Origin of the sequence: Ideonella sp. (genome assembly GCF_041918995.1) — a bacterium.
GTDB lineage: Bacteria > Pseudomonadota > Gammaproteobacteria > Burkholderiales > Burkholderiaceae_C > Ideonella.
The window spans coordinates 1-54,692 of the sequence record NZ_JAYRUN010000014.1 but is presented as its reverse complement, the minus strand read 5'-3'; the positions used below and the strand labels follow the sequence as shown (position 1 = coordinate 54,692).

Annotated in this window: 54 protein-coding genes; 31 read left to right on the top strand and 23 right to left on the bottom strand. The window is 72.7% G+C overall.

What is annotated here, in order from left to right:
• Positions 1–155 precede the first annotated feature (155 nt).
• Together ACE3UN_RS13730 and hprK are read left to right on the top strand one after the other, a co-directional pair.
• Positions 156–626: a PTS sugar transporter subunit IIA gene (locus tag ACE3UN_RS13730; RefSeq protein ID WP_374675526.1), complete on the top strand. Its 471-nt coding sequence runs from the start codon at positions 156–158 to the stop codon at positions 624–626.
• Between the two features lie 19 nt (positions 627–645).
• Positions 646–1,602, top strand: a complete 957-nt coding sequence (gene hprK / locus ACE3UN_RS13725) for an HPr(Ser) kinase/phosphatase (RefSeq protein WP_374675525.1) — start codon at positions 646–648, stop codon at positions 1,600–1,602.
• Here the strand turns inward: hprK and fur are convergent.
• On the bottom strand, positions 1,556–2,044 hold the full coding sequence (fur, locus tag ACE3UN_RS13720; protein ID WP_374675524.1) for a ferric iron uptake transcriptional regulator: 489 nt from the start codon (positions 2,042–2,044) through the stop codon (positions 1,556–1,558). The genes hprK and fur overlap by 47 nt on opposite strands.
• A gap of 84 nt (positions 2,045–2,128) precedes the next feature.
• Here fur and ACE3UN_RS13715 point away from each other — a divergent pair, with 84 nt between their 5' ends.
• Genes ACE3UN_RS13715 through holA form a run of 7 tightly spaced genes read left to right on the top strand, consistent with a single transcriptional unit; the run spans position 2,129 to position 8,931 of the window.
• Positions 2,129–2,677: an outer membrane protein assembly factor BamE gene (locus tag ACE3UN_RS13715; protein WP_374675523.1), complete on the top strand. Its 549-nt coding sequence runs from the start codon at positions 2,129–2,131 to the stop codon at positions 2,675–2,677.
• The gene (dapB, locus tag ACE3UN_RS13710; protein WP_374675522.1) at positions 2,674–3,498 is read left to right on the top strand and encodes a 4-hydroxy-tetrahydrodipicolinate reductase; all 825 of its coding nucleotides are present in this window, start codon (positions 2,674–2,676) and stop codon (positions 3,496–3,498) included. The genes ACE3UN_RS13715 and dapB overlap by 4 nt, the downstream gene beginning before the upstream one ends.
• Entirely contained in the window at positions 3,498–4,148 is a 651-nt protein-coding gene (locus tag ACE3UN_RS13705; protein WP_374675521.1) for a MotA/TolQ/ExbB proton channel family protein, read from the top strand. Before dapB ends, ACE3UN_RS13705 begins: the two co-directional genes overlap by 1 nt.
• Positions 4,149–4,175: 27 nt before the next feature.
• On the top strand, positions 4,176–4,610 hold the full coding sequence (locus ACE3UN_RS13700) for an ExbD/TolR family protein (RefSeq protein WP_374675520.1): 435 nt from the start codon (positions 4,176–4,178) through the stop codon (positions 4,608–4,610).
• A gap of 37 nt (positions 4,611–4,647) precedes the next feature.
• On the top strand, positions 4,648–7,302 hold the full coding sequence (gene leuS / locus ACE3UN_RS13695) for a leucine--tRNA ligase (protein ID WP_374675519.1): 2,655 nt from the start codon (positions 4,648–4,650) through the stop codon (positions 7,300–7,302).
• On the top strand, positions 7,302–7,814 hold the full coding sequence (gene lptE / locus ACE3UN_RS13690) for an LPS assembly lipoprotein LptE (protein WP_374675518.1): 513 nt from the start codon (positions 7,302–7,304) through the stop codon (positions 7,812–7,814). Before leuS ends, lptE begins: the two co-directional genes overlap by 1 nt.
• A gap of 16 nt (positions 7,815–7,830) precedes the next feature.
• Entirely contained in the window at positions 7,831–8,931 is a 1,101-nt protein-coding gene (holA, locus tag ACE3UN_RS13685) for a DNA polymerase III subunit delta (RefSeq protein ID WP_374675517.1), read from the top strand.
• 4 nt (positions 8,932–8,935) lie between these two features.
• Here holA and ACE3UN_RS13680 read toward each other — a convergent pair whose 3' ends face one another.
• Positions 8,936–9,877, bottom strand: coding sequence for a 2-hydroxyacid dehydrogenase (locus tag ACE3UN_RS13680; RefSeq protein ID WP_374675516.1), 942 nt, complete (start codon positions 9,875–9,877; stop codon positions 8,936–8,938).
• Between the two features lie 86 nt (positions 9,878–9,963).
• Between ACE3UN_RS13680 and ACE3UN_RS13675 the strand changes: the two genes are divergently transcribed.
• Positions 9,964–11,793 (top strand): putative bifunctional diguanylate cyclase/phosphodiesterase, encoded by a 1,830-nt coding sequence (locus ACE3UN_RS13675; RefSeq protein WP_374675515.1) that lies wholly within the window; start codon positions 9,964–9,966, stop codon positions 11,791–11,793.
• Here the strand turns inward: ACE3UN_RS13675 and ACE3UN_RS13670 are convergent.
• From ACE3UN_RS13670 to ACE3UN_RS13650, 5 genes are read right to left on the bottom strand one after another with little or no spacing between them, the layout of a single operon-like run.
• Complete coding sequence (locus tag ACE3UN_RS13670) at positions 11,748–12,275, bottom strand: CinA family protein (protein ID WP_374675514.1); 528 nt, start codon at positions 12,273–12,275, stop codon at positions 11,748–11,750. The genes ACE3UN_RS13675 and ACE3UN_RS13670 overlap by 46 nt on opposite strands.
• An 8-nt stretch (positions 12,276–12,283) precedes the next feature.
• The gene (locus ACE3UN_RS13665) at positions 12,284–12,796 is read right to left on the bottom strand and encodes a phosphatidylglycerophosphatase A (protein ID WP_374675513.1); all 513 of its coding nucleotides are present in this window, start codon (positions 12,794–12,796) and stop codon (positions 12,284–12,286) included.
• A complete protein-coding gene (gene thiL, locus ACE3UN_RS13660; RefSeq protein ID WP_374675512.1) occupies positions 12,793–13,767 on the bottom strand; it encodes a thiamine-phosphate kinase in 975 nt (324 codons plus the stop codon). The genes ACE3UN_RS13665 and thiL overlap by 4 nt, the downstream gene beginning before the upstream one ends.
• A gap of 50 nt (positions 13,768–13,817) precedes the next feature.
• Positions 13,818–14,513, bottom strand: coding sequence for a response regulator transcription factor (locus tag ACE3UN_RS13655; RefSeq protein ID WP_374675511.1), 696 nt, complete (start codon positions 14,511–14,513; stop codon positions 13,818–13,820).
• Positions 14,510–16,606 (bottom strand): nitrogen regulation protein NR(II), encoded by a 2,097-nt coding sequence (locus ACE3UN_RS13650; protein ID WP_374675510.1) that lies wholly within the window; start codon positions 16,604–16,606, stop codon positions 14,510–14,512. The genes ACE3UN_RS13655 and ACE3UN_RS13650 overlap by 4 nt, the downstream gene beginning before the upstream one ends.
• Before the next feature lie 134 nt (positions 16,607–16,740).
• On the opposite strand from ACE3UN_RS13650, the gene ACE3UN_RS13645 reads away from it, so the two are divergent.
• From ACE3UN_RS13645 to ACE3UN_RS13630, 4 genes are all read left to right on the top strand, one after another.
• Positions 16,741–19,035: an NADP-dependent malic enzyme gene (locus ACE3UN_RS13645; RefSeq protein ID WP_374675509.1), complete on the top strand. Its 2,295-nt coding sequence runs from the start codon at positions 16,741–16,743 to the stop codon at positions 19,033–19,035.
• 191 nt (positions 19,036–19,226) lie between these two features.
• Complete coding sequence (locus ACE3UN_RS13640; RefSeq protein ID WP_374675604.1) at positions 19,227–19,604, top strand: ribonuclease domain-containing protein; 378 nt, start codon at positions 19,227–19,229, stop codon at positions 19,602–19,604.
• A gap of 53 nt (positions 19,605–19,657) precedes the next feature.
• Positions 19,658–20,053 (top strand): barstar family protein, encoded by a 396-nt coding sequence (locus ACE3UN_RS13635; RefSeq protein ID WP_374675508.1) that lies wholly within the window; start codon positions 19,658–19,660, stop codon positions 20,051–20,053.
• On the top strand, positions 20,032–20,223 hold the full coding sequence (locus ACE3UN_RS13630) for a hypothetical protein (RefSeq protein WP_374675606.1): 192 nt from the start codon (positions 20,032–20,034) through the stop codon (positions 20,221–20,223). The genes ACE3UN_RS13635 and ACE3UN_RS13630 overlap by 22 nt, the downstream gene beginning before the upstream one ends.
• Positions 20,224–20,350: 127 nt before the next feature.
• Here the strand turns inward: ACE3UN_RS13630 and rsmA are convergent, their stop codons facing one another.
• Genes rsmA through ACE3UN_RS13615 form a run of 3 tightly spaced genes read right to left on the bottom strand, consistent with a single transcriptional unit; the run spans position 20,351 to position 24,746 of the window.
• Positions 20,351–21,121, bottom strand: a complete 771-nt coding sequence (gene rsmA, locus ACE3UN_RS13625) for a 16S rRNA (adenine(1518)-N(6)/adenine(1519)-N(6))-dimethyltransferase RsmA (protein WP_374675507.1) — start codon at positions 21,119–21,121, stop codon at positions 20,351–20,353.
• Positions 21,118–22,455 carry a peptidylprolyl isomerase gene (locus ACE3UN_RS13620; RefSeq protein ID WP_374675506.1) on the bottom strand — a complete coding sequence of 446 codons (1,338 nt, stop codon included), beginning with the start codon at positions 22,453–22,455 and terminating at the stop codon, positions 21,118–21,120. Before ACE3UN_RS13620 ends, rsmA begins: the two co-directional genes overlap by 4 nt.
• Positions 22,452–24,746 (bottom strand): LPS-assembly protein LptD, encoded by a 2,295-nt coding sequence (locus tag ACE3UN_RS13615; protein WP_374675505.1) that lies wholly within the window; start codon positions 24,744–24,746, stop codon positions 22,452–22,454. The genes ACE3UN_RS13620 and ACE3UN_RS13615 overlap by 4 nt, the downstream gene beginning before the upstream one ends.
• A 196-nt stretch (positions 24,747–24,942) precedes the next feature.
• Between ACE3UN_RS13615 and ACE3UN_RS13610 the strand changes: the two genes are divergently transcribed.
• Complete coding sequence (locus ACE3UN_RS13610; protein WP_374675504.1) at positions 24,943–26,016, top strand: aminoglycoside phosphotransferase family protein; 1,074 nt, start codon at positions 24,943–24,945, stop codon at positions 26,014–26,016.
• Position 26,017: 1 nt separating this feature from the next.
• Here the strand turns inward: ACE3UN_RS13610 and ACE3UN_RS13605 are convergent, their stop codons facing one another.
• A complete protein-coding gene (locus ACE3UN_RS13605) occupies positions 26,018–27,013 on the bottom strand; it encodes a LysR family transcriptional regulator (protein ID WP_374675503.1) in 996 nt (331 codons plus the stop codon).
• Positions 27,014–27,104: 91 nt separating this feature from the next.
• Positions 27,105–28,544, bottom strand: coding sequence for a serine/threonine-protein kinase (locus ACE3UN_RS13600; protein WP_374675502.1), 1,440 nt, complete (start codon positions 28,542–28,544; stop codon positions 27,105–27,107).
• Positions 28,545–28,731: 187 nt separating this feature from the next.
• On the opposite strand from ACE3UN_RS13600, the gene argS reads away from it, so the two are divergent.
• The 7 genes from argS (at position 28,732) to ACE3UN_RS13565 (ending at position 36,293) form a co-directional block, all read left to right on the top strand.
• Complete coding sequence (gene argS / locus ACE3UN_RS13595; protein WP_374675501.1) at positions 28,732–30,444, top strand: arginine--tRNA ligase; 1,713 nt, start codon at positions 28,732–28,734, stop codon at positions 30,442–30,444.
• A gap of 5 nt (positions 30,445–30,449) precedes the next feature.
• On the top strand, positions 30,450–31,112 hold the full coding sequence (locus tag ACE3UN_RS13590) for an SPOR domain-containing protein (RefSeq protein ID WP_374675500.1): 663 nt from the start codon (positions 30,450–30,452) through the stop codon (positions 31,110–31,112).
• Positions 31,113–31,174: 62 nt separating this feature from the next.
• Positions 31,175–31,825: a thiol:disulfide interchange protein DsbA/DsbL gene (locus ACE3UN_RS13585; protein ID WP_374675499.1), complete on the top strand. Its 651-nt coding sequence runs from the start codon at positions 31,175–31,177 to the stop codon at positions 31,823–31,825.
• 106 nt (positions 31,826–31,931) lie between these two features.
• Entirely contained in the window at positions 31,932–32,519 is a 588-nt protein-coding gene (gene lptA / locus ACE3UN_RS13580; protein WP_374675498.1) for a lipopolysaccharide transport periplasmic protein LptA, read from the top strand.
• Complete coding sequence (gene lptB, locus ACE3UN_RS13575; RefSeq protein ID WP_374675497.1) at positions 32,516–33,289, top strand: LPS export ABC transporter ATP-binding protein; 774 nt, start codon at positions 32,516–32,518, stop codon at positions 33,287–33,289. The genes lptA and lptB overlap by 4 nt, the downstream gene beginning before the upstream one ends.
• An 8-nt stretch (positions 33,290–33,297) precedes the next feature.
• Positions 33,298–34,812 carry an RNA polymerase factor sigma-54 gene (locus tag ACE3UN_RS13570; RefSeq protein WP_374675496.1) on the top strand — a complete coding sequence of 505 codons (1,515 nt, stop codon included), beginning with the start codon at positions 33,298–33,300 and terminating at the stop codon, positions 34,810–34,812.
• A gap of 233 nt (positions 34,813–35,045) precedes the next feature.
• A complete protein-coding gene (locus tag ACE3UN_RS13565) occupies positions 35,046–36,293 on the top strand; it encodes a class I SAM-dependent RNA methyltransferase (RefSeq protein ID WP_374675495.1) in 1,248 nt (415 codons plus the stop codon).
• Here ACE3UN_RS13565 and ACE3UN_RS13560 read toward each other — a convergent pair.
• Complete coding sequence (locus ACE3UN_RS13560; protein WP_374675494.1) at positions 36,274–37,497, bottom strand: MFS transporter; 1,224 nt, start codon at positions 37,495–37,497, stop codon at positions 36,274–36,276. The genes ACE3UN_RS13565 and ACE3UN_RS13560 overlap by 20 nt on opposite strands.
• Positions 37,498–37,601: 104 nt before the next feature.
• On the bottom strand, positions 37,602–38,330 hold the full coding sequence (locus tag ACE3UN_RS13555) for a 16S rRNA (uracil(1498)-N(3))-methyltransferase (RefSeq protein ID WP_374675493.1): 729 nt from the start codon (positions 38,328–38,330) through the stop codon (positions 37,602–37,604).
• Positions 38,331–38,398: 68 nt separating this feature from the next.
• On the opposite strand from ACE3UN_RS13555, the gene ACE3UN_RS13550 reads away from it, so the two are divergent.
• Together ACE3UN_RS13550 and ACE3UN_RS13545 are read left to right on the top strand one after the other, a co-directional pair.
• The gene (locus ACE3UN_RS13550) at positions 38,399–39,382 is read left to right on the top strand and encodes a hypothetical protein (protein ID WP_374675492.1); all 984 of its coding nucleotides are present in this window, start codon (positions 38,399–38,401) and stop codon (positions 39,380–39,382) included.
• Positions 39,383–39,491: 109 nt separating this feature from the next.
• Positions 39,492–40,478: a HEAT repeat domain-containing protein gene (locus ACE3UN_RS13545; RefSeq protein WP_374675491.1), complete on the top strand. Its 987-nt coding sequence runs from the start codon at positions 39,492–39,494 to the stop codon at positions 40,476–40,478.
• A 53-nt stretch (positions 40,479–40,531) separates the two neighbouring features.
• On the opposite strand, the gene ACE3UN_RS13540 is transcribed toward ACE3UN_RS13545, so the two are convergent.
• The 5 genes from ACE3UN_RS13540 to ACE3UN_RS13520 form a co-directional block, all read right to left on the bottom strand.
• Positions 40,532–41,098: a hypothetical protein gene (locus ACE3UN_RS13540; RefSeq protein ID WP_374675490.1), complete on the bottom strand. Its 567-nt coding sequence runs from the start codon at positions 41,096–41,098 to the stop codon at positions 40,532–40,534.
• A gap of 163 nt (positions 41,099–41,261) precedes the next feature.
• The gene (locus ACE3UN_RS13535; RefSeq protein WP_374675489.1) at positions 41,262–42,935 is read right to left on the bottom strand and encodes a long-chain-fatty-acid--CoA ligase; all 1,674 of its coding nucleotides are present in this window, start codon (positions 42,933–42,935) and stop codon (positions 41,262–41,264) included.
• An 88-nt stretch (positions 42,936–43,023) separates the two neighbouring features.
• Positions 43,024–44,448 (bottom strand): NAD(P)(+) transhydrogenase (Re/Si-specific) subunit beta, encoded by a 1,425-nt coding sequence (locus ACE3UN_RS13530; RefSeq protein ID WP_374675488.1) that lies wholly within the window; start codon positions 44,446–44,448, stop codon positions 43,024–43,026.
• Positions 44,449–44,545: 97 nt separating this feature from the next.
• The gene (locus ACE3UN_RS13525; protein ID WP_374675487.1) at positions 44,546–44,854 is read right to left on the bottom strand and encodes an NAD(P) transhydrogenase subunit alpha; all 309 of its coding nucleotides are present in this window, start codon (positions 44,852–44,854) and stop codon (positions 44,546–44,548) included.
• Between the two features lie 2 nt (positions 44,855–44,856).
• Positions 44,857–46,002, bottom strand: a complete 1,146-nt coding sequence (locus tag ACE3UN_RS13520; RefSeq protein WP_374675486.1) for a Re/Si-specific NAD(P)(+) transhydrogenase subunit alpha — start codon at positions 46,000–46,002, stop codon at positions 44,857–44,859.
• Positions 46,003–46,129: 127 nt separating this feature from the next.
• On the opposite strand from ACE3UN_RS13520, the gene ACE3UN_RS13515 reads away from it, so the two are divergent.
• Together ACE3UN_RS13515 and mnmA are read left to right on the top strand one after the other, a co-directional pair.
• Entirely contained in the window at positions 46,130–46,609 is a 480-nt protein-coding gene (locus tag ACE3UN_RS13515) for an NUDIX hydrolase (RefSeq protein WP_374675485.1), read from the top strand.
• Positions 46,610–46,653: 44 nt separating this feature from the next.
• Entirely contained in the window at positions 46,654–47,769 is a 1,116-nt protein-coding gene (mnmA, locus tag ACE3UN_RS13510) for a tRNA 2-thiouridine(34) synthase MnmA (RefSeq protein ID WP_374675484.1), read from the top strand.
• 27 nt (positions 47,770–47,796) lie between these two features.
• Here the strand turns inward: mnmA and ACE3UN_RS13505 are convergent, their stop codons facing one another.
• The 3 genes from ACE3UN_RS13505 to ACE3UN_RS13495 form a co-directional block, all read right to left on the bottom strand.
• On the bottom strand, positions 47,797–47,973 hold the full coding sequence (locus ACE3UN_RS13505) for a hypothetical protein (protein ID WP_374675483.1): 177 nt from the start codon (positions 47,971–47,973) through the stop codon (positions 47,797–47,799).
• Positions 47,970–48,557, bottom strand: a complete 588-nt coding sequence (locus tag ACE3UN_RS13500) for a thioredoxin fold domain-containing protein (RefSeq protein ID WP_374675482.1) — start codon at positions 48,555–48,557, stop codon at positions 47,970–47,972. The genes ACE3UN_RS13505 and ACE3UN_RS13500 overlap by 4 nt, the downstream gene beginning before the upstream one ends.
• 104 nt (positions 48,558–48,661) lie before the next feature.
• On the bottom strand, positions 48,662–49,279 hold the full coding sequence (locus tag ACE3UN_RS13495) for a glutathione S-transferase N-terminal domain-containing protein (RefSeq protein WP_374675603.1): 618 nt from the start codon (positions 49,277–49,279) through the stop codon (positions 48,662–48,664).
• 152 nt (positions 49,280–49,431) lie between these two features.
• Between ACE3UN_RS13495 and purB the strand changes: the two genes are divergently transcribed.
• The 3 genes from purB to ACE3UN_RS13480 all read left to right on the top strand — a co-directional run bounded on the left by purB (position 49,432) and on the right by ACE3UN_RS13480 (position 53,232).
• Positions 49,432–50,811, top strand: coding sequence for an adenylosuccinate lyase (gene purB, locus ACE3UN_RS13490; RefSeq protein ID WP_374675481.1), 1,380 nt, complete (start codon positions 49,432–49,434; stop codon positions 50,809–50,811).
• Between the two features lie 115 nt (positions 50,812–50,926).
• Positions 50,927–52,132, top strand: a complete 1,206-nt coding sequence (locus ACE3UN_RS13485) for a YjgN family protein (RefSeq protein WP_374675480.1) — start codon at positions 50,927–50,929, stop codon at positions 52,130–52,132.
• On the top strand, positions 52,129–53,232 hold the full coding sequence (locus ACE3UN_RS13480; RefSeq protein ID WP_374675479.1) for a M48 family metallopeptidase: 1,104 nt from the start codon (positions 52,129–52,131) through the stop codon (positions 53,230–53,232). The genes ACE3UN_RS13485 and ACE3UN_RS13480 overlap by 4 nt, the downstream gene beginning before the upstream one ends.
• Positions 53,233–53,263: 31 nt before the next feature.
• Here the strand turns inward: ACE3UN_RS13480 and ACE3UN_RS13475 are convergent, their stop codons facing one another.
• Complete coding sequence (locus tag ACE3UN_RS13475) at positions 53,264–53,440, bottom strand: hypothetical protein (protein ID WP_374675478.1); 177 nt, start codon at positions 53,438–53,440, stop codon at positions 53,264–53,266.
• A gap of 139 nt (positions 53,441–53,579) precedes the next feature.
• Here ACE3UN_RS13475 and pyrF point away from each other — a divergent pair, with 139 nt between their 5' ends.
• Entirely contained in the window at positions 53,580–54,395 is an 816-nt protein-coding gene (pyrF, locus tag ACE3UN_RS13470) for an orotidine-5'-phosphate decarboxylase (RefSeq protein ID WP_374675477.1), read from the top strand.
• 108 nt (positions 54,396–54,503) lie between these two features.
• Positions 54,504–54,692, top strand: a 189-nt coding sequence (locus tag ACE3UN_RS13465; RefSeq protein ID WP_374675476.1) for a hypothetical protein, incomplete at its 3' end; no start/stop codon positions are given.

The window sequence follows — 54,692 nt, the reverse complement described above, 5'->3', positions numbered from 1 at the left end:
GACGCAGCATCGGGGCGTCAACTGAGGCGGGCCGCCCCACGTTGCCAAGCGTGGGATGCGACCGATTTCTATAATCCGCCCCCTTAAAGCCGGAGGGATCACCGGCCGAAAGACGCGAGACCGCCGTCCGACCGTTGTTGCCGAAAGAGCCGTTCATGAACCGCCTTGCCGCCATCCTGCCCGTGGACAACGTGCTGGTGGGTGTGGATGCGACCAGCAAGAAGCGCGCTTTCGAGCACGCGGGCCTGCTGTTCGAGAACCAGCACGCCATCGCCCGCGCCACCGTCACCGACAACCTCTTCGCCCGTGAGCGCCTGGGCTCCACCGGCCTGGGCCACGGCGTGGCCGTGCCGCACGGCCGCGTCAAGGGGCTGAAGAACCCGCTGGCCGCGGTCATCCGCGTGCAGAACCCCATTCCCTTCGACGCACCGGACGACGAGGCCGTCAGCCTGCTGATCTTCCTGCTGGTGCCCGAAGCCGCCACCCAGCGCCACCTGGAGATCCTGTCGGAGATCGCCGAGCTGCTGTCCGACCGCGAGCTGCGCGAGAAGCTCAAGACCGCGGCCGACGCGGCCACCGTGCACCGGCTCATCGCCGACTGGGAACCGCTGAAATCGGTGGCGTGACGCCCCGGCAGCCGCCCCGGTGAAACCCATTTCCATCAGCGCGGAAGCGCTGTTCGAGGAACACCAGCGCACGCTGCGCTGGGAATGGGTGGCCGGCCATGCCCACCCGGAGCGGCGCTTCGACGAGGCCGCGGTGCGCGACGCGCGCTCGGCGGCCGACCTGGTGGGCTACCTGAACTACATCCACCCCTACCGGGTGCAGCTGGTGGGCCGGCGCGAGGTGGCCTACCTCGACAACGCGCCGGCCGAGGTGCTGGAGCGGCGCATCCAGCGCATCGTGACGCTGGAGCCGCCGGTGATCATCGTGGCCGACGACCAGCGCGCGCCCGACCGCCTGGTGGCCATGTGCGACCGGGCCGAGATCCCGCTGTTCACCACCTCGGCCTCGGCCGGCCACGTGATCGACGTGGTCCGGTCCTACCTCAGCCAGCTGTTCGCCGAGCGCACCACCCGCCATGGCGTGTTCATGGACATCCTTGGCCTGGGCGTGCTGCTCACCGGCGAATCGGGCCTGGGCAAGAGCGAACTGGGCCTGGAGCTCATCTCGCGCGGCCACGGCCTGGTGGCCGACGACGCCGTCGACCTGTACCGGGTGTCACAGAACACCCTGGAAGGCCGCTGCCCCGACCTGCTGATGAACCTGCTGGAGGTGCGCGGCATCGGCCTGCTGGACATCAAGGCCATCTTCGGCGAGACGGCCGTGCGCCGGAAGATGCGCCTGAAGCTCATCGTCCACCTGGTGCGCAAGGAGACGATGGAACGCGAGTTCGAGCGCCTGCCCTACGAGCCGCTGTACGAGGAGATCCTGGAGATCCCCGTGCGCAAGGTGGTCATCGCGGTGGACGCGGGCCGCAACCTGGCCGTGCTGGTGGAGGCCGCCGTGCGCAACACCATCCTGCAGCTGCGCGGGATCGACACCTACCAGGAGTTCATCGCCCGTCACCAGGCAGCGATGGATGGCCCGAAGGAGTCTTGACGCCTGAGCCGCCGGCCGGGCGGTGCTCGCAGTCGGCCTTGGTGCACACCGCGTACAGCGCCAGCGTGTGCTCGTGAAGCTCGAAGCCGCGCGCCTGGGCCACGGCCCGCTGGCGGCCTTCGATCTCCGGGTCGTAGAACTCCTCCACGCGCCCGCAGGTCAGGCACACCAGGTGGTCGTGGTGGTGGCCCTCGTTGAGCTCGAACACCGACTTGCCGGACTCGAAATGGCTGCGCACCAGGATGCCGGCCTGCTCGAACTGCATCAGCACCCGGTAGACGGTGGCCAGGCCGATGTCGGAGCCCTCGCCCAGCAGCGCCTTGAACACGTCCTCGGCGGTCATGTGGCGCACGGCGGACTTCTGGAAGATCTCCAGGATGCGCAGGCGCGGCAGCGTGGCTTTCAGGCCGCTGCTCTTGAGTTCGTCGGCGTGGTTGGGCATGGCAGGTGCGAAGGCGTCCGGCGCAGGGTGCGCCGCTAGAATCGCCCGCATCATAGCCAGCAACGGGCCCGCCACGGCCGTGCCATGCCCCTGACCTCCTCTTCCCGCCTTGCCGCTGCCGCGGCGGCCGCCGTCGGCCTGGTGCTGCTGGGTGGCTGCACGGCCATCACCCGCTCCATGAGCGACGGCATCACCCGCGTGATCACCCCGTACCGCGTCGAGGTGGTGCAGGGCAACGTGGTCACCAAGGAGCAGCTCGCGCTGATCAAGCCGGGCATGCCGCGCAACCGCGTGCGCGACCTGCTCGGCTCGCCGCTCATCGCCGACGCCTTCCATGCCCAGCGCTGGGACTACGTCTTCGTGATCCGCCGCCAGGGCACCGAGCCGCAGCAGCGCTCGGTCACCGTGCGCTTCGAGAACGACCTGGTGGCCTCCGTGGAGGCGCCGGAGCTGCCCAGCGAACTGGAGTTCGTGGCGTCCATCAGCCGGCCGCGCCAGGGCGAGCTGCCCAAGCTCGAGCTGACGCCGGAGGAGCGCGAGAAGCTGCCCGCCCCCGTGCGCCCGGAGGTGGCGGCCCCGGTGGCCCCGCAGGGCGCCGCGCGCAGCTACCCGCCGCTGGAGGCGGCACCGTGATCCGCATCGCCATCGCGGGCGCGAGCGGCCGCATGGGCCGCATGCTGATCGAGGCGGTGCAGCAGGCCCCCGACTGCACGCTGGCCGGCGCGCTGGACCGCCCCGGCAGCCCGCTGGTCGGCCAGGACGCCACCGCCTGGCTCGGCCAGGCCAGCGGTGTGCGGGTCACCGACGACCTGGCCGCCGGCCTGGGCCAGGGCGGCGCCGCCGCCCAGGTGCTGATCGACTTCACCCGCCCGGAAGGCACGCTGGCCCACCTGGCCGAGTGCCGCCGCCGCGGCGTGGCCATGGTGATCGGCACCACCGGCTTCACCGAGGCGCAAAAGGCCGAGGTGGCCGCCGCGGCCCAGGACATCGGCGTCGTCATGGCCCCCAACATGAGCGTGGGCGTCAACGTGGTGCTGCGCCTGCTCGACATGGCCGCGCGCGCGCTGGACGAGGGCTACGACATCGAGATCGTCGAGGCCCACCACCGCCACAAGGTGGACGCCCCCAGCGGCACCGCCCTGGCCATGGGCGAGACTGTCGCCCAGGCCCTGGGCCGCGACCTGAAGGCCTGCGCCGTCTACGGCCGCGAGGGCGTCACCGGCGAGCGCGATCCCTCCACCATCGGCTTCGCCACGGTGCGCGGCGGCGACATCGTCGGCGACCACACGGTCATGTTCTGCGGCACCGGCGAGCGCATCGAGATCAGCCACAAGTCCAGCAGCCGAGTGGGCTACGCGCAGGGCAGCGTGCGCGCCGCCCGCTTCCTGGCCGGCCGCGGCCCCGGCCTGTTCGACATGGCCGACGTGCTGGGCCTGCGGGGCGGGCCGCGCTGATGGACGGGCTGAACGGCTTCTGGGCCGAGGCCGACGTCGTCGGCCGGGCAGTGGCGCTGGCCCTGCTGGCCATGTCGGTGGGCGCCTGGGTGCTCATCTTCTGGAAGGGCTGGGTGCTGCGCCGCGCCCTGGCCGACCTGAAGCGCGGCATCGACGCCTTCTGGAACGCGCCGGACCGCGACACGGCGCGCCAGCGCCTGGCGGCGCTGGACCGCGAGGGCGTGATCACCCCGCTGGCCGAGGCCGCGTTCACGCGCCCGGGGGCGGGCACGCTGCAGACGCACGGCGCGATCGAATCACAGCTCACCCGCCGGCTGCGCGACGCCCTGCACGCCGGGCTGGGCCAGCTGCAGGCGGGCCAGGTGTTCCTGGCCTCGGTCGGCGCCACCGCGCCCTTCGTGGGCCTGTTCGGCACGGTCTGGGGCATCTACCACGCGCTGCTCGGCATGGCCGAGGGCGGCGGCCTGAGCATCGAGCGCGTGGCCGGCCCGGTGGGCGAGGCCCTCGTGATGACCGCCGCCGGCCTGGCCGTGGCCATCCCGGCCGTGCTGGCCTACAACGTGTTCGGCAAGTGGCTGGGCGCCTGCGAGGCCGAGCTCGAGGGCTTCGCCCACGACCTGCGCGAGATCGCCCTGCACGACGCCGGCTGAGCGACCCACCGCCACCCACGATCCGCCATGGCTTTCGGACGCCTCGAGCGCACCCGCGCCCCGCAGCCGATGAGCGACATCAACATGACGCCGCTGATCGACGTCATGCTGGTGCTGCTGGTGATCTTCATCCTCACCGCGCCCCTGATGAGCAGCAGCCTGCGGCTGGACCTGCCGCGTGCGGGCGGCACGCCGGCCACCGAGTCGCCTGCGGTGCTGGCCGTGGCCGTGGACGCGCAGGGCCAGCTGTACCTGGGCGACCAGCCCGTGGCCGCGGAGTCCCTGCGCGAGCAGGCGGCGCGGGCCGCCGAGCGCCAGCCCGCCACCGAGGTGCAGCTGCGCGCCGACGCCGGCGTGCCCTATGGCCGCGTGGCCGAGCTGATCGGCTGGCTGCAGGAGGCCGGGCTGTCGCGCATCGGCTTCATCACCGCCAGCGCACCGGCGGCCAGCGCGGCCCGCTGATCGGCCCCAAGGCGCCACGCCGGGGATAATCCGGCGGATGAACGAGAAATACGTCCCCGCCGAGGTCGAAGGCGCCGCCCAGGCGCACTGGAATGCGCGTGATGCCTACCGCGTCACCGAGGACGCGAGCAAGCCGAAGTTCTACGCCTGCTCCATGCTGCCCTACCCCTCGGGCAAGCTGCACATGGGCCATGTGCGCAACTACACCATCAACGACATGCTCACCCGCCAGCTGCGGATGAAGGGCATGAACGTGCTGATGCCCATGGGCTGGGACGCCTTCGGCCTGCCGGCCGAGAACGCCGCCATGAAGAGCAAGGTGCCGCCCGCGCAGTGGACCTACTCGAACATCGCCTACATGAAGCAGCAGATGCTGGCCATGGGCCTGGCGATCGACTGGTCGCGCGAGGTCGCCACCTGCGCGCCCGAGTACTACCGCTGGAACCAGTGGCTGTTCCTGAAGATGCTCGAGAAGGGCATCGCCGAGCGCCGCACCCAGGTCGTCAACTGGGACCCGGTGGACCAGACCGTGCTGGCCAACGAGCAGGTGATCGACGGCCGCGGCTGGCGCTCGGGCGCCCTGGTGGAAAAGCGCGAGATCCCCGGCTACTACCTGAAGATCACCCAGTACGCCGAGGAGCTGCTGGCCGCCGTGGCCGACCCGGCCGACCGCAATTACCTGTCAGGCTGGCCCGAGCGCGTGCGGCTGATGCAGGAGAACTGGATCGGCAAGAGCGCCGGCGTGCGCTTCGCCTTCCCCCACGACATCCGCGGCGCGGACGGCCAGCCCATCCAGGGCGGGCGCCTGTACGTGTTCACCACGCGCGCCGACACCATCATGGGCGTGACCTTCTGCGCCGTGGCGCCGGAGCACCCGCTGGCCGCGCACGCCGCCGCCAGCCAGCCCGAGGTGGCCGCCTTCATCGCCGAGTGCGCGCAGGGCGGCACCACCGAGGCCGAGCTCGCCACGCAGGAGAAGAAGGGCGTGGCCACCGGGCTGACGGTGACGCACCCGCTCACCGGCGCGCCGGTGCCGGTGTGGGTGGGCAACTACGTGCTCATGGGCTACGGCGACGGCGCCGTGATGGGCGTGCCCGCGCACGACGAGCGCGACTTCGCCTTCGCGCGCAAGTACGCCCTGCCCATCCGCCAGGTGGTGGCCGTGGCCGGCGAGGTGTACTCCACCGACGCCTGGGCCGACTGGTACGGCGACAAGCAGCGCGGCCGCTGCGTCGATTCGGGCGTGCTCGACGGCCTGGGCCATGCCGAGGCGGTGGACAAGGTGGCCGAGCTGCTCGCCGCCCAGGGCCTGGGCGAGAAGAAGACCACCTGGCGCCTGCGCGACTGGGGCATCAGCCGCCAGCGCTACTGGGGCACGCCCATCCCCATCATCCACTGCGACAGCTGCGGTGCCGTGCCCGTGCCCGAGAAGGACCTGCCCGTGGTGCTGCCGGAGGACCTGATCCCCGACGGCTCCGGCAACCCGCTGAACAAGTGCGAGGGCTTCCTGAACGTGCCCTGCCCGTGCTGCGCAAAGCCCGCGCGCCGCGAGACCGACACGATGGACACCTTCATCGACTCGTCGTGGTACTTCATGCGCTACACCAGCGCCGACAACCACGGCGCGATGGTCGACGCCCGCAACGACTACTGGATGCCGATGGACCAGTACATCGGCGGCATCGAGCATGCGATCCTGCACCTGCTGTACGCGCGCTTCTGGACCAAGGTCATGCGCGACCTGGGCCTGGTGACGGTGGACGAGCCCTTCACCCGCCTGCTCACCCAGGGCATGGTGCTCAACCACATCTACAGCCGGCGCACCGACAAGGGCGGCATCGAGTACTTCTGGCCGCACGAGGTGGACAACGTCTTCGACGAGGGCGGCAAGATCGTCGGCGCCAAGCTCAAGAGCGACGGCTCGGCGGTGGACTACCAGGGCGTGGGCACCATGTCCAAGTCCAAGAACAACGGCGTGGACCCGCAGGACCTGATCGAGCGCTACGGCGCCGACACCGCGCGCCTGTTCGTCATGTTCGCCTCGCCGCCGGAGCAGACGCTGGAGTGGAACGACGCCGGCGTGGAAGGCGCGCACCGCTTCCTCAAGCGCGTGTGGCAGTTCGGCGCCCGCCACTCGGCCGCCCTGCAGGGCGCGGCCGACGTGGGCGCCGCCCTGTCCGCCGAGGCCAAGGCGCTGCGCCGCGAGGTGCACCTGGTGCTCAGGCAGGTGAGCTACGACTACGAGCGCATGCAGTACAACACCGTGGTCTCCGGTGCGATGAAGCTGCTCAATGCGCTGGAGGCCTTCAAGCCCACCGACGCGGCCGGTGACGCGGCCGTGCTGCGCGAGGGCTTCTCGGTGCTGCTGCGTGCGCTGTACCCGGCCTGCCCGCACATCACCCACGCGCTGTGGCAGGACCTGGGCTACGCCGCCCGCCTGGGTGACCTGCTGGACGCGCCCTGGCCGCAGGTGGACGAGGCCGCCCTGGTGCAGGACGAGGTGGAGTTGGTGCTGCAGGTCAACGGCAAGCTGCGTGGTGCCGTGCGCGTGGCCGCGTCCGCCGACAAGGCCGCCATCGAGGCCGCTGCGCTGGCCATGCTGGCCACGCCGGACCTGGCCAAGTTCACCGAAGGCAAGCCGCCGAAGAAGGTGGTGATCGTGCCGGGCCGCCTGGTCAACGTGGTGGTCTGATGCCGGTGCCGCGCCGCGCCCTGCTCGCCGCGCTGGTCGCGGCCTCGGCCACCACGGCCCTGGGGGGCTGCGGCTTCGCCCTGCGCCAGCCCGCCGCGCTGCCGTTCACGCGGCTGGCGGTGAGCGGCTTCGCGCCCGCGGCGCCCATGGCCGACGCGCTGCGCCAGGCACTGCCGCGCAGCGTGCAGTGGGTGGACGACCCGCGCCAGGCCGAGCGCGTGCTGGTGGTGCTGGAGGACCGCCTCACGCGCACCGTGGCCGCCTCCACCGCCGGTGGCCAGGTGCGCGAGTTCCGCCTGCGCGTCACCCTGCGCTTCCGGCTCGACCGCCCGGACGGCACGCCGCTGCTGCCCGAGACGCAGCTCGAGCTGACGCGCGACATGAGCTACAGCGAGACCGCCGCGCTGGCCAAGCAGACCGAGGAGGCCGTGCTGCTGCGCGACATGCGGCTGGACATGGCCCACCAGCTGCTCGAGATGCTCGCGGCCTCCGGCCGGGCGCCGGCCGCCTGAGCCGGCGCGCCGCACCATGCAGGTCCGCGCCGACCAGCTCGCCACCCAGCTCGCGCGCAGCGGGCTGAAGAGCATCTACACCCTGCACGGCGACGAGCCGCTGCTGGCGCAGGAGGCCGCCGACACGCTGCGCGCGGCCGCGCGCGCCGCCGGTTTCGGCGACCGCCAGGTGTTCACCGTGAGCGGCGCCCACTTCGACTGGAGCGGCGTGCTGGGCGCGGCGCGGTCCATGGGCCTGTTCACCGACCGCCAGCTGATCGAGATCCGCATCCCCAGCGGCAAGCCGGGCAAGGACGGCTCGTCCGCGCTGCAGGCGTACTGCGAGCAGATCTCGCCGGATGTGCTGACGCTGGTGCACCTGCCGCGCCTGGACCGCGAGCAGCTCAAGAGCGCCTGGTTCGCCGCGCTCGACCGGGCCGGTGTCGCCGTGCGCCTGGACCCGATCGAGCGCCATGCGCTGCCCGGCTGGATCGCCCAGCGCCTGGCCGCGCAGGGCCAGCGCGTGGCCGCGGGCGACGCCGGCCAGCAGACCCTGGCCTACTTCGCCGACCGGGTGGAGGGCAACCTGCTGGCCGCGCACCAGGAGCTGCAGAAGCTGGCCCTGCTGTACCCGGCCGGCGAGCTCAGCTTCGAGCAGATCGAATCCGCGGTGCTGGACGTGGCGCGCTTCGACATCGCCCAGCTGGTGTCCGCCGTGCTGGCCGGCCAGCCGGGCCGCGCCCTGCGCATGCTCGACGGCCTGAAGGCCGAGGGCGAGTCGCCCGTGCCCGTGCACTGGATGCTGGCCAACGACGTGATGGCGCTGCAGCGCGCGCGCGGCGCGCTGGCCGCCGGCCTGCCGCTGCCCATGGCGCTGCGCGAGGCGCGGGTGTGGGGCGACAAGGAGCGTGTCTTCCAGGCCCTGCTGCCCGGTGTGGACGACGGCGCCCTGGCCGCGCTGGTGGTGGCCGCCAGCGACTGCGACGGCGTCATCAAGGGCCTGCGCCGGCCGGACTGGCCCGAAGACGCCTGGGAGGCGCTGCGCCGCCTGGCGCTGGGCCTGCTGGACCTGGTGGCCGCCGCCACGGCGCGCCGCGGGGCCGCCCGGCGGCCGATGACGCTGCCCGCGGCCAGCTGAACGCTCAGTAGCCGCGCGAGCGCTCCACCCGGTGGGCCAGCGGCCGCCCGGCGCGGCAGGCGTGCACATTGGCGGCCACCACGCCCGCCGCGGTGCGCGGGTCCGTCAGGGCCGCTGCGTGGGGCAGCACGGTCACCTGGGGATGCGACCAGAACGGATGACCGGGCGCCAGCGGCTCGCTGGCGAACACGTCCAGCACGGCGTGGCCCACCTGGCCCGCGTCCAGGGCCACCAGCAGGTCCGCTTCCACGACATGGGCGCCGCGGGCGAGGTTCACCAGGGCCGCGCCCGGGCGCAGGGCCGCAAAGGCCCGTGCGTCGAGCAGGCCGCGGGTGGCCGCGGTCAGCGGCAGCAGGTTCACCAGCACGTCGCTGCGCGCCAGCAACGGGCCCCAGGCGCCCTCGCCCTCGCAGGCGGCCACGCCGGCCGGCAGCGGCCCGACGGGCGTGCGCCGCCAGCCCGTCACCCGGTAGCCCTGGCCGGCCAGGCGCGCCGCCACCGCCCGGCCGAGCTCACCCAGGCCCAGCACCGCCACATGCACCTCGTCCGCGCGGCGCTGGGGCAGCGGCTGCCAGCAGCCGGCCGACTGCTGCGCGGCGTAGCGGAAGAAGCCACGGTGCAGCGAGAGCACCGCCCACAGCGCGGTCTCGGCCATGGCCGCCGTCATCGCCGGGTCCACCATGCGCGCCACCGGCACGCCGTCGGGCAGCGTGGGGTCGGCCAGCAGCCGGTCCACGCCTGCCCACAGCGACTGCACCAGGCGCAGCGCGGGCAGGCCCTGCAGGCTGCCCGGGGGCGGGTTGGCCACGAGCGCCACGTCCACGCCACCCCGGTCGTCCGGCCCCAGTGCCGTGCGCACCGGCTCGCCGGGCAGGGCGAGGGCCAGGGCGTCCAGCCAGGCCTGCCGCTCCGTGGTGTCAATTTGTCCGCAAAGGTAAATCGTCATGTCTCCCAGCCTAGCGCCTGTTCACAATGCACGGTTCACGTTTCCGGCCTCATCCCAGCGCGTGGCCGGCCGATAGCGAGGGTGTGGTGCCAACACAAGAAGAACCGCCGCCGAGCGAACCGCCGGCGATCGACCGCGCGCCGCTGCCGCGCGTGCGGCGGCGGCTGTCCATCGGCCGCGCCGTCGTGGGCGCCACGCTGGCCAGCCTGCTGGCGGCCGGCATCGGCCTGTGGTGGCTGGACAGCACCTTGGCGGGCGCCGTGGCCGCGGTGTGGCCCGCCGAGCGCCGCCAGGCGGTGGGGCTGGTCCTGCTGCTCCAGGCCGTCGCCGGTGCCCTGGCCCTGTGGATGGTGCTCGCCTGGCGCGTGGTGGAGCCGCTGCGCCGGCTGAAGAAGCAGGCCAGCGAGATCGCGCGCAGCGGCCAGGGCGGCGGCCCGCGCATCGACTGGGACGGCAACGACAACGAGCTGGGCGCCGTGGGCCGGCACCTCAACCGCGCCATCGACCGCATCGACGACCTGCTGGAGGCCCTGGAGGGCCGCCATGCCGAGCTGCACCGGCAGGCCATGGTGGATGCGCTCACCGGGCTGCCCAACCGCCGCCTGTTCGCCGAGCTGTTCACCCACGCCGCCTCGGTGGCGCGGCGGGGCCAGCAGCCGCTGGCGCTGCTGTTCATCGACCTGGACCGCTTCAAGCAGGTGAACGACACCCTCGGCCACCGCGCCGGCGACGAGCTGCTGCGGGTGCTGGGCCAGCGCATGCGCACGGTCATGCGCGGCTCCGACCTGGTCGGGCGCCTGGCCGGCGACGAGTTCGTGGCCCTGCTGTCCGAGGTGGAGGACGCCCAGGCCGTGGCGCATGCCGCGCTGCGGCTCATCCACGCCATCGAGCAACCGGTGCCGCTGCCCGGCCAGCCCGACGTGCAGATGCAGGTCTCGGCCAGCATCGGCATCGCGCGCTTCCCGGCCGACGGGCGGCGCTTCGACGAGCTGCTGCAGCGTGCCGACCAAGCCATGTACCGCGCCAAGGCGGCCGGGCGGGGCCGCTTCGCGCTGTACCGCGCGCAGGACGACGCGCCCGAGCCGGTGACCGGCGGCGGCGACCCGGAGCTCGCGCAGGCGCTGGCGCGCCACGCGCTGCAGCTGCACTACCAGCCACTCATCGACACCCGCGTGGGCCGCGCCGTCGGCGCCGAGGCGCTGCTGCGCTGGCAGCACCCCCAGCAGGGCGTGCTGACGCCGGTGCACTTCATCCACCGCGCCGGCGCGGGCGAGCAGCTGCAGGCCATCACGCGGCATGTGCTGCACGCGGCCTGCGCCCAGCAGGCGCGCTGGAAGGCGGCCGGGCTGGCCGTGGGGCCGGTGGCCGTCAACGTGAGCGCCGCGGAGTTCCGCCACGAGCAGCTGCCCGCCAGCGTGGGCCGCGCCCTGCACGAGCACGGCCTGGTGCCGGGTGACCTGGCCCTGGAGCTGTGCAGCCACATGGTGATGAGCGACCCGGAGTTCAGCCTGCTGCGCGCCGCCGAGCTGCGGCGCGAAGGCGCCGAGCTGGTGCTGGAGAACGTGGGCACGGCGCCGCTGTCGCTGGCCCTGCTGGCGCAGCTGCAGCCCGCGCGGCTGAAGATCGAGGCGGGCCTGGTGGCGGGCCTGCCGCACGACGCCGCCGCCGTCGCCGCCGTGCGCGGCGTGGTGCACCTGGCCCAGGGCATGGGCGTGGGGGTGCTGGCCGTGGGCGTGGAGACCGAGCTGCAGCGCGCCGCCCTGGAGCGCGCCGGCTGCCCGGTGCAGCAGGGCTTTCTGCACGGGCGCCCGGCGCCCGCGGTGGCCGAGCCGGCGTGGGCGCTGTCGGCGGCGGATGCCCCACCCGCGGCTCAGCGCGCCCGGGCGAGTGCCAGCAGCCCGGACAGGGCCCACTGAACCGTCGCGCCGCGCACCTGCGCGCGGTCGCCCGCGAACACCTGCGCCGCCGCCTCGGCCCGCACCTGGCCGCCCGCGTCACGCCAGGCCAGGCCTCGCCACACCAGGCCCACCGGCTTGCCTGGCGTCGCCCCCCCCGGGCCGGCGATGCCGGTGACGGCCACCGCCGCCTGCGCGCGGCTGCGCGCCAGCGCACCCTCGGCCATGGCACGCGCCACCTCGGCGCTCACCGCACCGTGCTGCACGATCAGCGCCGCCGGCACGCCGAGCAGCTCGGTCTTGGCCTCGTTGCTGTAGGTCACCCAGCCGCGCTCGTACCAGTCGCTGGAGCCTGCCAGGTGGGTGCAGGCGGCCCCGATGAGGCCACCCGTGCAGCTTTCGGCCGTGGCCACGCGGGTGCCGCGCCGGCGCAGCGCCTCGGCCAGCGCCTGCACCGCGGGCAGCCAGGCGGTGTCGGGCAGCAGCGGGCTGGCGTCGTCCATGGCGGCCTTCAGTGCCAGAGCCGCCAGGCCAGCGCCAGCACCAGCAGGGTGCACAGCGCTGCCACGGCATCGTCCAGCAGGATGCCGGCGCCCTGGCGCCAGCCGATGGCCGCGCCGGGCGCGAGCTTGTAGCGCCGGTCGGCCCAGGCCACCGGGCCCGGCTTGGCGGCATCGAACAGGCGGAACAGGGCGAACGCGAGCACCTGCCAGCCCCAGTGGGCCGGCATCAGCAGCCACAGCACCGTCCAGAAGGCGAGCACCTCGTCCCACACGATGGCCGAGGGGTCGGCCACGCCCAGGGCCTGGGCCGTGCGGGTGCAGGCCCAGCCGCCCAGCGGCCAGCCGAGCGCCAGCACCACCGCCCAGCCGCCGCTGCCCAGCCACGGGTCCAGCCCCACGAACGCCAGCCAGGCCCACAGCGTGCCCACCGTGCCGGGGGCCACGGGCGACAGCCCACTGCCGAAACCGAGCGACACCCAGTGCGCGGGGTGCGAGCGCATGAAGCGGGCGGTCGGCGTCATGCGCTGCCGAAGTGGTCGAAGCCCGACCAGCCGGACAGGTCCAGCGCGGTGGGGCTGCCGGCCGCCGGCAGCACCTGCAGGCCCTCGGCCGCGGGGGTGATGCGGCCGATGCGGCTGGCCCGCGTGCCGGCGTGTTCGGCGGCGGCCCGCACCGCGGCCGCGGCGCCGGGCGGCGCGCTGAACAGCAGCTCGTAGTCATCGCCGCCGCCCAGCAGGCAGGCCTGCTGCACCGCCTCGGGCTGGGCGGCGAGCCAGGGGCTGCGGGGCAGTGCGTCGAGCCACACGGTGGCCCCCACCTGCGAGCGGGCCAGCACATGGCGCAGGTCACCCAGCAGCCCATCGGACAGGTCGATGGCCGCGCTGGCCACGCCGCGCAGCGCCTGGCCCAGCGCCACGCGCGGCTCGGGACACTCCATGGCCTGGCGCACCTGCTCGAAGCCATCGCCCGGCAGGCGCACCTGGCCGCGGAACACCTCCAGGGCGAGGCGCGCATCGCCCAGCGTGCCGCTGACCCACAGGTCGTCGCCCGGCGCCGCGCCGCTGCGCAGCAGCGCCTGGCCCGCCGGGACCTGGCCCATCACGGTGATCGACAGCGCGAGCGGGCCGGCGGTGGTGTCGCCGCCCACCAGCTCGATGCCATGGCGCTCGGCCAGGGCCAGCATGCCGCGCGCCAGCGGCCCGAGGAACGCGGCGTCGGCGCGCGGCAGGCACAGGCCGAGCGTGAAGGCCAGCGGCTCGGCCCCGCAGGCGGCCAGGTCGCTCAGGTTCACCGCCAGCGCCTTGTGGCCCAGGCGCTCGGGCGGCACGGTGGACAGGAAGTGGCGCCCCTCGACCAGCATGTCGGTGGACACCGCCAGCTGCATGCCCGGTGCCGGCTGCAGCAGCGCGCAATCGTCCCCGCCACCCAGCACGGCGCGCCGCACCGGGGGGCGGAAGAAGGTCTCGATCAGGTCGAACTCACCCAGGGCCATGGCGCGATTGTGGCCGCCCCGGGGCACGCCAGGGCGCGCCTTCGACAGCCTCAGGCCGAACCGCCGGGCGGAAGGGGCAGGTGGTGGCGGTACTGCGCCGCCGGGTGCAGGAGGTTCGCGAGCTCCACCGCGGACTTGACGTTCATCTTGTCGAACACGCGCGCCCGGTGCACCTCCACCGTGCGCACGCTGATGTCCAGCGCGTCGGCGATGAGCTTGTTGGGTCGGCCTTCGACCACCAGCTGCATCACCTCGCGCTCGCGCTCGGTGAGCTCGGCCAGCGCGCGCTCCACGCGGCGGCGGTCGGCGCGCCGGGACAGGGCCCGTTCGCTGACGGCCAGGGCCTGCTCGATGCGGTCGACCAGCGCGTTGTCCGAGAACGGCTTCTCCACGAAATCGAAGGCGCCGCGCTTGACCGCGGCCACGGCCGTGGGCACGTCGCCATGGCCGGTGAGGAAGATCACCGGCAGCGCGTCGACCAGCCCGCGCTCGACCAGCAGCTCGAACAGCGCCAGCCCGGACATGCCGGGCATGCGCACGTCCAGCAGCACGCACGACGGCGCCGTCGGCCAGTCGGCCGGCCCGCGGCCTGCCAGGAACTCGGCGAAGGCGTCGCCGCTGGCAAAGCCCTCGGACAGCAGGCGGCGCGTGCGCAGCAGCCAGGCCAGGGCATCGCGCACCACGTCCTCGTCGTCGACGAGGTACACCATGGGCAGGCCGAATCGGGAGGCAGCGGGCGGGTTCATGGGGCGTCAGGCGGGAGGTCGGCGGTGCGACCGTCGGGCGCCACCGGGAGGGTAAACCGGAACTCCGTTCCCGTGCGCATGCCGTCGCCGGATTCCGCCGGGCCGAAGTCCAGCGCGCCGCCGTGCTGCTCGATCACCGTGCGGCACAGCGACAGGCCCAGGCCCATGCCCTCGGCACGGGTGGTGAAGAAGGGGGTGAACAGCTGCGCCGCCACCTCCGGCGCGATGCCACCCCCGCGGTCGATGACGGCCAGGCGCACCCAGCGGGCGTGCGGCTGGCTCACACGCAGGGTGAGCACCCGTTCGGCCAGCGGCGTCTCGCCGCCCTCCATCGACTGGATGGCGTTGCGCGTGAGGTTCAGCAGCACCTGCTCGACCATCGTGCGGTCGGCCCAGACGCGCGGCGCGGGCTGCGGGCAGTCCACCTCGAGCCGCGTGCCGCTCTTGCGCGCCTGCAGCCGCACCAGGGGCAGCACCGCCTCGATCAGCTCGCCCGCGCCCACCGCCTCGCGCGAGCGCTCGCGACGCCGCACGAAGGCATGCACGCTCTTGATGACGCGCCCCGCCCGCTCGGCCTGCTCGGCCACGCGCTCCAGCGCCTGGCGCACCATCCCCAGCGTCTCGGCCTGCGCCGGCGAGGCCGGCAGGCCCTGCGCCTGGGCCTGCGCATCGGCCACCAGGTTGAGCGAGCCGCTCGCGTAGCTGGCGATCGCGGCCAGCGGCTGGTTCAGCTCGTGGCTGAGCAGCGAGGCCATCTCGCCCACGGTGGCCAGCCGCGCGGTGGCCTGCAGGCGCTCCTGCTGCTGGCGCGAGAGCTCCTCCATGCGGCGCGCCGCGCTCACGTCCAGCACAGCGCTCATCCAGCCGGCGTGGTGCCCGACCCGGTCGCGCAGCGGGGCTTCGTAGATCATCACCGGAAAGCGCTCCCCGGTGCGCCGCATGAACTGCGTCTCGAAGCCCTCGCGCTGGGCGGCGGCGTCGCGCGACAGGGTGAAGCGCTCGGACTGGCGGCGGCGGTACTCCGCGATGTGCTCGGGCGGCCAGTACGGCGGCGGGTCGGTGCCGATGAGCTCCTCGGCACTCCAGCCGACCATGGCGCAGAAAGCCGGGTTCACGTAGGTGATGCGGCCGCGCACGTCGCGTGCGCGCAGGCCGGTGACGAGCGAGTCCTCCATCGCGCGCCGGAAGGCGAGCGCCTCGGCCAGCGCCGTCTCGGCCTTCGCGCGCCGGCGCACGTCCCGCACCAGCAGCACCACCAGCCCGAACAGCAGCAGCGACAGGCCCACGACCAGGGCCACCGTGACGTTGGGAATCAGGCCCGGGCGGCCCTGGGCCGCGTCCGCCCGCAGCTGCAGCGACTGGCCGGGCAGGTCCACGATGCGCGTGGCCTGGTAGATGCCGGCGCCGCGGCGGGTGCCCGCGCGCACCAGCCGCGTGCCGTCGGCCTCGACCAGCGACAGCTCGTGGGCGCTGACGCCGGCCTCGCGCACCGCGTCCTCCAGCAGCTGCGCCAGGGCCAGCGTGGCCACCATGTAGCCGGCGTGCTGGCCGGCGCGGTCCAGCGGCAGGCACAGGTCGATCACCTCCAGGCCCAGCCCGCCCGGCTGCGGCACGAAGTACGAGCGCGAGAACGCCGGCATGGCGGCGCGCCGGGCGCCGGCGCAGGTGGCCAGCATCTCCACCTCCAGGTCGGTGCGGGCGAGGTTGCCGAACAGCGGCGCGCGAAACGGCGCATCGGCGGCCGTGACCAGCCGCAGGCCCTCGTCGCGCAGTTCCATGCGCAGGAACTCGTCACGCTGGCGCATCATCTCCAGCGCGTCGTAGCGCCACTGCACCGGCGGCGGGTCGCCCCAGGTCAGGGCCTGCGCGCCCTGCAGGCTGGCCTGCACCAGGCGGCGCATCTCGGCCGCGGCGAAGGCGGCGACCTCGTCGGTGCGCTCCTGCGCGCGCGATTCCTCGTAGGCGATGGTCAGCCCCACCAGCAGCGACTGCGCCACCAGCAGCAGGCCCACCAGCGCGCCCCACAGCAGCCAGCGAAAGCCCCGGCGGCCGCGCGAGGGCTCCGGGGCGGGGGCGGCGGCGGGTGGCGTCATCACTGGGGCGGCAGTATGGGTGCCCCGCCTGGGGCGCTGCCTAAGCAGTTTCGCGCATGCGCCGGGGCGGCGCCGGCACGCACACTGCCCCATCCTAGAATCGTTGCCCCCCTGCCGCGCCACCCGAGAGCCCCATGCCGACCTTCGAGGAAAAACGAGCCGAACTGCGCCGTGCGGCGCTCGAGTACCACGAGTTCCCGACGCCGGGCAAGGTGGCCATCGCCGCGACCAAGCAGCTGACGAACCAGCGCGACCTGGCGCTGGCGTACTCGCCCGGCGTGGCGGCCGCCTGCGAGGAGATCGTCGAGGACCCGGCCAACGCCTTCCGCTACACCTCGCGCGGCAACCTGGTGGCCGTGGTCACCAACGGCACCGCCGTGCTGGGCCTGGGCGACATCGGGCCGCTGGCGTCCAAGCCGGTCATGGAAGGCAAGGGCGTGCTGTTCAAGAAGTTCGCCGGCATCGATGTGTTCGACATCGAGATCAACGAGAAGGACCCGGACCGCCTGGTGGAGGTGATCGCCGCGCTGGAGCCCACCTTCGGCGGCATCAACCTCGAGGACATCAAGGCGCCCGACTGCTTCTACGTCGAGCGCAAGCTGCGCGAGCGGCTGTCGATCCCCGTCTTCCACGACGACCAGCACGGCACCGCCATCGTGGTGGGTGCGGCCCTGCTCAACGGCCTGAAGGTGGTGGGCAAGAGCATCAAGGAGATCAAGCTGGTCTCCTCAGGGGCCGGCGCCGCGGCGCTGGCCTGCCTGAACCTGCTGGTCAAGCTGGGCCTGCCGCGCGAGAACATCTGGGTGACCGACCTCGCGGGCGTGGTCTACGAGGGCCGCGCCGAACTCATGGACCCGGACAAGGCCGAGTTCGCGCAGCCCACCGAGCTGCGCCAGCTGGCCCAGGTGATCGCCGGCGCCGACGTCTTCCTGGGCCTGTCGGCCGGCGGCGTGCTCAAGCCCGAGATGGTGGCGGCCATGGGCCCGAAGCCGCTGATCTTCGCGCTGGCCAACCCCACGCCGGAGATCATGCCGGAGGAGGTCAAGGCGGTGCGCGACGACGCCATCATGGCCACCGGCCGCACCGACTACCCCAACCAGGTCAACAACGTCCTGTGCTTCCCCTACATCTTCCGGGGCGCACTCGACTGCGGCGCCAGGACCATCAACGACGAGATGGAGATCGCCGCGGTCAAGGCCATCGCCGATCTCGCGCAGGCCGAGCAGAGCGACGTGGTGGCCACCGCCTACGCCGGCCAGACGCTCTCGTTCGGGCCGGACTACCTCATCCCCAAGCCGTTCGACCCGCGGCTGATGATCCAGATCGCGCCCGCGGTGGCCGACGCGGCGCGCGAATCCGGCGTCGCGCAACGCCCGATCACCGACCTGGCGGCCTACCGCGAGAAGCTGCACAGCTTCGTCTACGCCTCGGGCAACCTGATGAAGCCGATCTTCACGCTGGCCAAGAAGGCCGCGCACAAGAAGATCGCCTACGCCGAGGGCGAGGACCGTCGGGTGCTGTCGGCCGTGCAAGTGGTGGTGGATGAAGGCCTGGCCCAGCCCTGGCTGGTGGGGCGGCGCAGCATCATCCACGCGCGCATCGCCAAGATGGGCCTGCGGCTGCAGGAGGGGCGCGACTACCAGCTGGTCAACATCGACGACGACCCGCGTTACCGCGACTACTGGCAGACCTACCACCAGATGATGGAGCGCCGCGGCGTGACCGTGCAGCTGGCGAAGATCGAGATGCGCCGGCGACTGACGCTCATCTCCAGCATGCTGCTGCACAAGGGCGAGGTGGACGGCATGATCTGCGGCACCTGGGGCACGCCGCAGCTGCACCTGCACCACGTGGAGGCCGTCATCGGCCGCCGACCGGGGGTGAAGACCTTCGCCTGCATGAACGGCCTGCTGCTGCCGGGCCGCCAGGTGTTCCTGGTCGACACGCACATCAACTACGACCCCACGCCCGAGCAGCTGTGCGAGATCACGGTGCTGGCGGCCGAGGAGATGCGCCGCTTCGGCATCCAGCCCAAGGCCGCGCTGCTGTCGCACTCCAACTTCGGCTCCAGCAACCAGCCCTCGGCCGTGAAGATGCGCGAGGCGCTCGCGCTCATCCAGCAGGCGGCGCCGTGGCTGGAGATCGACGGCGAGATGCACGGCGACGCGGCGCTGGACGCCGCCTACCGCGCAGAGCTCATGCCGCGCAGCACCCTCAAGGGCGAAGCCAACCTGCTCGTGCTGCCCAACATCGACGCGGCCAACATCAGCTACAACCTGCTCAAGACGGCGTCCGGCGGCGGCATCGCCATCGGTCCGGTCCTGCTGGGTGCGGCGCAGCCGGTGCACATCCTGACGCCGTCCGCGACGGTGCGCCGGCTGGTCAACATGACCGCCCTGACGGTGGCCGACGCGAACGCCGGCCGTTGATTCGCCAGCCATTTCCGAGTAGCGACCACTCACGTTCAAACGGGCGCCATGCCTCATTTTGAGGCATTGGCCTTGTGGTTTCCGAACCACTCGGGTACCATGACGGTTTGAGTCTTCAGGGTAAACCCGTGGCCAGAGGGGGTTCACTGCCGGAGGGGCGGTTCTTGCGCAAGCGAGGCGGCCTGTTCGTGATGGCAGCGGTCCTCGCCGGCGCGCTCGGGGTGGCCCTTGGCGCTGGAGCCCCCGCCCGCGAGTCGTTTCGCGGGTCAGCACCGGCGGCCGGTACGGTGGCCCTGGCCGCCTTGCCGGCGGAGGCCCAGCACACCGAGCGCTTGATCCGCTCCGGCGGCCCCTTCCCCTACGCGAAGGACGGCACCGTGTTCGGCAACCGCGAGCGCCTGCTGCCCAGCCATCCGCGAGGGTACTACCGCGAATACACCGTGCCCACGCCGGGGTCCCGTGACCGTGGCGCACGGCGCATCGTCTGCGGCGGCGTGCAGCCGCGGGAACCCGAAGCCTGTTTCTATACCGAAGATCACTACGCGAGCTTTCGCCGCATCGTGAAGTGATCTGCGGGGCGAGCTTCGTTCGGTTTCATCGTTGATCAAGGAGGAACGTGACCATGCTCTTGCAGACCGTCCGTCCCAACATCGTGCAGGCAATACGCGCCTATCGGGTCGACGACCTGATGAGCGCGGCGCAGGAAGCTGGCCAGCACTTCCTGTACGCCAATCTCTCCGAGGCGCAATCCAAGCAGGACGTGCTCGACGGCATCGCCAGCTCGTTCCTCTTTCCGCAGCACTTCGGCAAGAACCTGGACGCGCTGTACGACTGCATGACGGACCTTGTCCACAAGGCGGGCTCCCAGCCCGGCTTCATCGTCGTGCTCGAGCAGATCCCCGACAACCCGCGCTTCGACCGCGAATCGCGCGAGCAGCTGCTGGACGTCTTCCGTGACGCCGCCGACTTCTGGGCCGAAAGGAAGATACCGTTCAGGTGCTTCTATTCTTTTCAGTAGCCCGCTCCCAGGAAAACGGGTCATGGGAGCGGGCTGCGGAAACGGCCCCCACGGAAACCAAGCCGGCCGCCAAGGCGGCCAGCAAGAACGGCATCAACCCGAACTTCGGGATGAACATGCCCATGATGAGCAGCGCGTTCGACACCGCCATGTGGCTCAACGCCGCCTGAGAACTTGCCCACCCCCGAGGCGCCTGGCGGCGCCTCCCCCTCAAGGGGGCGCGGCCAGCGGCCCGGCGGAGCCGGCTCCGCGGCCACCGCTTGGAGAGTGACCTTGGCCCGCCTTTGGCGGGCCTTGTCACTGGTGGGGCGGAAGCGATTGCGCGAGGGCGATGAACTCGGCGACGGGGACTTCCTCGGCGCGGCGCTGGAGGTCGAAGTCGCCGGTGTAGCCCTGGCCTTCGAGCCAGCGGCCCAGCGCGTGGCGCAGCAGCTTGCGGCGCTGGGAGAACGCGGCAGCCACCAGCGCCTCGAGCCGGGCGGGGTCCACGTCGGCCGCCTGTGGCCAGGGCGTCATGCGCACCACGGCCGAATCGACCTGCGGCGGCGGGTCGAAGGCCTCGGGCGGCACGTCGACGAGCGACTCGATGTCGTAGCGCCACTGCAGCATCACCGACAACCGACCATAGGTCTTGCTGCCCGGCCCGGCGGCCATGCGGTCCACCACTTCCTTCTGCAGCATGAAGTGCTGGTCGACCACACGGTGGGCCCACGGCAGCAGGTGGAACAGGATGGGCGTGGAGATGTTGTAGGGCAGGTTGCCCACCACACGCAGCGGCTGGCCCGCGGCGTCCGCCAGCGCGCCGAAATCCACGCGCAGCACGTCCGACTCCACCACCTGCAGCGCGGGATTGCGGCGCAGGCGCGCGGCCAGGTCGCGGTCGAGCTCCACCACGGTCAGGCGCTCGCCGCGCGCCAGCAGCGGCTCGGTGAGCGCGCCCAGGCCGGGGCCGATCTCCACCAGCGCCTGGCCCGGCCGCGGGTCGATGGCGCGCACGATGGCGTCGATGATGGCGCTGTCAGTCAGGAAGTGCTGGCCGAAGCGCTTGCGCGCGGTGTGGGGCTTCACAAGGCCTGCGGCGGCTCGCGCATCTCGATGTAGGCCCGGGCACGCAGCTCGGCCACCCAGTCGGCGTAGGCCGGGTCGAACTTCTGCTCGCGCAAGGTGTTGCGCACCTGCTCGCGCAGCTCCTTGGGGTCGATGGGGACCTGGCGGCGCTCGACCACCTGGATGAGGTGCACGCCGAAGCGCGACACGATGGGGGCGGACACGCCGCCGAGCGGCAGGCGGGCCATGGCCTCCTCGAACTCCGGCACGAAGTTGCCCGGCGAGGCCCAGCCCAGATCCCCGCCCGCCGCGGCACTGCCGTCCTCGGAGAACTGGCGCGCCAGGTCCTCGAAGCGGCGCTGTCCGGACACCACCTGCTCGCGCAGCTCGACCAGGCGCCGGCCCGCCGCCTCGGCCGACACCGTGGCCGACGGCCGCAGCAGGATGTGGCGCGCACGCGTCTGCGTCACGGTGGCCATGCTGGTCTCGCTGCGCGACAGCAGCTTCAGCACGTGCCAGCCGGCCCCGCTGCGCAGGGGCTCGGCCGAGAAGCCGCCCACGGCCAGCGGCTTGACCGCCTCGACGAAGAGGTCCGGCAGGCGCTCCTCGGGCTTCGGGCCGATCTCGCCGCCCTTTTCGCGGTTGGCGTCCTCCGAGACCTCGCGCGCGACACGGTCGAAGGGCTCGCCGGCGCGCAGGCGCTGGATCACGGCCTGGGCCCGCGCCCGCCGCTCGGCCACCACGTCCGCCGAGGCGCTCTCCGGCACCGAGACGAGGATCTGCGCGATGTTGAGCTCGGTGGACGCACCGAGCTTGGCCTGGCGCTGGGCCAGGGTGGCGTCCACCTCCGCGTCGGTCACCCGGATGCGGCTGACGACCTCGCGCTCGCGCACCCGCTCGGCCAGGATCTGGTCGCGCAGGTTGGCGCGAAAGCGCGCGTAGTCGACGCCCTCGGCACGCAGGCGCTGCTGCAGGCGCTCGACCGTGAGCTTGTTCATCGCCGCCACGTTGGCCACGGCCCGGTCGAGCTCGGGCTCGTCCACGCGCATGCCGCTGTCACGGGCGTAGGTGACGATCACCCGCTCCTCGATGAGCGCGTTGAGCACCTGGCGGCGCAGCTCGTCGTCGGGCGGCAGCCGGGCGCCGGAGCGCTGCGCATCGGCGCGGATGCGCGCCAGCCGCTGCTCCACCTCGACCTGCGTGACCAGCTCGTTGTTGACGACGGCCACGATGTAGTCGGCCGACTGCGTGGCGACGCGCGGGGCCGGCTGCTGCGCGCGGGCGACGGGGCCGCCCGCCAGCAGGGTGGCGCCCAGCGCCAGGGCGGCGGCACGAAGGAGGAAGGGGTGGGTCATGGGCTCGAGGGAATCGTGGGGCTGGCCAGGCGCGACGCCGGTTCGTCGGCGTCGTCGCGCAGCAGCCGGTAGCCGGGGATATTGTCCTTCAGGACCTTCAGCGGGTTGCTGCCCAGGCGGGACAGGCCCACCAGCTCCAGCTGCAGCATCCAGCGGGTGGTCGCCTCGTCCAGGCTGGTCGACACCCGCTGGACGACGAAGCGGCCGATCCAGCAGCCGGCGTCGTACTCCAGCCCCGCGAGGGAATCGGTGACCCGGCTCTCGCGCATGCTGAAGTTGACCCGGCCCACGCCGTACAGCGTGCCGCCGCAGCCGTTGGCGCGCGGCGCGCCGCGGTACAGCGGCCACTGCCAGCCCAGCTCGAACTGCTCGGACAGGCCGCGCGCATACCGGTAGGTGCCGGACAAGGTGTGGAACGGTTCGGGCTGCCAGCGCGCCGACACGATGGAGCGCACCGGCCGGTCGATCACGGCGTTGTACTGCACCGTGCCATCGAACACCCAGCTCTGGAACAGGCTGCCCGAGCCGAACAGCAGCAGGTCGGAGACCCGCTTGTCGCCCTCCACGCCTTCGGGCGTGAGGCGCTGGTCACGGAACAGGAAGCGCTGCGCCACGCCCAGGCGCAGGCGTTCGACGCCGCTGCCGCGCTCCACCCAGCGCGAGGTGGCGCCCAGCGTCACCTGGTGGGTGTCGGCGATGCGGTCGATGCCCGAGAACGGGTTGTCCGCGTAGATCGACACCGCGTTGAAGTCGCTCGCCGCGGTGTCGAACAGCGGCAGCGCCGCCTGGTCGCGCCACGGGGTGTTCACGTAGTGCAGCCGCGGCTCCAGGGTCTGGCGCAGGTCGCGGTCGAACAGCGTGCTGGCACGGTCGAAGCGCAGGCCGGCGTCCGCGCTGGCCGTGGGGATGACGCGGGTGGCGTCGCGCCGGCCGTCGCTCATGGGGCGGTCGGTGCGGTAGCTGGCCGCGTTCAGCGCCAGGCGGGGCGTGAACCAGCCCCAGCCTTCGTCGAAGGGCCGGTACAGCGCACCCTGCAGGTGCACGCGCGACCCGTCGCTGCGGCTGTCGCCCACCAGGTCGTCCGCCCGCTCGAAGCGGTTGGCCTCGGCCTCCAGCTCCCAGCGCACGGCGCCGCCGCCGAGGCCGCGCAGGCCCAGCTGCGGCATGCGCTCGTAGGGCGGCAGGATGGCGGCCTCGTCCTGCAGCACCTGCCAGGCCTGGGTGCGGGCGTACAGGTCGAGCCGGCTGTCGGCGCCCAGCCACCAGCGCCGCTCCAGCGAGGCGGCCTGGGGCAGCAGTCGCCGCGTCAGGCTGGGCAGCTGGTTGGAGAAGTCCTTCCAGTACTCGTCGTCCGAGGCGCGCATGACGCGGGCCGCATAGCGCCACTCGCGGTCGAGCGTGCCCACATGCGCCCAGTCGAGCGAATACCGCGTCTGCCGCCCCTCGGGCGCCACGCGGTCGTGCGGCACGGTGTGCACGTCCAGCCGTCCCTCGTCGGCGGGCTGCAGGTAACGCAGCTCGGCCTCCAGCCCGAAGCCGCGGCGGGTGGCCACGGAAGGCGTGGTGATGAGGTCGTAGTTGGGCGCCAGGTTCCAGTAGTAGGGCACCGCCAGGGAAATGCCGCCGCGCGTGTCGCTGTCGAGCTCGGGCGGCAGCCAGCCGGACTTGCGCTCGCCCGTGGCGGGAAAGCTGATCGCCGGCGCCGCCAGGATGGGCACGCCCAGGAACTGCAGCACCGCCCCGTGCGCCACGCCCTCGTTGCGCTCGAAATCCAGTTCCAGGCGGTCCGCCGAGAGCAGCCAGTCGGGCTGCGGGGGCGGGCCCATCTCGTCCCCGGTGGCCTGGTCGCGCGGGCAGCTCGTGTAGTCGGCGCGCAGCGCGGTGAGCCGGCGCTCGCCGGAGAAGTCGATGCGCTCGGCCTGGCCGCCCGCGCCCGTGCGGGCGAAGTGGTAGGTGGGGTGGCGCACCGAGCCGGCCCGGGTGGCGAGGTTGACCTGGGCCTCGGTGCCCGTGAAGCGGTCCCCCTCCCGCTGCAGCACCACCTGGCCGCTGGCGCGGGCCCACTGGGTGCTGGCGTGGTAGCGCAGCAGGTCGGCGCTGAGGTGCATGGCGCCCTGGCGCAGCAGCACCTCGCCTTCGGCCACCGTCTCGCCGTCCAGCGTGCTGCGCACATCGTTGGCGGTGAGTTCCACCGGCAGGGGCGCGGCCGGCTGCGCCCGGACGCCCGCGCACGCGAGGGCGCAGGCCAGGGCCAGCACGGCGGGGGCCGCCGGGCAGGGGGAGGGGCGCAACGGGCGGGACGGGGTCTGGCGGGTCACGCGGGAAGGACGCGGCTGGGGCGCGGGCGAGCGCGGTGGGGTGGAAAGGGCGCCGCCACGCCGGGCCGGCCAGGCGGCCTGCTCGAACCCGGGCACCGCTTCAGCGCCGCGGCACGGGCAGGGCGTCACTAGAATCGCCGCGGATTATCCACGCGCATTCCCGACCCCGATGACCGCCACGGCGCCCACGCCGCCTGCCGCCGCGCAGGCACCGATCACCTGGGCCGATCCGGCCCGCCACGCCGCCTTCGACCGCTGGCTCGCCGAGGCCGCCGCGCCTGGCGGCTGGCGGCTGGCGAGCCTGCGCGCCGCGTCCGCGGACGCCAGCGCGCGGCGCTACTTCCGCCTGGACGGCCCGGGCGGTGCCACGGCGATCGTCATGGACGCGCCGCCGCACGATTCCGACAGTGGCCACTTCCTGGCCCTGGCCCGGCGCATCCGCGAGGCGGGTCTGCATGCGCCCGAGGTGCTGGCGGCCGACGCGGCCCAGGGCTTCGCGCTGCTGGAGGACGTGGGACCGCACAGCTACCTGGACGCCCTGCGCGAGGCCGACACGGCCACCGCGCAGCGCCTGATGCGCGACGCCATCCGTGCCCTGGTGCACTGGCAGCAGCACCTGCCGGCCGGCGACCTGCCGCCCTACGACGACGCCCTGCTGCGCCGGGAGCTGGCGCTGTTCCCCGAGTGGTGCGTGCAGCGCGAGCACGGCATCACCTGGGGCCCCACCGAGCAGGCCCGGTGGCAGAAGGTGTGCGACCTGCTGGTGGCCAGCGCGCTGGCCCAGCCGGTGGTGCCGGTGCACCGTGACTACATGGTGCGCAACCTCATGGTGTCCGACCCCAATCCCGCCGTGCTGGACTTCCAGGACGCGGTGCGGGGCCCGCTGAGCTACGACATCGCCTCGCTCATCCGCGATGCCTTCTTCTCGTGGGAGGAGGAGCAGGAGATCGACTGGGCGGTGCGCTACTGGGACGCCGCCCGCCAGGCCGGCCTGGCGGTGCCCGAGGACTTCGGCGAGTTCTGGCGCCAGGTGGAGTGGATGGGCCTGCAGCGCCACCTCAAGGTGATGGGCATCTTCTGCCGCCTGAAGCACCGCGACGGCAAGCCGCACTACCGCGAGGACCTGCCCCGCTTCATCGGCTATGCCACCAAGGTGGCGATGCGCTACCGGCCGCTGGCCGAGCTGCTGCCCCTGCTCGAGCCGCTGGGCGGCCACGCCGTGGCGCGCGGCTACACCTTCTAGGCTAGGCCAGCGCGCCCGGCGCCTCGATGGGCGTGGCGGTGCAGGTCTCGCAGCCCGCGGCGGCCAGCCAGGGGTCCCGGTCCTCGCCGCCGAAGATCTCGACCAGGAAATCGAGCATCGCCCGCGTGCGCGCCGGCACATGCTGGCGGGTGGGCATGCCCACCCACAGCGTGGACGAGAACAGGCGCCACTCGGGCAGCACGCGCTCCAGCGCATGCTCGATCAGCGCATCGGCCACCACGAAGGACGGCAGCCCGGCGATGCCGAGCCCGGCCAGCGCGGCGGCGTAGTTGGTGTCGGTGTGGATGGTGCTGAGCACGCCGCGGTGCGGCACGGCATGGTGGGTCTCGAACGCCCCTTCGCCGTTTTCGCCCACCGCGCCACGGTAGAAGGTCATCGCGCGCTGCAGGTCGGAGATGGGCGGGATCAGCACGTCGTGCTCCAGCAGCTCGCGCGGGTGCTGCGGCCGGCCGCGGCGGTCCAGGTACTCGGGCGAGGCGCAGGTGATCACCTCGGTGCGCGCCAGGCGCCGCGCGACGAAGTTGCCGTCCAGGGGCTTGCGCAGCACCATGACGCTCAGGTCGAAGCTGTCGTCCACCGTCTCCACCGGCCCGCTGGCGACGATCTCCACCGACACCAGCGGGTAGCGCGCGTGGAAACGCGGCAGGTGCTTGGCCAGCTGGTGCACCGCCACCGCCGGCGGCATCAGCAGCCGCACCGGGCCGCGCGGCTCGGCCACCGACGCATGGGCCAGCGCCTCCGCCTCGTCCACGTCGGCCAGGATGCGTCGCACACGCTCCAGGTAGGCCTCGCCGATCTCGGTGAGCGCGATGCGGCGGGTGGTGCGGTTCATCAGGCGCGCACCGAGGTGTTCCTCCAGCTCGGCGACCAGGCGGGTGACGACGGCCGGGGCCAGGTCCAGCGCCCGCGCAGCGCCGGCAAAGCTGCCCTCGTCGATGACGCGGGCGAAGACCCGCATGGCACGCAAGGAATCCATGCGCGGATTATTGCGCCAACTTATGGCATTGAGTCAACACGGGGCGGCTTTGTTGCCGCCTTGGCAACGCCGGACGCCCGGCCTGCGGGCGTCAGAGGATGCGCCGCGGGTGCGCCAGGGCCTCGTGGGCGGCATGCAGCCGGCGCACGAGCACGCGGATGAAGGCGGCGTCGAAGCGGTGGCGGGTGTCCGGCGTGAGCTGGGCCAGGCTGTCGGGGTTGAAGGACACCGTGGTGCAGGGCTCGCTCACGATGACGTCGGCCACGTGCTTGCGCAGGTCGGGGCTGGGCGCCAGGTAGGCCATCTCGCCCACCGAGGTGCCGGCGCCCAGGCGCGCCACGCGTTCGCCGTCGCGGAACACCTCCACCTCGCCCTGGGCGATGCAGTAGAACTGCTTGCCCTCCTGGCCGCGCTTGAAGATCTTGTGGCCGAAGGGAAAACGCTGCCACTTGGCGCGGTGCACCACCTCCCACAGCTCCACGTCGCCGAACTCGGCGAAGAACTCCAGTGAGCGCAGCAGGTTGAAGCGCTCCGAGTCGAGCACGCGCTGCAGCTGGCCGCGCGGCACCTCGTGGTTGGTGATCAGGGCGGACAGCGCCTGCGCGAACTGGTCCCAGTCCTCGGGGCGGTCGGCCGGCGCCTTGGCCAGCGCGCTGCGGATGGTGAGGTCCAGCGCCTCGCTGACGCCCTCGCGCAGGCCGGTGAGCGACGGGGCCTCGGCGTGGCAGATCATGTGCAGCAGCGCGCCCTGGCTCTCCGCCTCGAACGGCGGGCGGCCGGCGATGAGGTGGTACAGCACCGCCGCCAGCGAATAGATGTCGGCCCGGCAATCGAGCGTGGAGCCTTCGAGCTGCTCCGGGGACATGTAGGCCAGCGAGCCCACGCGGTGGATCTGCGTGCGGTCGGAGCCCATGTTCAGCACGCTGCCGAAGTCGGTGAGCTTGATGTCGAGCAGCTCGGGGCCGTCGGTGATGGCCAGGATGTTGGCCGGCTTCACGTCCCGGTGGATCAGCCCCTGGCGCCACACGTAGCCCAGCGCCATGGCGCACTTGAAGCCGATCTCCACCACCTGTTCCAGCGGCAGCAGGCGGTCCTGCTGGCAGAAGTGGCGCAGGGTGGCCCCTGGCACATACTCCATCACCAGGTAGGGCCGCATGCCATCGTCCACCGAGTCGTGGATCTGCACCACGTTCGGGTGGTTCAGCCGCCCCACCAGCGCCGCCTCGGCGGCAAAGAAGTGGGGCGAGAAGTGCACGTCGGCCTCGGAGCGCCCGACGGCCGAGCGCACCCGCTTGATCGCCACCTCGCGGTCGTGGAAGTCGTCGTAGGCGAGGAACACCTCGCTGGTGGCGCCTTCGCCCAGGCGCCGCAGCACCCGGTACTTGCCGATCATGGGCGGGTCGTCCGGCTCCAGCCGCGCCAGCGCCACGGTGGAGTGCCCGCCGCGCGGCCGCGAGCGCGCCCCCGAGCCCAAGCCCGAGGGCAGCGACGACGAGGACGGCGAGGAGCGGGACGGGCGGGTGGAGGTCACGGCTTGCGGGCGGCCTGGGTGCTTGCCCCGTGTCGGGTCCGACCGCAGGGCACCAGGAGGCCACTGTGCCCGAGAGCCGGGCAGCCCGCATGCCGAACAGCCCCCGTTCGACCCCGCAAATCGCCTCCATCGCCCGCGGCGGGCCGCGCCGTCCGGCGCTGGGGCGGCCCGTAGAATCCCGCCCACCATGATCCAAGCCAAGGCAGAGCTGCAGCTCGCGCTGGCCCGCGCCGTGGCGCAGCTGGCCCCCGACCACCCCTTCACGCCGGTCTTCGAGTCTCCCAAGCAGGCGGCCCACGGCGACCTCGCCATCACCGCCGCCATGCAGCTGGCCAAGCCGCTGAAGAGCAACCCGCGCGCGCTGGCGCAGGCGCTCGTCGACGCGCTGAACACTCAGCCGGAGGTGCAGCGCTGGGTCAGCGCGCTGGAGATCGCCGGCCCCGGCTTCATCAACCTGCGCCTGGCCCCCGCCGCCAAGCAGGCCATCGTGGCCGAGGTGCGCGCCGCGGGCGAGGCCTTCGGCCGCCGGCCGGCCAACGGCCAGCGCGTGATGGTGGAGTTCGTCTCCGCCAACCCCACCGGGCCGCTGCACGTGGGCCACGCCCGCCAGGGCGCGCTGGGCGACTCCATCAGCGCGCTGTTCGAGACCCAGGGCTGGTCGGTCACGCGCGAGTTCTATTACAACGACGCGGGCGTGCAGATCGCCACGCTGGCCACCTCCACCCAGTGCCGCATCCAGGGCCTGAAGCCCGGCGACGCCGACTGGCCCGAAGCCGCCTACAACGGCGACTACATCGCCGACATCGCGGCCGACTTCCTGGCCAGGAAGACGGTGAAGGCCGACGACCGCGAGTTCACCGCCTCGGGCGACCCGGACGACCTGGACGGCATCCGCCAGTTCGCCGTGGCCTACCTGCGCCATGAGCAGGACCTGGACCTGCAGGCCTTCGGCGTGCGCTTCGACAACTACTTCCTGGAGTCGGGCCTGTACGCCAGCGGCCGCGTGGCGCAGACCGTCGAGCGCCTGGTGGCCGCGGGCAAGACCTTCGAGGACGGTGGCGCGCTGTGGCTGCGCACCACCGACTACGGTGACGACAAGGACCGCGTGATGCGCAAGTCCGACGGCACCTACACGTACTTCGTGCCCGACGTGGCCTACCACCTGAACAAGTGGGAGCGCGGCTTCACCAAGGTGGTCAACTGCCAGGGCACCGACCACCACGGCACCATCGCCCGCGTGCGCGGCGGCCTGCAGGCGGCCGGCGTCGGCATCCCCGAGGGCTACCCGGACTACGTGCTCAACACCATGGTGCGCGTGGTGCGCGACGGCGCCGAGGTGAAGATCAGCAAGCGCGCCGGCAGCTACGTCACCCTGCGCGACCTGATCGACTGGACCAGCCGCGACGCGGTGCGCTTCTTCCTCATCAGCCGCAAGGCCGACACCGAGTTCACCTTCGACGTCGACCTGGCCGTGAAGCAGAACGACGAGAACCCGGTGTTCTACGTGCAGTACGCGCATGCGCGCATCTGCTCGGTGCTGGCCCGGGCGCGCGAGATGGGGCACGACGAGGCGGCCATGGCGGGCGCGGACCTGTCGCTGCTGACCGCGCCGGCCGAGGCCGCGCTGATGCTCAAGCTGGCCGACTACCCCGACATGCTGGCCCACGCCGCGCGCGACCTGGCGCCGCACGACGTGGCGTTCTACCTGCGCGACCTGGCCGGGGCGTACCACAGCTACTATGCCGCCGAGCGCTTCCTCGTGGACGACGCCGCGCTGGCGCGCGCCCGCCTGGCGCTGCTGGACGCCACCCGTGTCGTGCTGCGCAATGCGCTGGCCCTGCTGGGCGTGGGCGCACCGGAATCCATGGGCCGAGACACCACCACGACGGAGACAGCATGAGGCCGATGACGGTCCCCACCCGCCAGCGCGGCGGATTCGCGCTCGGCCTCATCGTCGGCCTGCTCGTGGGCCTGGCGGTGGCGCTGGGCGTGGCGCTCTACATCGCCAAGGTGCCGTCGCCCTTCCACGACAAGGTGCCGCACCGCACGCCCGAGCAGGAAGCGGCCGAGGCCGAGAAGCTCAGGAACTGGGACCCGAACGCCGGCCTGGGCGGCAAGCCGGTGCCGGCCAAGCCGGCGGCGTCGGCGCTGCCGGCCTACCCCGAGGCGCCCGCGGCGCAGCGGCCCGCCCCCGCGTCGGCGCCTGCCGCAGCCGCCCCGCGGTCGCAGCGCGACGCGGCCGCGATCCTCTCCGGCGAGCCGGTGCCGCCTCCGCCGCTGCGCGCGCCGGCCGCCACGCCCGGCCCCGCCCGGCCGCCGGCCGGCGATGCCTTCGTCTACTACGTGCAGGCCGGCGCCTTCTCCAGCGCCGACGATGCCGAGCAGCAGCGCGCCCGGCTGGCCCTGCAGGGCTTCGGCGCCAAGGTGCACGAACGGGAACAGAGTGGCCGGGTCGTCCACCGCGTGCGCCTGGGTCCCTACGACTCCCAGGCCGAGGCCACCACCCAGCAGGAGCGGCTGAAGGCCGCCGGCATCGACGCCGCGCTGGTGCGCCTGGAGCGGAACTGAACCGCGTCGCCCGGCTCCATCCCGCCTCCCGCACCGACCGACACCCTACGAAAGCCCATCCGATGAACCGCTCGATCACCCGGCGCCACTTCCACTGCCTCGGCCTGGCCGCCGCCGCCCCCGCTTGGCTGCCCCGGGCCGCCCAGGCCCAGGGCGGGCCGGTGGAGGGCAAGCACTTCGTCCGCCTGTCGCAGCCGGTCGCCCCGGCGGCCGCGGGCAAGGTGGAGGTGGTCGAGTTCTTCTGGTACGGCTGCCCGCACTGCTTCTCGCTGGAGCCGTTCGTCGAGCAGTGGCTGGCCAAGCTGCCGGCCGACGTCGCCTTCCGCCGGGTGCCGGCCGCCTTCACGCCGCAGTACGAGTTCCACCAGAAGGTGTTCTATGCCTTCGAGGCGCTGGGCCTGCTGGGCAGCCTGCACCGCAAGTTCTTCAACGCCATCCACGTCGACCGCAAGCGCCTGGTCACCGAGGCCGACGTGGCCGCCTTCGTCAGCGCCAACGGCGCCGACGGCGCCAAGGTCGCCGACGCGATGAAGTCCTTCAGCGTCATCGGCAAGGCGCGCCAGGCCAAGCAGCTGTCCGACGCCTACGGCGTGGACAGCGTGCCCATGCTGGGCGTGCAGGGGCGCTTCCGCACCTCGGCCGCCATGGCGGGCGGCGTGGACAAGGCCTTCCTGGTGGTGGACCACCTGGTCGAACTCGCCCGCAAGGGCTGACACCCGACCACGCCCCGGCTCGCCACGCGGGCGGAGTGCGCAGGTTTTCCGCCTCCCCGGCCCCCGCTGGGGCTAGAATCGGCCTGCAAGTTTCATGCCGATTTTCATGCGCCCAGCCCCCGTCCCGCCCTTCGCCCGCCTGCTCACCGGCCTGGCCGTGCTGGCGCTGGCGGCCCCCGCCGGCGCCGAACGCGCCGACCGCAGCAAGCCCATGGAGATCGTCAGCGACGGCCAGCAGTCCGCGACGGTCGACCTGAAATCCCGTGTCACGGTGATCAGCGGCAACGTGGTCATCACCCAGGGCACGCTGCAGATCAAGGCCGACCGCGTGGAGGTGCGCGAGGACACGCCCGGGCGCTTCCATGCCACCGCGATCGGCGCGGCCGGCCGCCCGGCCACCTTCCGCCAGAAGCGCGACCGGGTGGACGAGTACGTGGAAGCCGAGGCCGCGCGCGTGGAATACGACGGCGCCGCGGAGCGCGTGCGCTTCGTGGGCGACGCCCAGCTGCGCGTGCTGCGCGCGAGCGGCCCGCCCGACGAGGCCAGCGCCGCCGTGATCAGCTACGAGCAGCGCAGCGACACCATCACCTTCGAGGGCGGCGCACCCGCCACGCCGGGCGCCGCGCCCGGGCGTGCGCGCCTGGTGTTCATCCCGCGCTCGGCCGACGCGGCCGCGTCGGAGCCGGCCCGGTGAGCGCCCCGCCCACCGGGTCCGCCGTGAACGGCAGCCGCCTGGAGGCCGCGGGCCTGCGCAAGAGCTACGGCGCGCGCACCGTGGTGAAGAACGTGCACCTGGCCGTGGGGGCCGGCGAGGTGGTGGGGCTGCTCGGGCCCAACGGCGCCGGCAAGACCACCACCTTCTACATGGTGGTGGGCCTGGTGCGCTGCGATGCCGGCACGATCCACATCGACGGCACCGCGGTGGAGCACCAGCCGATCCACCAGCGCTCGCGCCTGGGCCTGAGCTACCTGCCGCAGGAGGCCTCCATCTTCCGCAAGCTCACGGTGGAGGAGAACATCCGCGCCGTGCTCGAGCTGCAGCTCGACGCCACCGGCAAACCGCTGCGCGACGCCGAGATCCAGCGCCAGCTCGACGCCCTGCTGCTCGACCTGAGCCTCTCGGGCCTGCGCGAATCGCCCGCGCCGGCGCTGTCCGGCGGCGAGCGGCGGCGGGTGGAGATCGCCCGCGCGCTGGCCACCCAGCCGCGCTTCATCCTGCTGGACGAGCCCTTCGCCGGCGTGGACCCCATCGCCGTGATCGAGATCCAGCGCATCATCGGCTTCCTGAAGGCCCGTGGCATCGGCGTGCTGATCACCGACCACAACGTGCGCGAGACGCTGGGCATCTGCGACCGCGCGTACATCATCAGCGAGGGCTCGGTGCTGGCCGAAGGCACGCCCGACCACATCATCGAGAACCCGGACGTGCGCCGCGTGTACCTCGGTGAACACTTCCGCATGTAGGGCTGGACATGAAGCCCACCCTGCAGGTTCGCCTGTCGCAGCACCTGGCGCTCACGCCGCAGCTGCAGCAATCCATCCGCCTGCTGCAGCTGTCCACGCTGGAGCTGCACCAGGAAGTCGAGCAGATGCTCGAGCAGAACCCCTTCCTGGAGCCGGAGGAAGACCATCCGCCCTTCGAGTACGTGGCGCCCGAGCGGGCCACGCGCGACGAGCAGGAGGCCGCCTCCGGCACCGCGGGCGACACGGCCGACGAGCCGGCGGGCGTGGACGGCGCCGAGTTCGGCACCACCGAGCGCGACGACTGGGAGAACGGCACCGAGCGCGACGACTTCGACGGCATCCGCGAGCTGCCCTCGTCCAGCCCGGCGGGGCCGGGCGGCGACGACGACGGCCTGGACGCGCAGGACCGCAACAGCCTGGCGCCGTCGCTGCAGGACCACCTGCGCGGCCAGCTGGCCGGCATGCGCCTGGCACCCGCCGACGCGGCCGCCGTGCACGTGCTCATCGAGTCGCTGGACGACGACGGCTACCTCGACGGCTCGCTCGACGAGATCGCCGAGCGGCTGGCGGAGTCGCTCGGCATCACCACGCCCGAGGGCCGCGAGGAGCTGCTCGACCAGCTGCGTTGCGGCCTGAAGTGGCTGCAGAGCATGGAGCCCGCGGGCGTGGGTGCCTCCTGCCTGGGCGAGTGCCTGGCGCTGCAGCTGCGCGACAAGCCCGCGTGCGCAGCCCGCGCATGCGCCATCGCCATCGCGGGCGCCCACCTCGATCTGCTGGCCCGCCGCGACCTGAAGAAGCTCGCCGCCGCCACCGGCTGCGACGAGGCCACCGTGAAGGCCGCGCAGGCCCTCATCGTGGCCTGCGAGCCCAAGCCCGGCCGGCCGTTCGCGCGGGCGGACAACCTCATCGTCGTGCCCGACGTGATCGTGCAGAAGGCGGGCCGCCAGTGGAAGGCCGTGCTCAACCCCGACGTGATGCCCAGGCTGCGGGTGTCCGACCTGTACGCCCAGGCCGTACGCGGCCAGCGCGGCAACGGGCCCAGCGGCCTGTCGGCCCGGCTGCAGGAGGCGCGCTGGTTCATCCGCAACATCCAGCAGCGCTTCGACACCATCCTGCGCGTGAGCCAGGCCATCGTCGAGCGCCAGAAGGCCTTCTTCAGCCACGGCGAGATCGCCATGAAGCCGCTGGTGCTGCGCGAGATCGCCGACGAGCTGGGCCTGCATGAATCCACCATCAGCCGCGTGACCACGGCCAAGTACATGGCCACGCCCTTCGGCACCTTCGAGCTGAAGTACTTCTTCGGCTCCTCGCTGAACACCGACGCCGGTGGCAACGCGTCGTCCACCGCCGTGCGCGCGCTCATCAAGCAGTTCGTCGCGGCCGAGGACACCCGCAAGCCGCTGTCGGACAGCCAGATCGCCGACATGCTCGAGGAGCAGGGCATCCAGGTGGCCCGGCGCACCGTGGCCAAGTACCGCGAGGCGCTCAAGATCGCGCCGGCCAACCTTCGCAAAGCACTGTGAGTCAGCCCCCACGCTCCCTGCCGGTCGCTGCCCCCCGGGGGGGCTCGCACAGCGGCCCGGCGAAGCCGGATCCGCGCACGCCGCGTGACGAGGCCGGCGCAGAAAGCCCGCCCCCACGCTCCCTGCCGGTCGCTGCCCCCCAAGGGGGCTCGCGCAGCGGCCCGGCGAAGCCGGATCCGCGCACGCCGCTTGACGAGGCCGGCGCTGCGCGCGGCCGGCAGGAAGGGGGCGCCATGGATGGCACGCTGTTCCTGCCCTGCGCGGCGGGCGTGGAGCCCTACCTGGCGGCCGAGTGCCGCGTGCTGCTGGGCGCAGGCGTGCCCGTGGACGAGGGCCGCGGCGGCGTGTGGGTGCAAGGCGATGCCATCGCCGCCATGCGCCTGAACCTCGGCAGCCGGCTCGCGCAGCGTGTGCTGTGGCAGGTGGCCGACGGCCCCTACGCCAGCGAGCAGGACATCTACGCCCTGGCGCGCCGCATCGCCTGGCCGCAGTGGATCACGCCACGCCACACGCTGCGCGTGGACGCCTCGGCCTGGCGCTCGCCGCTGCGCAGCATCAACTTCGCCGCGCTCAAGGTGAAGGACGCGGTGTGCGACACCCTGCGCGAGGCCACCGGCGAGCGGCCCAGCGTGGACACGCGCCACCCCGACCTGGGCCTGGTGCTGCACCTGGGCCCCGAGCACGCCAGCCTGGCGATCGACCTGTCCGGCGAGGCGCTGTTCAAGCGCGGCTGGCGCAACGCCCAGGGCGGGCAGGTGCAGGTCAAGGGCGAGGCGCCGCTGAAAGAGACGCTGGCCGCCGCCATGCTGGCCGCTGCCGGCTGGCACGGGCGGCCCGAGGACGGCGGCCTGCTCGACCCCTGCTGCGGCGCCGGCACCATTGCCATCGAGGCGGCCCAGATCGCCTGCGGCATGGCACCGGGCCTGCACCGGCGCTTCGCGTTCGAGCGGCTGCTGCCCTTCGGCAGCCCGGCCCTGCGCAGCGCATGGGCGCAGATGCAGCAGCAGGCGCGCCAAGCGGTGCATGCCCCGGCGGTGCCGGTGTGGGCGGGCGACGTCTCGTTCCGCATGACCGATTTCGCCGCCCGCAACGCCGAGCGCGCCGGGGTGCGCCACGCCATCGAGTTCAAGACGGCCGACGTGCTGCAGCGGCCGCCACCGGCGCCGCGTGGCCTGATCGTGATGAACCCGCCCTACGGCGAACGCATCGCGCCCAAGGGGCAAGGCCAGGCGCAGGGCGCCGGCCCCGCGCTGGTCGGCGGCGAGCGCTTCGAGGGGGCCCAGGACGCGGCGGACTTCTACGCCCGCCTGGCCAGCCACTGGAAGAAGCACTACGGCGGCTGGACCGCCCACGTGCTCACGCCCGAGGCGAAGCTGCCGCAGCTGCTGCGCCTGAAGGAAAGCCGGCGCACGCCGATGTGGAACGGCGCCATCGAGTGCCGCCTGTTCCGCTTCGAGCTCGTCAGCGGCTCGGCGCGCTGACGGCCGGGCCGGCTGCCCGCCCCGGCAGGCGCCACAGCAGCACGGCCAGCAGCGCCAGCGGCAGCAGCGCGCCCAGGTTCATCGCCTGCCAGCCGCCCGTGGTGACCAGGGCACCCGAGCCGAAGGACGTGAGCGTCATGGTGCCCAGCACGCAGCGGTCCATCAGGGCCTGCGCCCGCACCTTGTGCTCGGGCGCATAGGTCTCGGTGTACAGCGTGGTACCGCCCACGTAGAGGAAGTTCCAGCCCACGCCCAGCAGCAGCAGCGCGCCCGTGAAGTGCATCAGGTCCACGCCGTGCAGCGCCACCGCGATGCAGGCCGCGTTGAGCAGCACCCCCGCCAGCAGCACCGGCTTCACGCCCAGGCGGCGGATCAGGCTGCCGGTGAAGAAGCTCGGCAGGTACATGCCCAGCACATGCCACTCCAGCACCCAGGCCACCGCCGAGAACGGGTGGCTGCACACCTGCATGGCGATGGGCGTGGCGGCCATCAGCAGGTTCATCACCCCGTAGCCGAGCGCGGAGGCCGCGATGGCGGCCACCACCGGCGCGCGCCGCAGGAAGCCGGCGGGCAGGTGGCCGGCCGCGCCGGACGGCACCGGCGGCAGCACCGGGAACTCGATGCGCGACAGGCTCAGCATGGACATTGCCGCCACCGCCACCAGCGTGGCATAGGCGCCGGCGAACGGCACCGCCAGCGCATCCCGCGTGGCCTGGGCCAGCTCGGGCCCGAGCACGCCGCCCACCACGCCGCCGGCCAGCACCCAGGAGATGGCCCGCTCGCGCCCCGCCGGCCCGGCCACCTCGGTGGCGGCGAAGCGGTACAGCGCCGCGTTGGCGTTGTAGTAGCCGCCCAGGAGCGTGGCGCCCACCAGCAACCAGAAACTGCCCACGAGCGCCGCCACCGCGCACAGGGCGGAGGCCACCATGGCCACCGCGAGGCCGGCCTGGAAGGCGCGCCGGCGCCCCACCCGCTGCTGGTGCCGGGCCACCAGGCCGGTGGACAGCGCGCCGCCCAGCACGTAGGCCGTCAGCGGCAGCGTGGCCAGCCAGCCACTGGGCGCGAGCGACAGGCCCACCAGGCCGTTGACGGCCATGAACACCACGTTGTTCAGCAGGAACAGGCCCTGGCAGACCGTGAGCCAGAGCAGGCCCTGGCGGGGCGTCGGGGTCGGCGGGGCCGAGTCGGTCAGGGGCATGGGCATGGGCGTGGGCAGGTGCGCAGGCGAGGCGCCAGGTGGGGCAGGATGGAGGCTGCCCCCATGGCAAGGTCAAGTGCGGCGGGCCGGCGCCGCCGCGCAGGGGCGCGTCAGCGGCCGGCCGCCAGCAGCACCAGCGCGGCCAGCGGGGCGGTGTCGGCCCGCAGCACACGCGGGCCGAGCGACACCGGCGCGAAGCCGCGCTGCCGGGCCAGGGCCTCCTCCTCGGGCGTGAGCCCGCCTTCCGGCCCGCTCATCACCATCGCCGGCCCGGCGCTGCCGCACAGGGCCGACGCGGGCCGCGCATCGGGCGCAAAGCACAGCACGTGGCGCTGGCTGCCCTCGGCCGGGGGCAGCGTGGCGAGCCACTGCGCCGGCGTGCACACCGGCTGCACGCGCGGCACCTGGGTGCGCCCGCTCTGCTCGGCCGCCGCCACGGCCACCGCCTGCCAGTGGGCCTGGCGCCGCTCGGCGCGTTCGCCCGCGAGCCGCAGCACGCTGCGTGCGCACTGCAAGGGCTGCAGCACCGCCACGCCCAGCTCGGTGGCCTTCTCGACCAGCGCGTCCATGCGCTCGTTGGCCGGCATGCCCACGGCCAGCGTCACGGCGCAGGGCAGCTCGCGCGACACGGCGTGGCGGGCGAGCGGGCGCACCTCCACCTGCTGGCGACCGCCCATGTGCAGCACCTCGGCCTGCCACTCGCCCCCGCGGCCGTCGAACAGCGTGAGCGCGTCGCCGGGCTGCAGGCGAAGCACCTGCACATGGCGGGCCGCCTCCGGGGGCAGGGCGAGCACGGTGCCGGCGTCCAGCGGCACATCGAGGTACAAACGTGGGGGCATGCACGCAAGTGTGCCGCAGCCACAATCGGCGGCCCACGCCGCGCCGTCGGCGACCGCCAGGAGACACGATGGATGCTTCCCGTGCACACGCCCCGGCCCGTGCCGCCGTGCTGCTGCAGACGGCAGACGCCTGCCACGACGACGACCCGTCGCGCGCCGCGGGCCTGCTGCAGTCGCTGGACTTCGCCGAGCTGGACCCGGGCCAGCGGGCGCGCGTCGCGTTCCTGCTCACCCACGTGTTCGCCGAGCGCCTGGGCCAGCCCGGCGAAGCCTGGCGGCTGCAGCAGGCGCTGCTGGCCGCCTGCGGGCCCCAGGCGTCGCTGCCGCTGCTGCGCAACGCCGCAGCGGCCGCCCGGCTGGCCGGTGAGGGGGCCGCGGAAGCCGCACTGACCTCGCGCCTGGCCGACAGCGCCGGCGTGCCGCCGGGCCAGGCAGCTGACCTGGTGGCGGTGGCGGCCACGGTGTTCGGGCTGTCGCGCCTGCATGGCGCGCACGCCGGAGAGGCGGCGCTCGCGGCCCTGGCGCCACTGCACGGGCCGGCCTGGCAGTCCGCCAGCGCGCTGGACGGGCCGGCCGCCGCGTTGACCAACAACATCGCCACCGAGCTGGCCGAACGCCCCGTGCCGGAGCTGGACGTGCCGTCGGTGCGTCGCGCCATGGACGAGGGGGCGCGGCTGGCGCAGGGCTTCTGGCACCGGGCGGGCCAGTGGGTGCAGCACGAGCGCGCCCACTACCTGCGCGCGCTCGTGGCCAATGCGCTGGGCGATCCGGCGGTGGCAGCCGAGCAGGCGAACGCCGGCCTGGTGCTGCTGGCCAACCACGACACCGACCGCCAGCAGCAGGTCGACGAGGCCTTCCTGCGCAGCGAGCTCGCCCACGCGCTGTCGCGCATGGGCCGAGGCGTCGACGCCTCGGTGGAACGCGGCATGGCCGACGCCCTGGCCGAGGGCTTCGACGACGCGGAGCTGGTGGCCTGGTACCGCCGCCGGCTGGCGCGGCAGGTGGCGCTCGACGCCGTGGCCACCGCCGGTGCGGGCGCAGCCAGGCCCTGACACCCGGGTTGGCGCAAACCGTTTCCCGTGCGGCGCGCATGACATGGCATTCGCCGGGTCGTGGATCCAGCCGATGACACCCCATGCGACCCGAGGAGGAAACCGCCCGATGAACCCGCTCCACCTGTTCCGCGCCGCGCCCGCCATGGCCGTGGCGGCCGCTTGCCTGTCCGGCTGCGCCGTCAACATGAAGGTGCCCATCAAGGACCCGGCGCCCTCGGCCAGTGCCTACGAGCAGGCGGTCAAGCCGGCCCCGGTCACCCTGGCCTTCAAGGACGACCGGCGCGAGGAGGACAAGGCCAGGACGGTGTCCGGCCTGATCCCCATGCAGCTGGTCTACCTGGACAAGCCCTTCGATGCCGTGCCCTGGGTGGCGCAGCACACCGTGAAGGAGCTGGCGGCCCGCGGCCTGCCCGTCGTGCTGGGCGATGCACCGGGCGGCACCACGGTGCTGATCAAGCGCCTGCGCATCGAGAACCACCGTGCCAGCGGGTTCTCGCCGTTCGTCACCTTCACGTCCGTGCGGGCGGACCTGGTCACCGACCGGGGGCCGCAGACGATCACGTCCTACGTCAAGCGCGGCAAGGTCCCGGTGATGAGCTTCGATGAAGTGATCGACCCGACCTACAACGATCCGCTGGGCATCGTGACGAAGGAACTGGCGGCGAAGCTGAACCAGCAGCTGTTCCGCCAGTCGATCAGCGACGAGGAAGTCGGCGCCCTGGTCCGCAGGATCCAGCAGGACGGTGACAAGTCGGCGGATGCCTACCTCGCCGTGTACCAGCTCGGCTTCGGCAACAACGCACGCGCCGTGCCGGAGCTGGTCAAGCTCAGCACCCACGCCAACGAGTACGTCCGCCTGGCCGCCATCTCGTCGCTGGGCATCCTCAAGGCGACGGACCAGATGGCCTTCCTGAGCGGGCTGTACGAGAACACCACGCTCATCTGGCAGGACCGCGCGATGGCGCTGAAGGCCATCGGCGACCTGGGAACGGAGGCATCACGCGCCTACCTGCAGAAGCAGAAGTCCCAGCTGGAAGGCCGCACGGACAAGGACGCCACCTGGACGCAGGAGATCATCGCCCTGTACCTGTAGCCGGGAGTGCCCGGGGCGAGGGCCGGCCCCGGGCGGGTGCGCCCGGGCAGGCGTCAGGCCTTGACGGCGCCGATGGCGTAGGTGAGCTCACCCACGGCGGCCATGCCGTGCTCCTGGCGCAGCTGCTCGGCGAAGCGCAGCGCCAGGCTGCGCAGGTCCTCGATCCCGTTGCACTTCTCGATCTCGAGGGCAAAGCGGTAGCCCCGCATCAGGCCGAGCTTGGCCTTGCCGACGGAATTCAGCGCGTCGTACAGCGGCGTGTAGGCCGCCGCGCGGATGACCTGCTGCGTGCGGTCCCAGTCGGCGCTGTCCGGCGTGGCGGGCGCGGCCGCCGGCGCGGGCGCGCGCGACGCGGGCTCCCGCAGATCCGCCGGCGCCGGCCCCGCGCCGGCAGGCCGTGGCGCCGCGCCTGCCGCCCCGCCGGCCTCGGCGATCAGGCCGTTGTCGCGCAGCAGGGCCACGTCCTCCGGCGTCACGCCGTGCACCTGCACGAGCCAGTCGTCCAGGCTGCGTGAATCGTTGATGACCAGCAGCAGGTTGCGCGCCGGCCGGCTGAGCTTGAGCGCGCGGGCCTGGATCTCGACCTGGCCCGCGGGCGTCCTGACAAAACGAGACGGCATGCTCGATCCCGATGGCGATGGGCCCCAAACACGGCCGGGTGCGCCCGTGACGGCGCCCTGACCACCCTGTATGGCCGCCTCCGTGAACGGGCCGGAGACAGCTCGGCGGCCCCGCACTCCCTACGGGGTCGCTCGCCGGCCGCCGTGGTCGGCGGTCAGGCGCTCATTTCTTGTCGCGCAACTCGCGGCGCAACACCTTGCCCACCGGTGTCTTCGGCAGTTCGGTGCGGAATTCAATCACCCGGGGCCGCTTGTAGCCGGTCAGATTGGCTTCACACCAACTCCGCACATCGCTTTCGGTCACGGACGGGTCCTTTTTCACGATGACGACCTTCACCGCCTCGCCCGCCTTGTCGTCCGGCACCCCCACCGCCGCGCATTCCAGCACGCCCGGCATCTGGGTGATCACGTCCTCGACCTCGTTCGGATACACATTGAAACCGGACACGAGGATCATGTCCTTCTTGCGGTCGACGATGCGGAAGTAGCCGCGCTCGTCCATGACCCCGACGTCGCCCGTGCGGAAGTAGCCGTCGGCGGTCATCACCTTGGCGGTCTCGTCCGGACGCTGCCAGTAGCCGGCCATCACCTGCGGCCCGCGGATGGCGATCTCGCCGGCCTGGCCGGCCGGCACCTCGCGGCCGTCGTCGTCCAGCAGGGTGAGCTCGGTGTTGCTCACCGGCAGGCCGATGGTGCCCGTGTACGCGGTGGTGTCCACCGGGTTGCACGCCGCCACCGGCGAGGTCTCGGACAGGCCGTACCCCTCGCAGATGGGGCAGCCGGTCTTCTCCAGCCACAGCCGGGCCGTGGCCTGCTGCACGGCCATGCCGCCGCCCACGGAGATGACGAGGTGGCTCCAGTCCACGCTGTCGAAGTCGGGGTGGTTGGCCAGCGCGTTGAACAGCGTGTTCACCGCGGGGAAGCTGTGGAAGCGCTCGCGCGACAGCTCCTTGAGCACGGCCGGGATGTCACGTGGGTTGGGGATCAGGATGTTGCAGCCGCCCATGCGCAGGCCCAGCATCATGTTCGTGTTGAAGCCGAAGATGTGGTACAGCGGCAGGGCGCAGATGGTGACCACCTGGTCGCCCGGCGGGATCTTCTTCAGCGCGGGCTGGTACCAGGCCTCGGACTGCAGCACGTTGGCCACGAGGTTGCGGTGCAGCAGCACCGCGCCCTTGCTCACGCCCGTGGTACCGCCGGTGTACTGCAGCACGGCGATGTCGTCCGGGCCCATCTTGGGCGCGGTGAACGCCTTGCCGCGGCCCTGCGAGAGCGCGTCGTTGAAGCGCGTGGCCGCCGGCAGGCTGAAGGCCGGGACCATCTTCTTCACCTTGCGCACCACGTGGTTCACGATGGCGCCCTTGAGCAGGCCCATCATGTCGCCCATGGCGGCCAGCACCACGTGCTGGGTCGGCACGTGGTCGGCCACCTGCTGCAGCGTGGCGGCGAAGTTCTCCAGGATGACGATGGCCTTGGCGCCCGAATCCTTGAGCTGGTGCTCCAGCTCGCGCGGCGTGTACAGCGGGTTCACGTTCACCACCACCATGCCGGCGCGCAGCACGCCGGCCACCGCCACGGGGTACTGCGGCACGTTGGGCAGCATGATGGCCACGCGGTCCCCGCGCTGCAGGCCCAGGCCCTGCAGGTAGGCGGCGAAGGCGCGCGAGAGCTCGTCGATCAGCTCGAAGCTGAACGGCTTGCCCATGAAGCGGTAGGCCGGCAGCTTGGCATGCTGGCGGAAGCTCTCGTCCAGCAGGGCCACCAGCGAGGGGTAGACATCGATCTTCACCTCGGCCGGCACGCCGGCGGGGTACTGCTTCAGCCAGATCTTTTCCATTCGTGAGCTCTTGTCGTGTTGCGCGCGATTGTCCCTGCCGGCCTCGGCCAGCCCCATCAGGGGATTCGATAGCGAGCGACCGGGGCGGTCACTCGATGGCCTTGACCATCTCCTCGACCACCTTCTTGGCGTCGCCGAAGACCATCATGGTCTTGTCCATGTAGAACAGCTCGTTGTCCAGGCCGGCGTAGCCGGCCGCCATGGACCGCTTGTTCACGATCACCGTCTTGGCCTTGTAGGCCTCGAGGATGGGCATGCCGTAGATGGGGCTGCCCTTCTGCAGCGCGGCGGGGTTGACCACGTCGTTCGCGCCCAGGATGACGGCCACGTCGGCCTGGCCGAACTCGCCGTTGATGTCTTCCATCTCGAACACCTGGTCGTACGGCACCTCGGCCTCGGCCAGCAGCACGTTCATGTGGCCCGGCATGCGTCCGGCCACGGGGTGGATGGCGTACTTGACGGTGATGCCCTTGTGGGTGAGCTTCTCGGCCAGCTCCTTCACCGCATGCTGGGCGCGCGCCACCGCGAGGCCGTAGCCGGGCACGATCACCACGGTCTCGGCGTTGCCCAGGATGAAGGCGGCATCGTCGGCCGAGCCGCTCTTGACGCTGCGCTGCACGGCCGCACCGGCCACGGCCGCCCCCGCGTCGCCGCCGAAGCCCCCCAGGATCACGTTGAGGAAGGCGCGGTTCATCGCCTTGCACATGATGTAGCTGAGGATGGCGCCCGAGCTGCCCACCAGCGAGCCCGCGATGATGAGCATGCTGTTGTTGAGCGAGAAGCCGATGCCCGCCGCCGCCCAGCCCGAGTAGCTGTTGAGCATGGACACCACCACCGGCATGTCGGCGCCGCCGATGGGGATGATGAGCGTGACGCCCAGCACGAAGGCCAGGGCCAGCATGGCGTAGAACGCCGCGTGGCTCTCGGTGCCCATGTACGCCAGCCCCAGCCCGATGGTGACCAGGCCCAGCGCCAGGTTGAGCCAGTGCTGGCCGGCGAACACCACGGGCGCGCCCTGGAACAGGCGGAACTTGTAGGTGCCCGACAGCTTGCCCCAGGCGATGACCGAGCCGCTGAAGGTGATGGCGCCGATGGCGGCCCCCAGGAACAGCTCCAGCCGGTTGCCCGCGGGAATGGCGCCGCCCTTGGCGGTGATGCCGAAGGCCCAGGGCTCGACCACCGCCGCCACCGCGATGAACACCGCCGCCAGGCCGATCATGCTGTGGAAGAACGCCACCAGCTCGGGCATCTTGGTCATCTCGACCGTCTTCGCCCGCCAGGCGCCGAACACGCCGCCCGCGACCAGGCCCACCAGCACCCACACCATGCCGTCGCCCACGCCACCGCCCTGGCGCACGATGAGCGCGGCGGTGGTGCCCACCGCGATGGCCATGCCGGCCATGCCGAACAGGTTGCCGCGGATGGAGGTGGTGGGGTGCGACAGGCCCTTCAGGGCCTGGATGAAACACACGCTGGCGATGAGGTACAGCAGCGTGACGACATTCATGCTCATGACTGCCCCTCGGTCGACGGGTACGTCGCCCGGCCCCCCGAGGGGGCGCGGGCCGGCTTGGGAGCGGCCCGGCGCTCGGCCCGCATCATGTGGTTCGTCATGCCTTGCCTCCCGTGCGGTCCTTCTTCTTGAACATCTCCAGCATGCGCCGGGTGACGAGGAAGCCGCCGAAGATGTTGACGGACGCCAGCGCCACGGCCAGCACGCCCATGGTCTTGCCCAGCACCGTCTCGGTGAGCGCCGCGGCCAGCATGGCGCCCACGATGACGATCGCCGAGATGGCGTTCGTCACCGCCATCAGCGGCGTGTGCAGCGCGGGCGTCACCGTCCACACCACGTGGTAGCCGACGTAGATCGCCAGCACGAAGATGATCAGGTTGATGATCGTCGGGGACACGGCATCCATGGTCAGGCCTTCGTCGTCACGGCGTGGTTCTGGGTCATCAGGCAGGCGGCGACGATGTCGTCGTCCGCGGGCACCTGGAAGGCGCCCTCCTTGGTGATGACCAGCTTGAGGAAGTCCAGCACGTTGCGCGCGTACAGGGCGCTGGCGTCGGCGGCCACCATGGCCGCGAGGTTGGTCTCGCCCACCAGCGTGACGCCGTGGCGCACCACCGTGCGGCCGGGCTCGGTGAGCGGGCAGTTGCCGCCCGGCGCCCCATGCGGGCCGGCAGGGCCGCGCCCCGCGGCGATGTCCACGACCACGGAGCCGGGCTTCATGGACCGCACCATGTCCTCGGTGACCAGCGTGGGCGCGGCCCGCCCGGGGATGAGCGCGGTGGTGATCACCACGTCCGCCTGGGCGACCCGCTTGGCCACCTCGGCCTGCTGGCGCGCCAGCCAGCCCGGTGGCATGGGACGCGCGTAGCCGCCCACGCCCTGCGCGGCCTCCCGCTCCTCGTCGGTCTCGTACGGCACGTCGATGAACCTGGCGCCCAGCGATTCGACCTGCTCCTTCACGGCGGGGCGCACGTCGGAGGCCTCGATGACGGCGCCCAGGCGCTTGGCCGTGGCGATGGCCTGCAGCCCCGCGACACCCACGCCGAGCACCACCACGCGGGCGGCCTTCACCGTGCCGGCGGCGGTCATGAGCATGGGAAAGAACCTGGGGTAGCGGTCCGCGGCCATGATCACGGCCTTGTAGCCGGCGATGTTGGCCTGGCTGGACAGCACGTCCATGCTCTGGGCCCGCGTCGTGCGCGGCGCCGCCTCCAGGGCGAAGCTGGTCAGCCCGGCGGCGGCCAGCGCCTCCAGCCCCGCGCGGTCGAAGGGGTTGAGCATGCCGACCAGGGCGGCGCCGGGCTTCATCAGCGCGAGCTCGTCCGCGGAAGGGCGCTGCACCTTGAGCACCAGCTCGGCGCCGAAGGCCGCTGCGCGGTCCACGATGCGGGCGCCCGCGGCCTCGTAGGCGGCGTCGGTGGCGCTGGCGGCCACCCCCGCGCCCGATTGCACCAGCACCGTGTGCCCTTGGCCCACGTACTTGCGGGCCGTCTCCGGCGTCACGGCCACGCGGGTTTCCCCGGCGGCCGATTCCAGCGGTACGCCGATCAGCATGCATCTCTCCTCACGCAACTCGCCCAACGGGCTGGCAGCCCGTCATGGCAGGCCGTCCGACTGTCTGACGCCGAGCTTACCAGTGGAAACCATCAGCGTACCTGGGGAGTCGCTCTAACATCGCCGGATGTCAGAACCCCGCTGGAAACCGAGCGTCACCGTGGCCGGCATCGTGGCGCAGGCGGGCCGTTACCTGCTCGTGGAGGAGCACACGGCCGACGGCCTGCGGCTCAACAACCCGGCCGGCCACCTGGACCCGGGCGAGGACATCGTGCAGGCCGTCGCCCGCGAGGTGCTGGAGGAGACGGCGCGCCCCTTCACCCCCGAGGCGCTGGTGGGCGTGTACCTGGCGCGCTTCCAGCACGGCCGCAGCGGCGAGGACGTCACCTACCTGCGCTTCGCGGTCTGCGGCGCGGTGGGCGAGGCCATCGCCGGCCGGGCGCTGGACGAGCCCATCGTACGCACGCTGTGGATGACACCCGACGAGCTGCGCAGCTGCCCCGAGCGCCACCGCAGCCCGCTGGTGCTGCGCAGCATCGAGGACCACCTCGCGGGCCGGCGGGCGCCGCTGTCGCTGCTGCAGGCCGACGCGAGCCTGTACCTGTAGCCTCGCGGCAGCGCCGCCTGGCGCCTTGCGGGGACAATCGCGCCATGGCAACACAACGCGTGGTCGTCGGCCTGTCCGGCGGGGTGGATTCCGCCGTGAGTGCCTGGCTGCTCAAGCAGCAGGGGCACGAGGTCGTCGGCATCTTCATGAAGAACTGGGAAGACGACGACGACGACGAGTTCTGCTCGTCGCGCCAGGACTTCCTGGACGCGGCCAGCGTGGCGGACGTGATCGGCATCGAGATCGAACACGTGAACTTCGCCGCCGAGTACAAGGACCGCGTCTTCGCGGAATTCCTGCGCGAGTACCAGGCCGGCCGCACGCCCAACCCGGACGTGCTGTGCAACGCCGAGATCAAGTTCAAGGCCTTCCTCGACCACGCCATGCGGCTGGGGGCCGAGAAGATCGCCACCGGCCACTATGCGCGGGTGCGCGAGCGCGCCGGGCGCCACCAGCTGCTCAAGGGCCTTGACCCGCTGAAGGACCAGAGCTACTTCCTGCACCGGCTGACGCAGTCGCAGCTGGCGCGCACGCTCTTTCCCGTGGGCGAGCTGCCCAAGACCGAGGTGCGCCGGCTGGCCGCCGAGATCGGCCTGCCGAACGCGAAGAAGAAGGACTCGACCGGCATCTGCTTCATCGGCGAGCGGCCCTTTCGCGAGTTCCTGAACCGCTACCTCAGCCATGCGCCGGGGCCCATCCGCGACGAGCGCGGGCGCCCGCTCGGCGAGCACGTGGGCCTGAGCTTCTACACGCTGGGGCAGCGGCAGGGCCTGGGCATCGGCGGCGTGAAGGACCGCCGGGCCGCCCGCGGCGGCGGAGAGCACGCGCCCTGGTACGTGGCGCGCAAGGACATCGCCACCAACACCCTGGTGGTGGTGCAGGGCCACGACCACCCGCTGCTGCGCTACCGCGCGCTGGTGGCCGCGGACGCCAGCTGGGTGGCAGGCGATCCGCCGGCGGCCGGGCCGCTGTCGGCCAAGACACGCTACCGCCAGGACGATGCACCGTGCACCCTGGTGCAGCCCGGCCTGCAGGGGTTCACGCTGGACTTCCCCGCGCATGCGCCGCAGTGGGCCGTGACGCCGGGCCAGTCGGCCGTGCTCTACGACGGCGAGGTGTGCCTGGGCGGTGGCGTGATCGACAGCGCCACGCTGGGCTGAAGGCCCGGCACCGCGTGCCGGCGGCCGTCAGAAGCGGCGCCGCCCGCCCTTCATGCCCTTCTTCATGCCCTTCATGCCGCGGCCGGCCAGGCCGCCGAGCCCGCCCAGCCCGCCGCCCGCGCCGCCGCCCATCTGGCCGCGCATGAAGCGCCGGAACACGCCCATCAGCACGCGGCGCAGCAGCATGTTCAGCAAGGCGTTCACAGGCCCACCATCTGTCGGAGTTGTTCGGCGCTGACCGCGCCCGAATGCTGGCCGGCCTGGCCGCTGCCGCTGTGGCGGAAGATGATCAGCGGCACGCTGTCGGCGTCCAGGCGCTTGAAGATCTCGGTGTTGGCCTTGACCTTGGCCACCACGGCCTCGTCAGGCGTGCCCATGGCGGTGATGCCGCCGCCGTTGTTCAGCACGCTCTGCTCGTTCTGCTGCATCGCGGCCGCGGGGTCGGGCGCCGAGAGGATGGCCACGCCCTGGGTGAGCGACTGCGGCCGCAGCAGGCCGATGGGCATCCACACCACCTTCACGCTGCCGGCCAGCGGCTGCAGGTTCTGCCACAGCTGCGCGCAATGCGGGCAGGTGGTGTCGAAGAACACGTAGACCGTGTGCGCCGACATCATGGGCCCGGTGGTGAAGCCATGCCCGGTGGCAGCCAGCGCGTAGGCATCCGCGGCCGCGGGCGCGGACGCGGCCGGCCCGGCCGCGGCGGAGGGCGGGGTGCCACCGTCGCGCCCGCAGGCGGCCAGCAGCAGGGCGGCCGACAGGGCCGTCAGGGGAAGCAGGGAGCGGCGCATGATGCCGCGAAGTATGGCGCAGCGGCCACCGGCCGCACCGGCCCGAGGGAATTGCCGCCCGGCGACGCTCGGCACCAGGCGGCGCCGCCCCGCACGGCGCGCCGTCAGGCCGCCGGCGGCGCGGTCTCCACGAAGCTGGGCCGCGCCGAGAGCTTCTCGTACAGGCGGGCCAGGTTCGGGTGCTCGCTGCGCCAGTCGATGGCGGGGTAGCGGAAGTCCAGGTAGCCCAGCGCGCAGCCCACGGCAATGTCGGCCAGCGTGAAGTGGATCCCGCTGCAGTGCGGCTTGTCGGCCAAGCCGCGGCTCATCGCCCGCAACGCCATGGTGACCCGGCCCATCTGGCGCTCCGCCCAGGCGGGACAGCGCTGGGCCTCGGTGCGGCCGGCCCAGTGCATCTCCATGCGGGCCAGGATGCTGGCATCCAGCAGGCCGTCGGCCAGCGCCTCCCAGGTGCGCACTTCCACGCGCTCGCGGCCGGTGGCCGGAATGAGCTTGCCCACGGGCGACAGCGTGTCCACGTACTCCACGATGACGCGCGAATCGAAGATCGCCTCGCCGCCGTCCAGCACCAGGCAGGGCACCTTGCCCAGCGGATTCGCGGCCAGGATGGCCTCGCTGCCCCAGACGTCCTCCAGCGCGAACTGGTAGTCGAGCTTCTTCTCGGCCAGCACGATGCGGACCTTGCGGACGTAGGGGCTGGTGTACGAGCCGATGAGTTTCATGCGGGAATGGGACATGCAGGCGGCTCGGATTCTAGCGAGCGGCCTCCCGGCCCCGCGGGCGTGCCCGGCGGAGGGTGGCCCCCTAAAATGGCGGGCTTCGCCGCCCCTGCCTGGCACCCCCCTCTTTCTCGACCCGCTGGAGACCTCAGGCCATGCCGAACCCGCTCTCGACCCTCATGGCCCTGTCCCCGCTCGACGGCCGCTACGCCGGCAAGGTGGCGGCCCTGCGCCCGCTGCTGTCGGAGTACGGGCTGATGCACCGCCGGGTGCAGGTGGAGGTGGAGTGGTTCATCGCCCTGTCCGACGCCGGCCTGGCGGGCTTCGCGCCCTTCTCCGAGGCCGCCCGCGGGCTGTTGCGCGGGCTGGTGGTGCGCTTTTCCGAGGCGGACGCCCAGGCCATCAAGGACATCGAGAAGACCACCAACCATGACGTCAAGGCGGTGGAGTACTGGCTGAAGTCGCGCCTGGAGTCGCAGCCCGAGCTGAAGGCGGCGTCCGAGTTCGTGCACTTCGCCTGCACCAGCGAGGACATCAACAACACCAGCCATGCGCTGATGCTCAAGGCCGCGCGCGCCGAGGTGCTGCTGCCCGCGCTGGACCGCATCGTCGACAAGCTCGCCGACATGGCCCGCGCCCACGCCGCCGTGCCCATGCTGTCGCGCACCCACGGACAGACGGCCAGCCCCACCACCGTGGGCAAGGAGATCGCCAACGTGGTGGCCCGCCTGCGCACCGCGCGCGAGCGCATCGCCGCCGTGCCGCTGCTGGGCAAGATGAACGGCGCGGTGGGCAACTACAACGCCCACCTCATGGCCTACCCCGACAAGGACTGGGAGGCGTTCGCCCGCCAGGTCGTCGAGCAGCGCCTGGGGCTCACCTTCAACCCGTACACCATCCAGATCGAGCCGCACGACTACATGGCCGAGCTGTTCGATGCGGTCACGCGCGCCGACACCATCCTCATCGACTTCGCGCGCGACGTGTGGGGCTACATCTCGCTGGGCTACTTCAAGCAGCGGCTGAAGGAAGGCGAGGTGGGCTCGTCGGCCATGCCGCACAAGGTGAACCCGATCGACTTCGAGAACGCCGAAGGCAACTTCGGCCTGGCCAACGCGCTGCTCACCCACCTGTCGCAGAAGCTGCCCATCAGCCGGTGGCAGCGCGACCTGACCGACTCCACCGTGCTGCGCAACATGGGCGTGGCGCTGGGCTACGCCGTGCTGGGCTACGACGCGCTGGCCCGCGGCCTGGACAAGCTGGAGCTCAGCACCGAGGCCCTGGCCGCCGACCTGGACGATGCCTGGGAAGTGCTGGCCGAGGCCATCCAGACCGTCATGCGCCGCCATGCGCTGCCGCAGCCCTACGAGCGCCTGAAGGCCTTCACCCGCGGCAAGCCCATGACCCGCGAGCTGATCCAGGGCTTCATCGACGGCCTGGCCGGCGAGCTGCCCGAGGCGGAGATCACCCGCCTGCGCGCCCTGACGCCGGGCGCCTACACCGGCCTGGCGGCCGGGCTGGCCAGCCGCATCTGACGCCCCCACGGCCCCCCCGGGGCCGACCGGGCGCCACCGCGAAGAATGTTGATCGCCGGCGCCCGGGCCGGTGCCACGCTCCCGCCGCACACACACAACGGCCCAGGGAGGGCACATGCACGACATCGACACGCCGCTGACGCGGCCCGCCGCCGCCTGGCCGGAGACCGTCCCACCCCCGCCCCCACTCCCCTCGGCAGGTCCGACGCGCCTGCCGGTGGTCTTCACGGGTTCGGGCAGCGAGTACTTCCGCATCTGGGTGGTCAACCTGCTGCTGACGATCGTCACGCTCAGCCTGTACCGCCCGTTCGCCAAGGCGCGTCGCCTGGCCTACTTCCACGGCAACACGCTCGTCGGCGGCCAGCCCCTGGGCTTCCACGGGAACCCGTGGAAGATGCTGCGTGGCTACCTGCTGATGCTGCTGTTCGGCGGCGTCTATGTCGGCGCCAGCCAGCTGTCGCCCGTGGCCGCCGTGGCGGCGCTGGTGGCGTTCGTGGCGCTGTGGCCGGCACTGTGGCGGGCCTCGCTGCAGTTCCGGCTGGCCAACACCAGCTGGCGCGGTGTGCGCATGGCCTTCACCGGCGACCTCGCCGGCGCCTACCGGGCGATGCTGCCGGGGGCGCTGCCGTGGCTGCTGTTCGTCGGCAGCACGCTGTTCCTGCCGACCGAGGCGCCCGCGGACGCCGAGCCGGCGATGCCGGACGCCCTGCCCTGGGTGTTCGGCATCGCCATGGCGGCCATGCTCGCGCTCATGCCGCTGTCGCTGGCGTGGATCAAGCGCTACCAGCACGGCCACTACGCCTATGCCGGCGAACGCTGCCACCTGGAGGCCCGCACCGGCCGCTTCTACGTGCTCGCCCTGAAGGTCCTGGGCGTGTCGCTGGCCGGGGTGGTGGTGCCGGGCCTGGTCGTCGCCGCCGGCTTCGCGTGGAGCGACGGGCCGGGCGCCGCCAGCCTGCTGGTGCTCATCGCGTCCATGTCGTTCTACGGCGTGTTCTTCCTCGTCACGCTGCCCTACGCCCAGTCCCGCCTGCAGAACCTGGTCTGGGGCGCCACCTGCTCGCGCTCGCTGCGCTTCCACAGCGCCCTGCCGGTGCTGCCGCTGGGCTGGCTGGGGCTGAAGAACCTGGCGCTGGTGATCCTGACGCTGGGGCTGTACTGGCCCTTCGCCGCGGTGGCGGTGGCGCGCCTGCGCCTGCAGGCGGTGAGCGTGCAGGCCGAGGGCGACATCGACCAATGGCAGGCCGGCGCCGTCGCGGGCCAACACGACGCCACCGGCGACGCCGCCGGCGACTTCTTCGGCATCGACATGGGGCTGTGAGCGCGACCGTGGACACGCACGCACCGGCCACGCTGGCCAGCGAGTACTTCGACGGCCAGACGGCGACCGCCCGGCCGGTCACGCTGCACATCGAGCCCGGCTCCGGCGACCTGCTGATCGAAGGCGAGGGCGTGGCCCGCCGGGTGCCCCGCCACGAGCAGCGCTGGCCCGAACGCCAGCGGCACGGGCCACGCCTGATGTACCTGCGGCCGCACGGGCTGATCAGCCATGCCGACGGTGCCGCCTGGGACGCCTGGGCCCGCGCCCACGGCGTGCGCGACCCGCTGGTGGTGCGCTGGATGCAGAGCTGGCGCGGTGTCGCGTGGGCGCTCGTGGTGTGCGTGCTGCTCGCCTGGGCCGGCTGGCAATGGGGCGTGCCGGGGGCGGGGCGGGTGATCGTCGCCGCCATCCCGCCCGCGGTCGACGCGGCCATCGGCGAGCAGGCCCTGCAGTCGTTCGACCGCGAGGGCCTGGCGCCCAGCCGGCTGCCCCCGGCCCGCCAGGCCGCCATCCGGCGCCGCTTCCAGGAGGCGGTGGACCGCGCGTACCCGGCGGACCAGCGCCCGGCCCATGTGCTGCATTTCCGCTCGTCGGGCAGGCTGAAGATCGGGCCGAACGCCCTGGCCCTGCCCGGCGGCCAGATGGTGCTCACCGACGAACTGGCCGAGTTGCTGGCTGATGCGCCGGACGTGGTCACCGGCGTGCTGGCCCACGAACTCGGCCATGTGCGTCACCGCCACGGCATGCGCATGGTGGTGCAGGCCAGCCTGCTGGCCGCCGCCGCCGGCCTGGTGGTGGGCGACTTCTCCAGCGTGCTGGCCACCGTGCCGGCGGTGCTGGGCCAGGCCGCGTATTCGCGCGACGCCGAACGCGAGGCGGACCTGGAGGCGATCGCCGTGCTGCGCGCCAACGGGCTGCGGCCGTCGCGCATGGAGCTGCTCTTCGAGCGCCTGGCGCAGGCCCGCGGCCGCCGGGCCGAGGGCAAGGGCGGGGCCACAGGCGAGGACGCGGCGGACGAGCTGCCCATCGCCATGGCCAGCCACCCCGCCGACGCGGAGCGCCGCCGCACCTTCCGCGAGGCCGACGGCGCCCGGCGCTGAGCGGGCCCGCCCGCCGGGGGCGGGGACCGCGTCAGCCCGCTGCCGAGGCCACCAGCCGCCCGGGCGGAAGGGCCTCGTCGGCCAGCACCGACAGGCAGGCCCCCAGCAGCCCCACCGACGCCACCACCGACAGGCCGAGCAGCAGCAGCGGGCCCCAGGCGGGCCGGCGGTCGGGACGGGAAGCGAGCGGGCGGGGCGGGGCATGCATGGCGTTCTCCAGGGTCGCCTCCACATAACGCGGTGGCGGCGCCAAAACCGACACTGCCCGCGACAGATGACCGTCGGATGACAGCGCAGCGGCCCGCTCGGGCCGCCCGCCGGGCGGGTGGCGCTCCTAGAATCGCCCCATGCACTTCCCGTCCCGGCTGGCCGAGGCCAGCGCACGCCACGATTCCCTGCTGTGCGTCGGACTCGACCCTGACCCGGCGAAGTTTCCCGCTGGCTGGAAGGGCGATGCCAGCCGCATCCACGACTTCTGCGCCCGCATCGTGGACGCCACCAAGGACCTGGTCTGCGCGTTCAAGCCGCAGATCGCCTACTTCGCGGCGCACCGGGCCGAGGACCAGCTCGAGCGGCTGATGGCCTACATCCGGCGCGTGGCGCCCGACGTGCCGGTGATCCTCGATGCCAAGCGGGGCGACATCGGCGCCACCGCCGCCCAGTACGCCCGCGAGGCCTTCGAGCGCTACCAGGCCGACGCCGTGACGCTCTCGCCCTTCATGGGCTTCGACTCCATCGAGCCTTACCTGGGCTACGACGGGCGGGGCCTGATCCTGTTGTGCCGCACGTCCAACCCCGGCGGCAGCGACCTGCAGGCCCAGGCGCTGGCCGACGGCTCGCTGCTGTACGAGCACATCGCCCGCCTGGCCGCCGGTCCGTGGAACCGCGGCGGCCGCCTGGGCCTGGTGGTGGGGGCCACCTTCCCGCAGGAGCTGGCGCGCGTGCGCGAGCTGGCTCCCACCCTGCCGCTGCTCATCCCCGGCGTGGGTGCCCAGGGCGGCGACGCCGCGGCCACCGTGCGGGCCGCCTGGCGGCCCGGTGCACCCATCATCGTCAACTCCTCGCGCGCCGTGCTGTACGCCGGCCAGGGGGACGATTTCGCCAGCCAGGCGCGCGCGGTGGCCGAGTCCACCCGGCGCGAGCTGAACGCGGCGCGGGCCTGATGCCCCCCGCTGCGGCCCCATGCAGGACGTCCGCCGCCCGCGGCCCGGCATGAGCCGCCCGGCCGTTCCCAGGGCACATGCCGCCGGGCGTGGCCCGCAGGTGCTCCGGTGAGCGACGTGCGCCGCGACAGCACCAGCCCCAGCCTGCCGCCGTTCGACCCGGCGATCACGCTGTCCACGCTGAGCGGCCTGGCCGATTTCGTGCATTCCCGGCCGGCGGGCGGCGAACTGCCGCCGTTTCCGCCCGCACCCGGCCGGCACGCCGTGGCCCTCGCCGGCGCCACGGCGGCCGCCGCG

Bases quoted from the DNA above. Each gene is read 5' to 3' on its own strand.
- ACE3UN_RS13730 (WP_374675526.1), top strand. From the start codon at position 156: ATGAACCGCCTTGCCGCCATCCTGCCCGTGGACAACGTGCTGGTGGGT.
- fur (WP_374675524.1), bottom strand. From the start codon at position 2,044: ATGCCCAACCACGCCGACGAACTCAAGAGCAGCGGCCTGAAAGCCACG.
- ACE3UN_RS13715 (WP_374675523.1), top strand. From the start codon at position 2,129: ATGCCCCTGACCTCCTCTTCCCGCCTTGCCGCTGCCGCGGCGGCCGCC.
- ACE3UN_RS13705 (WP_374675521.1), top strand. From the start codon at position 3,498: ATGGACGGGCTGAACGGCTTCTGGGCCGAGGCCGACGTCGTCGGCCGG.
- ACE3UN_RS13700 (WP_374675520.1), top strand. From the start codon at position 4,176: ATGGCTTTCGGACGCCTCGAGCGCACCCGCGCCCCGCAGCCGATGAGC.
- leuS (WP_374675519.1), top strand. From the start codon at position 4,648: ATGAACGAGAAATACGTCCCCGCCGAGGTCGAAGGCGCCGCCCAGGCG.
- lptE (WP_374675518.1), top strand. From the start codon at position 7,302: ATGCCGGTGCCGCGCCGCGCCCTGCTCGCCGCGCTGGTCGCGGCCTCG.
- holA (WP_374675517.1), top strand. From the start codon at position 7,831: ATGCAGGTCCGCGCCGACCAGCTCGCCACCCAGCTCGCGCGCAGCGGG.
- ACE3UN_RS13680 (WP_374675516.1), bottom strand. From the start codon at position 9,877: ATGACGATTTACCTTTGCGGACAAATTGACACCACGGAGCGGCAGGCC.
- ACE3UN_RS13670 (WP_374675514.1), bottom strand. From the start codon at position 12,275: ATGGACGACGCCAGCCCGCTGCTGCCCGACACCGCCTGGCTGCCCGCG.
- ACE3UN_RS13665 (WP_374675513.1), bottom strand. From the start codon at position 12,796: ATGACGCCGACCGCCCGCTTCATGCGCTCGCACCCCGCGCACTGGGTG.
- thiL (WP_374675512.1), bottom strand. From the start codon at position 13,767: ATGGCCCTGGGTGAGTTCGACCTGATCGAGACCTTCTTCCGCCCCCCG.
- ACE3UN_RS13655 (WP_374675511.1), bottom strand. From the start codon at position 14,513: ATGAACCCGCCCGCTGCCTCCCGATTCGGCCTGCCCATGGTGTACCTC.
- ACE3UN_RS13650 (WP_374675510.1), bottom strand. From the start codon at position 16,606: ATGACGCCACCCGCCGCCGCCCCCGCCCCGGAGCCCTCGCGCGGCCGC.
- ACE3UN_RS13645 (WP_374675509.1), top strand. From the start codon at position 16,741: ATGCCGACCTTCGAGGAAAAACGAGCCGAACTGCGCCGTGCGGCGCTC.
- ACE3UN_RS13640 (WP_374675604.1), top strand. From the start codon at position 19,227: ATGGCAGCGGTCCTCGCCGGCGCGCTCGGGGTGGCCCTTGGCGCTGGA.
- ACE3UN_RS13635 (WP_374675508.1), top strand. From the start codon at position 19,658: ATGCTCTTGCAGACCGTCCGTCCCAACATCGTGCAGGCAATACGCGCC.
- ACE3UN_RS13620 (WP_374675506.1), bottom strand. From the start codon at position 22,455: ATGACCCACCCCTTCCTCCTTCGTGCCGCCGCCCTGGCGCTGGGCGCC.
- ACE3UN_RS13610 (WP_374675504.1), top strand. From the start codon at position 24,943: ATGACCGCCACGGCGCCCACGCCGCCTGCCGCCGCGCAGGCACCGATC.
- ACE3UN_RS13605 (WP_374675503.1), bottom strand. From the start codon at position 27,013: ATGGATTCCTTGCGTGCCATGCGGGTCTTCGCCCGCGTCATCGACGAG.
- argS (WP_374675501.1), top strand. From the start codon at position 28,732: ATGATCCAAGCCAAGGCAGAGCTGCAGCTCGCGCTGGCCCGCGCCGTG.
- ACE3UN_RS13590 (WP_374675500.1), top strand. From the start codon at position 30,450: ATGACGGTCCCCACCCGCCAGCGCGGCGGATTCGCGCTCGGCCTCATC.
- ACE3UN_RS13585 (WP_374675499.1), top strand. From the start codon at position 31,175: ATGAACCGCTCGATCACCCGGCGCCACTTCCACTGCCTCGGCCTGGCC.
- lptA (WP_374675498.1), top strand. From the start codon at position 31,932: ATGCGCCCAGCCCCCGTCCCGCCCTTCGCCCGCCTGCTCACCGGCCTG.
- ACE3UN_RS13570 (WP_374675496.1), top strand. From the start codon at position 33,298: ATGAAGCCCACCCTGCAGGTTCGCCTGTCGCAGCACCTGGCGCTCACG.
- ACE3UN_RS13565 (WP_374675495.1), top strand. From the start codon at position 35,046: ATGGATGGCACGCTGTTCCTGCCCTGCGCGGCGGGCGTGGAGCCCTAC.
- ACE3UN_RS13560 (WP_374675494.1), bottom strand. From the start codon at position 37,497: ATGCCCATGCCCCTGACCGACTCGGCCCCGCCGACCCCGACGCCCCGC.
- ACE3UN_RS13555 (WP_374675493.1), bottom strand. From the start codon at position 38,330: ATGCCCCCACGTTTGTACCTCGATGTGCCGCTGGACGCCGGCACCGTG.
- ACE3UN_RS13550 (WP_374675492.1), top strand. From the start codon at position 38,399: ATGGATGCTTCCCGTGCACACGCCCCGGCCCGTGCCGCCGTGCTGCTG.
- ACE3UN_RS13545 (WP_374675491.1), top strand. From the start codon at position 39,492: ATGAACCCGCTCCACCTGTTCCGCGCCGCGCCCGCCATGGCCGTGGCG.
- ACE3UN_RS13540 (WP_374675490.1), bottom strand. From the start codon at position 41,098: ATGCCGTCTCGTTTTGTCAGGACGCCCGCGGGCCAGGTCGAGATCCAG.
- ACE3UN_RS13535 (WP_374675489.1), bottom strand. From the start codon at position 42,935: ATGGAAAAGATCTGGCTGAAGCAGTACCCCGCCGGCGTGCCGGCCGAG.
- ACE3UN_RS13530 (WP_374675488.1), bottom strand. From the start codon at position 44,448: ATGAGCATGAATGTCGTCACGCTGCTGTACCTCATCGCCAGCGTGTGT.
- ACE3UN_RS13525 (WP_374675487.1), bottom strand. From the start codon at position 44,854: ATGGATGCCGTGTCCCCGACGATCATCAACCTGATCATCTTCGTGCTG.
- ACE3UN_RS13520 (WP_374675486.1), bottom strand. From the start codon at position 46,002: ATGCTGATCGGCGTACCGCTGGAATCGGCCGCCGGGGAAACCCGCGTG.
- ACE3UN_RS13515 (WP_374675485.1), top strand. From the start codon at position 46,130: ATGTCAGAACCCCGCTGGAAACCGAGCGTCACCGTGGCCGGCATCGTG.
- mnmA (WP_374675484.1), top strand. From the start codon at position 46,654: ATGGCAACACAACGCGTGGTCGTCGGCCTGTCCGGCGGGGTGGATTCC.
- ACE3UN_RS13500 (WP_374675482.1), bottom strand. From the start codon at position 48,557: ATGCGCCGCTCCCTGCTTCCCCTGACGGCCCTGTCGGCCGCCCTGCTG.
- ACE3UN_RS13495 (WP_374675603.1), bottom strand. From the start codon at position 49,279: ATGAAACTCATCGGCTCGTACACCAGCCCCTACGTCCGCAAGGTCCGC.
- purB (WP_374675481.1), top strand. From the start codon at position 49,432: ATGCCGAACCCGCTCTCGACCCTCATGGCCCTGTCCCCGCTCGACGGC.
- ACE3UN_RS13485 (WP_374675480.1), top strand. From the start codon at position 50,927: ATGCACGACATCGACACGCCGCTGACGCGGCCCGCCGCCGCCTGGCCG.
- ACE3UN_RS13475 (WP_374675478.1), bottom strand. From the start codon at position 53,440: ATGCATGCCCCGCCCCGCCCGCTCGCTTCCCGTCCCGACCGCCGGCCC.
- pyrF (WP_374675477.1), top strand. From the start codon at position 53,580: ATGCACTTCCCGTCCCGGCTGGCCGAGGCCAGCGCACGCCACGATTCC.